We start from the raw sequence: 55,026 nt of genomic DNA, 5'->3' as shown, positions 1-55,026 counted from the left end.
GGTGAGCGAGTTCTCTCGCGCGCTCAAGCTCATGGCGAAGGAGCTCCAGGTTCCTGTCATCGCGCTCTCGCAGCTCAACCGTGGACCCGAGCAGCGCTCCGACAAGATGCCCGCGCTCTCCGACCTCCGCGAGTCGGGTTCGCTCGAGCAAGACGCCGACATGGTCGTGCTGCTGCACCGCGAGAGCGCCTACGAGAAAGAGAACCCGCGCGCGGGCGAAGCCGACCTCATCGTCGCGAAGCACCGCAACGGCCCCACGCGCACCGTCACGGTCGCGTTCCAGGGGCACTTCTCGCGCTTCACCGACATGGCGCCCGGCGGCTGATCGGATCAGAGCGCGACCTCCAGGTCGGACGGCGGATCTTCGGGGCACAGATGACCGTGTCCGTGGTCAAGGGGATCGCCGCTCCGGCATCGGCGGATTCGACGCCGGGCGAGCGCGCGTAAACTCGAGTGGCACATCCGGCCGACACACTCGAGGAGGGCCCGACCCATGAACACTCGTTCAGTCGACCGGACCGACGATCCGGCTCAGCGCGCGGCCTACTGGCCGATTCCCCTCGTCCGCGCTGTTCCCGCGGCGATCACGGCCGTCGTCATCACCTTCTCGCTCGACCACTCCGCAGAGCTCGGTCTGCTCGCCTTCGGCCTGTTCGCGGGCATCAGCGGCGCTCTCGTCGCGATCACCGCGGCCGCTCGCTTGCGAGGCACTCCCTCGCGGAGCTACCTCATCGCCCAGGGCGCCGTGAGTGTGCTCGCGGGAGTGCTCGCCTTCGTCGCACGCGAAACGAACGTCGGCGCGATCTTCGTTCTCGTCATCACGTGGGCCGTGCTCACCGGGGGCCTCGAGCTCTACAGCGGTGTGCGCGCACGCCGACGCCACGTCGCCGCGGTCGACTGGATGACCACGGGAGGTCTCACTCTCGCGTTCGGCGTCGCGTTCGCGTTCATCCCGCCCGACTTCACCCTCGCCTTCAGCGGCGAGGAGGAGGGGGTGTCGGGAGTGCTCGACGCCGCCGTCGTCGCGGTCGGCTTGCTCGGAGCCTATGCTGCGATCATTGCGGTGTACCTCGTGATCGCCGGACTCTCGGCCAAGTGGGGAACCGACACGGCGCCGGGCGCCACGAACGGCGCCGAGCAGGGCGCGAACGCTGTGAAGGGCGAAACACTGTGACCACCCCGAGCCGCCGCGAGCGCTTCCGCCCCCTCGAACTGCTCGCATTCTCCGGTGGCGCCGCCATCGTCGTGGGCCTCGTCGTGCTCATGTCGACGCGGCAGTTCGACATCACCTTCATCGGCGCCGGAATCGTCTTCATCGTGACGCTCGTGGTCATCGCGATGCTCGCCCTCGTGGCGACCCCCGACGATGCCGAACAGACCGACATCGACGGTCAGACGGCGACGAGCAAGAGCGAGAACGCCGCTCGCGACGCCGCCTCGCGCGAGCTGCCTCCCCGCGGGCCCGACGAGGGCCCGACCTTCCACTAGGCGCCCGTCGAGGCCGTCAGCGGTCGAGTCGGCTCACGAGCTGGCTCGCGAGACCCGAGTAGTCGGGCGGGGTGAGCGCGCGCAAGCGGGCTTTGGCGTCGGGGCCGATGTCGAGACCGTCGACGAACTCGACGAGCTCGGCCTGACCGACGCGTCGGCCGCGCGTGAGGTCTTTGAGAAGGGCGTAGGGGTCGGAGATCGAACTGCGACCCGCCGTGATCTCGGCGCGGATGACCGTCTGGATGGCTTCGCCGAGGATCTCCCAGTTGCCGTCGAGGTCGGCGGCGAGACGAACGCGGTTGACGTCGATCTCGCCGAGCCCGCGGCGGATGTTGTCGAGCGCGAGCACCGAGTGACCGAGCGCCACGCCGATGTTGCGTTGCGTCGTCGAGTCGGTCAGGTCGCGCTGCAGCCTGGAGGTCACGAGGCTCGCGGCGAGGGAGTCGAGAAGCGCGCTCGCGATCTCGAGATTCGCCTCGGCGTTCTCGAAACGGATCGGATTGATCTTGTGCGGCATCGTCGACGACCCGGTCGCACCCGCCTGGGGGATCTGCGTGAAGTATCCGAGAGAGATGTAGCTCCAGACATCCGTCGCGAGGTTGTGCAGAATGCGACCGGCGTGACTCACGCGCGAGTACAGCTCGGCCTGCCAGTCGTGCGACTCGATCTGCGTCGTAAGCGGGTTGAACTCGAGCCCGAGGCGCTCGACGAACGAGCGGGCGATCTCGGGCCAGTCCTCGTCGGGCGCGGCAGCGAGGTGGGCGGCGAACGTGCCCGTGGCCCCGCTGAACTTGCCCAGGTAGCTCGTGGCCTCCACCTGGGCGACCACGCGGCGAACGCGGTGCACGAAGACGGCGAACTCCTTGCCGACCGTCGTGGGGGTCGCGGGCTGACCGTGCGTGTGGGCGAGCATCGCGTCATCGCGGTGGGCGTGCGCGCGGTCGTCGAGAACGGCGACGACCGCCTCGACCGCAGGCAACCAGACATCCGTGATCGCCGAGCGGATCGTGAGGGCGTATGCGAGGTTGTTGACGTCTTCGCTCGTGCACGCGAAGTGGGTGAGTTCGGCGATCGATGAGAGCCCGAGGGCGTCGAGTCGCGCACGAACGTAGTACTCGACGGCTTTGACGTCGTGGCGCGTCGTCGCCTCGAGGGCCGCGAGCTCGTCGATGTCGGCCTGACCGAAGTCGGTCACGAGGGCGCGCAGCGACTCCTTGGCCGAGGCCTCGAGAGGCGTCGACCCGAACAGTGACCGGTCGGTGAGCTCGATGAGCCACTCGACCTCCACGAGAACGCGCGCGCGGTTGAGCGCCGCCTCGGAGAGGTGCTCCCCGATCGTCGAGACCGCGGAGCGGTAGCGTCCGTCGAGGGGGCTGATGGGCTGGTCGGGCAGAGTCATGGGGCTCCCAGTCGTATTCCCGGCTTGAGTTGCCGGAAGAGGGCGTCGCTCGCCCTCTCGATCATGTCGAGCACGGCGTCGAACATCGCCGCGTCGGAGTAGTAGGGGTCGGGCACGTCGATCTGCGCGGACTGCTCGTGATCGAAACTCAGCAGGAGGGCGACCTTGCCGCGGTCGGCGTCGCCGGGCGCCCACGCCTTGATCGTGCGCTCCTGGCTGCGGTCGAAGACGACCACGAGGTCGAGCCTGTCGAACCACGCGGGGTCGAACTGCCGCGCGCGATGGGCGGATCCGTCGTGCCCGCGGGAGGCGAGCGCATCGGCGGTGCGGTGGTCCGATCGCTCGCCGACGTGCCAGTCACCCGTGCCTGCGGATTCGACCGAGATCGCGCCCTCGTAGCCCGCCCGCTTGACGATGTCGCGGAATACGACCTCGGCCATGGGAGACCGGCAGATGTTTCCCGTGCAGACGAAGCAGATGCGGAACACCGGCGCCTCGGCGAGGGCACGGTCGAAGCTCATTGACCCATTGTGGCCCACAACGGTGCCGCCCGGCCGGTCTCCCGGGTCGGGGTCCCGCCCTCCCCCGCGCGCCGGGCGACTCTGCCTCCGCAGTCTCGTCGACCCCGCCGCGAGGCGCGCGGATGATTCGACAGTCTGGGTGCGAGCCAGAACCGAAGGGACCCCGTGATGGCTCGACCACCCCACGACGCGGAGCACCGCGTGATCGCCCCGCCCGACGTTCTCGTCGACCTCTCGTCGGCGTGGGATTCCCGTCGTGCTCGCGTCACGGGCGAACGGGCGGCGCTCGATCCGATTCTCGCCGAGCGGGCGGCGGCTCTCGCCGCCGCGAGCGCGCTCTGGAACGAACTGCGCGCCACGGTGCCGCTCACGGCCGACACCGGCTGGGCGGGGCCCGCGGAGCGGATGTTCCACACCGCCGTTCTCGAGCTCGGCGAGACCATGGCGCGAGCGTCCACGACCCTCTCGGCGGCCGCGGAGGCGACGACGCGGGGACGCGTCGCTTTGCAGAGCTATCCGTGACAGGCGGCGAGGGCGTCGGGGGCGGCGCCGACGACCGCTCGATCACCGTGAGTGGCGGGGGCGTCGTGTCCGTCGCAACCGCAGACCTCTATCGTCTCGCGCACAGCCTCGATCGTGTCGCGGCCGAGGCGGAGGCGGGCATCCGGTCTCTCGATCGCATCGAGGCGTCGGTGACGGCGACGCAACTCGAGGCGGCAGACGCGATCGGGGTGTTGGCCGGCGCCGAGAGCGGCGTGGCCGAGGGGCGGGCGATTCTCGTGACGATCGCCGCTCGCGCCGCCGCACTCGCTCGCGCCCTGCGCGCGAGCGCCGAGATCTACGGCGCGACGGATGACCTCGTCGACGGTCTCGCGCGCGGTCTCACGTCGCGAGTCGGCGCCGGCGTCGGACTCCTCGCGTCGACGGTCGGCGTGCTCCTCCTCCCGGGGGTCGTGTCGGCGCTCGCGGCCGGGGGCGGTCTCGCTGGTGCGCTCACCGCTCTCGCGCCCGAGCAGGCGCTCGCCGTCGGCGAGGCGACACGGCGCTGGGTCGGCGAGCGGAAGACGCTGCTGAGCGACCCCGCTCTCGTGACCCTCGTGAGGCACGCGGTCATGGGTGTCGACGACACCCTCCTCGGCGTGGCACGAGTGCCGGGGGTCGTCACCGAACTCCTCGGAGACGACGGACTCGGGCTCGTCGGCCTCGCGACCTCGGCGTCGCTGCTGATCGCAGCGGGTGGGGCCGTGGGTGCGCTGAGAGAAACGGAGGTGCGGGTGCGCCGGGCCCCACCGCCGGGGTCGAGCGGACCCTCGACGACGACACCGAGCAACGCGGCCCTGTCGGTGCCGCCGCCGACCTCGGTGCCGACGGGGATCGCCGACCGCGCGGCGAGGGTCCCTTCGGGTTCCGCTCAAGTGCGCATCGACCGCATCGACGAGAGCACGGGTCCCCGTTTCGAGGTGTTCGTGGCCGGCACGGTCGACCCGTCGCTCGAAGCGACCAAGGAGCCGTGGGACATGACGAGCAACGTCACGGCTATCGCCGGGGGCGATGCGGCGTCGGTGCGCGCCGTCGAGCGTGCGATGGCGCTCGCGGGAGTCGATGCGCAGACCCCCGTGGTCATGACGGGCTATTCGCAAGGGGGTCTCATCGCGGCGACCGTCGCGGCGAGCGGAGACTACGACGTGCGCGGGGTCGTGACGCTCGGGGCGCCGGCGGGCCAGGTCGCGGTTCCCGCCGAGATCCCCTGGGTCGCCCTCGAGCACACCGACGACCTCGTGCCGGCCGCCGGGGGAACGTGGGCGACGGATGACGCGGTGGTCGTGAGGCGGAGGGCCGTGGGCGAAGACGAGGAGGCGACGGCATACGCCCTACCGGCGCATCGATTCGACGAGTACGAGCGCACGGCACGGCTGACGGATGCCGCAGGCGAGTCACGCGTGGAGGCGGCGCTCGCCGCCATGAACGCGGGCCCTCCGAGCGGCGAGGCCCACCCGCCCCGCGTGACGAGCACGTGGTTCGAGGCGGAGCGGGTGCCGCGCGACGAGACACTCACGCGAGTGGGGTGAGAGTCGGGCGGTGCCGCAGACCGCGCCGGGTCAGCGGCGGTGGTCGTCCCGGCCGACGACGGGCCGCAGGATGACGCTGATGAGCCAGCTCAGGAGCGCGAGCACGAGGGCGCCGAGCACACCCCACCAGAAGCCGTCGACCTCGAGGCCGAAGCCCGTGAACGAGGTGATCCACGCGACGAGCAGCAGCAGGAGACTGTTGACGACGAGAGCGAAGAGACCGAGGGTCAGGATGTAGAGCGGAAACGCGACGATGCGGATGAGGTTGCCGAGCACTCCGTTGACGATGCCGAAGACGAGGGCGACGAGGAGGTAGGTGAGAACAGTCGCGAGGGTGTCGTCGTTCTCGTAGGGAACCACGGTGACTCCCGCGACGATGAGGGTCGTGAGCCACAGTGCCACGGCGTTGACCACGAGTCGTACGAGGAATCTCTTCATGGCCCCATGATGCCCGGCGCGCCCGCGGGTGTGCAATCGGTGTGACCCGACAGCGCAGACCCGGGGAGCGCTCGGGCCGCCCCTACACTCGTCTCGTGACTGAACCGACCGGATCGCGTGTTCGCCTCCGCCCCGACATACTCGCTCTCGCGGCCTACCGCCAGGGCAAGCCGGCGCCCGAGAGCGCGTTCAAGCTCTCGTCGAACGAGAACCCCTTCGAGCCCATCGGCGCCGTCGTCGAGGCGATCGCCGCGGCATCCGTCAACCGCTACCCCGACGGATCGGCCGCCGCCGTGCGCGCGCGCCTCGCCGAGCGACACGGGGTCGCCGCCGAGAGGGTGCACGTGGGCGCGGGCTCGGTTGCGATCCTCTCCCAGCTCATCCAGGCCGCGGCGACCGTCGGAGACGAGGTCGTGTTCGCGTGGCGATCGTTCGAGGCGTACCCCGGCCTCGTGACCGTCGCGGGCGCGACGAGCGTCACCGTTCCCCTCATCGCCGAGACGGGGGAACACGACCTCGAGGCGATGGCCGACGCGATCACCTCGGCGACGAGGCTCGTGCTCGTGTGCAGCCCCAACAACCCGACCGGCACGACCGTGACGGCGGCGGCGTTCGCGAGTTTCATGACGCGCGTTCCGAGCGACGTGCTCGTGGTGCTCGACGAGGCGTACGCCGAGTTCGTGACCGATCCCGACGCCGTATCGGGCACGCCCGACCTGCTCGACCGGCACCCGAACCTCGTCGTCTTGCGCACCTTCTCCAAGGCCTACGGGCTCGCCGGACTCCGGTTCGGCTACGCTCTCGGCCCCGAGTACGTGCTCGACGCCGCGCGCACCACCGCCGTGCCCCTCTCGGTGATCGAGGCGGCCCAGCGCGGTGCGATCGCGGCCCTCGACCACGAGGCCGAGTTGCTCGACCGTGTCGCGCGCCTCTCAGCCCTGCGGGACGAGGTGTGGCAGGCGCTCCTCGACCAGGGGTGGAGCGTTCCGAGACCCCAGGGGAACTTCGTCTGGCTCGCGACGGGCGAACACTCCGTGCGCGCTGCCGAGATCTTCCTCGAGCACGGTGTGGTCGTGCGAGCGCTCGGAGACGACGGCATCCGCGTGTCCATCGGCGAGCACGAATCCGTGGACAAACTCCTAAGGGCTGCCCGAGAGGTTGTGCGACACCTACCAATGTCGCCCGGCGCGCCCGCACTAGATTAGAACTTCGACGTCGGGCGACCGGCGTCGCGCCGTGTCGGCAGCGCCCGATGAACGAACAGGACTGCGAGGTCACCGTGGCACGATCCGCTTATGTAGCTCCCCCCGTCGAGACCGTGCGGATGCTGTCGACCGAGGGCACGATGTCGGTGACAGGTGCCTCGGAGGAGTACCTCCCCTACGTCGAGGCCCTCAGCGACGAGCAGCTGCGCCGTTTCCACCGTGACATGGTCGTCATCAGACGGTACGACGTCGAGGCGGCCAACCTGCAGCGTCAGGGCCAGCTCGCCCTGTGGGTGCCGAGCATGGGTCAGGAGGCCGCGCAAGTCGGTTCGGGCCACGCGGCGAAAGCCCAAGACCACATCTTCCCGGCGTATCGCGAGCACGCCGTCGCGATGATCCGCGGCGTCGACGTGCTCGACATCATCCGTCTTCTGCGCGGGGTGACCCACGGAGGGTGGAACCCCGCGGAGTCGGGCAACTTCCACCTCTACACGCTCGTGATCGCCTCGCAGACACTGCACGCGACCGGATACGCGATGGGGATCGGGTTCGACGGCACGACGGCGACGGGCGACCTCGACACCGACGAGGCCGTGCTGGTCTACTTCGGCGACGGGGCGATGAGCCAGGGTGACCTCAACGAGGCGCTCGTGTTCGCCGCGAGCTATCAGACGCCCCAGGTCTTCTTTCTGCAGAACAACCACTGGGCCATCTCGGTTCCGGTGAGCGTGCAGTCGCGGGTTCCGCTCGTGCAGCGTGCAGCCGGGTTCGGTGTTCCCGGGGTGCAGGTCGACGGCAACGACGTGCTCGCGAGCTACGCCGTCACCGCGGCGAGCCTCGACGACGCGCGCAGCGGCCACGGCCCGCGATTCGTCGAAGCGCTCACCTACCGCATCGGGGCGCACACCTCGTCGGACGACCCCACGAAGTACCGCGCCGACTCGGAGCTGCAGTCGTGGATCGCGCGTGACCCGATCCAGAGGTTCGAGACCTACCTGCGCTCGCGCGGCGAGGCTGACGCGTTCTTCGCCGACGTCGCGACCGAAGCCGAGGATTTCGCCGCAGACATCCGTCGTCGCACCCTCGAGCTCGAATCGCCCGCCGCCGACCTGATCTTCGACAGTGTCTACAGCGAACCGCACCCCCTCACGAGCGCGCAGAGCGACTGGCTGAGCCGCTACGAGTCGTCGTATGGAGAAGACGCATGACCGACCTCGACGCCGACGCCCCGGCAATCATCGACACCTCTACCGGCGGAGACACCTCGCCCGTCGGTGACACCGACGCGCCGCACCGCGAGGCGGCCGATCGCGAGGCGGCCGGGCTCCGCGCCGCGGCGACCCCCGACGCTCGCGCCGGTGTCGCAGCCGGAGCAGCGGATGCCTCGGCCCTCCCCGCGACCGGAACCGTGACGATGCCGCTCGCCAAAGCGCTCAATGCCGGACTCCGCGCCGCGATGGCCGCCGACGACCGCGTGCTGCTCATGGGCGAGGACATCGGTCCGCTCGGCGGGGTGTTCCGCGTGACCGAGCACCTGCAGCGCGAGTTCGGGGCGAAGCGCGTGCTCGACACCCCCCTCGCCGAGTCGGGAATCGTCGGCACCGCGATCGGGCTCGCGATGCGCGGCTACCGTCCGGTGCTCGAGATCCAGTTCGACGGCTTCATCTTCCCGGGCTTCGACCAGATCACCTCGCAGCTCGCGAAGATGACCAACAGGCACGAGGGCCAGATCCAGATGCCCGTCGTCATCCGCGTTCCCTACGGCGGACACATCGGTGCCGTCGAGCACCACCAGGAGAGCCCCGAAGCCTACTTCGCGCACACGCCCGGCCTGCGCCTCGTGAGCCCGAGCACGCCCAACGACGCCTACTGGATGATCCAGGAGGCAATCGCCTCGAACGACCCGGTCATGTTCTTCGAGCCGAAGAGCCGTTACTGGCACAAAGGTCCGGTCGACCTCGATCAGAGCGCGGTGCCGCTGCACTCCAGCCGCGTCGTGCGCACGGGAACGGATGTCACCGTCGTCGGCCACGGCGCGATGATCACCGTTCTGCTGCAGGCCGCCGAACTCGCCGCCGCCGAGGGGACGAGCATCGAGGTCGTCGACCTGCGCTCGCTCTCCCCCATCGACTACGACCCGATCGTCGAGTCGGTGCGCCGCACCGGCCGGCTCGTCGTGGCCTCCGAAGCGCCGGGGCACGTGAGCGTCTCGTCGGAGATCGCGGCGACCGTGACCGAGCGCGCCTTCTATTCGCTCGAATCCCCCGTGCTGCGGGTCACCGGATTCGACGCGCCGTTCCCCCCGGCCAAACTCGAAACGGCCTACCTGCCCGACGCCGACCGCGTTCTCGAAGCGGTCGACCGGGCCCTCGCCTACTAGGCACGAAGGACACACATGAGCACGCAAGACTTTCTCCTCCCCGATGTCGGCGAAGGCCTCACCGAAGCCGAGATCGTGTCGTGGAAGGTCGCCGCGGGCGACACCGTGACCGTCAACCAGGTGCTCGTCGAGATCGAGACCGCCAAGTCGCTCGTCGAACTGCCGTCGCCGTTCGCGGGGACCGTGACCGCGGTGCTCGTCGACGAAGGCGCGACCGTCGACGTGGGCTCCCCCATCATCACGGTCGCGAGCGGGGCGGATGCCGCAGCGACGGGTTCAGCAGACGACGCGGGTTCGGCGAGCCTGGCCCCGGTCGCCGCCGCAGCTCCGGCCGCTGACACGGGTGCAGACACCGTCGCCGACACGGCCGCGAGCATCGCGGTCGAGAACGGTTCAGCCGACGACGAGAAACCCGGCGCGGTTCTCGTCGGATACGGCATCAAGGGTGCGGTCGCGTCGCGTCGCCGCCGGCCCACCCCGGGTGGGCAGACGGCACCCGCGGCCCCGGCAGCCGCGACCGAACCTCGCCCCGCCCCGGCGGCGCCCGTGCGCCCGAGCTCGGTGCCCGCGGCATCCGCCCTCGGGATCATCGCGAAACCGCCCATCCGCAAGCTCGCGAAAGACCTCGGGGTCGATCTGCAGTCGGTGCAGGCCACGGGTCTCGTCGGCGAGATCACGCGCGACGACGTTGTGCGGGCGGCGAGCCAGGCGAGCCTGTTCCGCAACATCGAGACCCCCGAGTGGTCGCCGGAGCGCGAGGAGCGCATCCCGGTGAAGGGCGTGCGCAAGGCGATCGCGACCGCGATGGTCAAGACGGCATACAGCGCGCCGCACGTGAGCCTCTTCGTGGACGTCGACGCGACGCGCACGATGGAGTTCGTGAAGAGGCTCAAGACCTCGACCGATTTCGCCGGAGTCAAGGTCTCCCCCCTGCTCATCATGGTCAAGGCGATGATCTGGGCCGTGCGCCGCAACCCGACGGTCAACGCGCAGTGGACCGACGAGGAGATCATCGTCAAACACTTCGTCAACTTCGGCATCGCGGCGGCGACCCCGCGCGGGCTGCTCGTGCCGAACATCAAAGACGCGCAAGACCTCTCGCTGCTCGACCTCGCGAAGGCGATCGAGCAGCTCACCCTCACGGCGCGCGACGGCAAGACGACGCCGGCCGACATGGCGGGCGGCACGATCACGATCACCAACATCGGTGTGTTCGGTATGGACACGGGAACCCCGATCCTCAATTCGGGCGAGGTCGCGATCGTCGCCCTCGGCACGATCAAGCAGCGCCCGTGGGTGTACGACGGCGAGGTGCGCCCGAGGTTCGTCACGACGGTCGGGGCGAGCTTCGATCACCGCGTCGTCGACGGCGACGTGGCGAGCCGGTTCCTCGCCGACGTCGCGAGCATCATCGAGGAGCCCGCGCTCCTCCTCGAGTAGCGCGCGGCCCCGCCCCCGCGCACACCCCACCCCGAGAGAACGCAATTTCCGCGAGGGTACGCCGGATCCGGCATACCCTCGCGGAAATTGCGTTCTGTGGGCGGGGCGTGGGGTACCGTTACTGATAACGAAACTCATTTCGATCAGTTGACGTCTTAGGAAGTCCCCCATGCGCTCACGCCTTGCCACCTCGACCCTCCTTATCAGCGGAGTGTCCATCGCCGCGCTCACCCTCGCGGGATGCGCCCCCGCCGCCGACCCGTCGGGGAGTGACGATGCGCGACTGCAGATCGTGACCTCGACCGACGTGTACGGCGACATCGCCGCGGTCGTCGCGGGGGACCTCGCCGATGTCACGCCCATCATCTCGGGGGCGGCTCAAGACCCCCACAGCTACGAGGCGACCGCGAGGGACCAGCTCGCGCTGAGTCGAGCCGACGTCGTGATCGAGAACGGCGGCGGATACGACCCCTTCATCGACACGATGCTCTCGGCGTCGGGTTCCGACGATGTCGTCGTGCTCAACGCGAGCGAACTCTCCGGGCTCATCGACGGTGACGAGCATGCGGATGAGGATCACGCGGATGACGAGCATGCCGAGGACGACCATGACCACGCGGACGACGACCACGCGGACGACGACCACGGGGACGACGACCACACCGACGACGACCACGACGGCCACGCCCACATCGAGGGTTTCAACGAGCACGTCTGGTACAGCTTCGGTGCCGTCGACGAGCTCGCCCACGAGCTCGCCCACGAGCTCGGCGAGCTCGACGAGGCCAACGCCGAGACGTTCGAGTCGAACTACGACGATTTCGCTGCCGAGCTCGAGACCCTTGAGACCCGGGCCACTGACGCCCAGGCCGGTGTCGACGGCGCGGGTGCGGCGATCACCGAGCCGGTTCCCGTCTACCTCCTCGAGGCCATGGGGTTCGTGAACCGCACCCCCGACGCTTTCTCCGAGGCGATCGAGGAGGGAACGGATGTCTCCCCCGCCGTGCTCAGCGACACCCTGGGTCTGTTCGACGACGGTTCGGTCGCGATCCTCGCCTACAACGATCAGACGGCGGGGCCCGAGACCGAGCAGGTGCGCGACGCCGCTGAGGATGCCGGCGTGCCGGTCGTGTCGCTGACCGAGACCCTGCCCGACGGCGAGTCCTATCTCACCTGGATGTCGTCGAACATCGACGAGATCTCGGCGGCGATCGACTAGTCGGCGCCCGCGGGTGCCGCCGCGGGCTGGCACCGCGGGCACCACCACGTGCGTCGCTGTTCGGGGTCGCCCGCCACCTCGCCGCGCACCGAGACGGCGGTGCCGCACCGCAGGCACGGCCGGCCGGCGCGGCCGACGACCCAGTGCCGCTCGCCGCGGCGGGTGATCCCGGTCGTGGTCTGGAACATGCCCGGAACGGTCACCGAGGCGCGCAGTGCGCGCGATGCGGTGCTGACGAGCGCCGCGACGTCGATGTCGCCGACACGCCTCCACGGGTCGAGTCCGCGGAGGAAGCACACCTCGTTGACCCAGAGGTTGCCGAGCCCGGCGAGGTTGCGCTGGTCGAGGAGGGCCGCGTTGACCGAGCGGCCCGGGGCGGTCGCGATGCGACGCACCGCGTCATCCGCGTTCCAGTCGGCCCGCAGCGGGTCGGGCCCGAGGTGGCCGATGACCGTGGCTTCGTCTGCCGTGCGCACGAGGTCGACGACGGGGAGGTCGATCCCCCACGCCGTGTGGCCTTCGTTCGTCTGCATGCGCACGCGCACGTCGTGCAGCAGGCGGCGCGGAATGCGGCGCCCCGGCGCGGTGATCGTCCACGACCCCTGCATGCGCAAGTGCGTGTGCAGTGTCATCCCGCTGTCGAAGCGGGTGAGGAGGTGTTTGCCGTGGGTGTCGTGGCCGGTGATCGTCCACCCCGCAAGCGACGTGCCCGCCGCGTCGCCGGATCGGGTTTCTCCCTCGACAATGAGCCGCGCGTCGAGGGCGGGCCGCAGCCGCTCCGCGAGGCGATAGACGCTGTCTCCTTCGGGCACGACGGCAGCCTACGAGTCGCCGCTGTCAGGCAAAGCCGTCATAATGAGAATCACAATCACCATGCCTCCGCGGGCGGACCCGAGCTGCGGATGTCTGCAGTCCCATCCCGATCGGAGACCTCGAGTGACCTCGTCGCGCGACGCATCCGTTCTGAGCCTCCGCAACGCGACCCTCTCGTTCGGCGACCGGCCGCTGTGGCGCAACCTGAACCTCGAGCTCGAGCGGGGCGAGTTCCTCGCCGTGCTCGGTCCGAACGGCACGGGCAAGACGAGCCTGCTCAAGACGATTCTCGGGCAGCAGCCGCTCACGTCGGGCACCGTCGAGCTCCTCGGCCAGAAGGTGACCAGGGGCAGCCGCGACATCGGCTACATCCCGCAGCAGAAGCTGCTCGAGCATGGCACTCCTCTGCGCGCCCGCGATCTCGTCGCGTTCGGCATCGACGGCCACCGCTGGGGGCTCCCGGTGCGATCCGCGGCCGTGCGACAGCGCGTCGATGCCGTGCTCGCGTCGGTCGGGGCGAGCGACTACGCCGATTCGCCGGTCGCGACGCTGTCGGGCGGCGAGCAGCAGCGCATCCGCGTCGGCCAGGCGATCGCGGGCGACCCGCGCATCCTGCTGTGCGACGAGCCCCTGCTCTCTCTCGACCTGCACCACCAGCGTGCCGTGAGCGATCTCATCGACGAGAAGCGCCGCGAGCTCGACACCGCGGTGGTCTTCGTCACGCACGACGTGAACCCGATCCTCGGCATGGTCGACCGCGTGCTCTATCTCGCGGGCGGGCAGTTCCGCATCGGCACGCCCGACGAGGTGCTGCGCTCCGAGGTGCTCTCCTACATGTACGACACTCCCGTCGAGGTCATCCGCAGTCGGGGCCGCATCATCGTCATCGGTGCACCCGACGGCTACGGGGCCCACGACCACGACGTGCACCACGTCGAGCACCACGGTGGGGGCGGGCACTGATGACCGAGGTGTGGTCGACGCTCTTCAGCTTCGAGAATTACGGCGAGTTGCTCGTGCTTGTGCAGAACTCGCTCTACGCCGGGGCCCTGCTCGGCATCGTCGGGGGCCTCATCGGGGTTTTCGTCATGCAGCGCGACCTGCAGTTCGCGGTTCACGGCATCAGCGAGCTGTCGTTCGCCGGCGCTGCCGCGGCGCTTCTCCTCGGCGCGAACGTCGTGCTCGGGTCGACGATCGGGTCGCTCATCGCGGCACTCCTGATCGGAGCCCTCGGGGTGCGCGCGCGGGAACGCAACTCGATCGTCGCCGTGCTCATGCCTTTCGGCCTGGGCCTCGGCATCCTCTTTCTCGCGCTCTATCCGGGCCGCAGCGCCAACCAGTTCGGGTTGCTCACGGGGCAGATCGTGTCGGTCGACAACGAGCACCTCGGGTTGCTCGTGGCGCTGTCGGTCGTCGTCATCGTCGGCCTCGCGATCATGTGGCGGCCGCTGAGCTTCGCCAGTGTCGACGCGGATGTCGCGCGCGCACGTGGCCTCCCGGTCACGGCGATCTCGGTCGTGTTCATGGTCTTGCTCGGGCTCGCCGTGGCGGTGTCGATCCAGATCGTCGGGGCGCTTCTCGTGCTCGCCCTGCTCGTGACGCCCGCTGCGGCCGCGATGCGCGTGACGGCTTCACCGTTCCTCACGCCGCTCTTGAGTGTCGTGTTCGCGGTCGTCTCGATGGTCGGAGGCACGATGCTCTCGCTCGCGGGTTCCCTGCCCATCAGCCCCTTCGTCACGACGATCTCGTTCGCGATCTACGTCGTGTGCCGACTCGTCGGCCCTCGCGGCGGGCGCCGCAAGACCACCGGGGTCACAGCTCGCGCGGCATAAACTGGCGACGGAAAGGGTGAGATCGTGGTCGTGAAGAGAAACACCTGGCAGCGTGAAGCGGTGCGTGAGGCACTCGGCGGCAACGATGGTTTCGTGAGTGCGCAATCGCTCCACTCGAAGCTCCGCGACACAGGGTCGCCCATCGGGCTCGCGACCGTCTATCGCGCGCTCTCCGACCTCGCCGTCGAGGGGGAAGCAGATTCACTGCAGTCCGATCAGGGCGAGGCGCTCTACCGGGCGTGCACCCCCGGTCAGCACCACCACCACCTCATCTGCCGCAACTGCGGACTCACCGTCGAGATCGAGGCGCACGCCGTCGAAGCGTGGGCGCACGAGGTCGCGACCGAGAACGGGTTCACGCAACCGAGCCACGTGGTCGACGTCTTCGGCTTGTGTCGAGCGTGCTCGGCGGCGGCCGCGGCGTCCTGAGCCGCACAGCGGGATGAGTGCCCCGGCCTGACCCCCGGGATTGCAGGCATCCGGAGTTGTCTCCGGGGCGTCGAACCGATAGTGTTGCCGGTTGGCGAGCGGGTTCTCCGCTCTCCCTGTGTGCAGATCCCCGGATTATTCGTTTTCCCGGGTCGTGCACGCCGACAAGAAACCTTGGGTAGGCCTCGCAGATTCGTCTGCGTCCTACGGTAGAACAGGAGAAGACCATGGCAGCAACCTGCCAAGTGACCGGCGCCATTCCCGGCTTCGGACACAACATCTCGCACTCGCACCGTCGCACGAAGCGTCGCTTCGATCCGAACGTGCAGAAGAAGACCTACTACGTGCCGTCGCTTCGCCGCAACGTCACACTCACGCTGAGCGCCAAGGGCATCAAGGTCATCGACGCTCGCGGCATCGAGACCGTGGTCAAGGATCTCCTTGCCCGTGGGGAGAAGATCTAATGGCTAAGCAGCAAGACGTCCGCCCGATCATCAAGCTCCGCTCGACGGCCGGCACCGGATACACCTACGTGACGAAAAAGAACCGTCGCAACGACCCCGACCGCCTCGTGCTCAAGAAGTACGACCCCATTGTGCGCAAGCACGTCGAATTCCGCGAGGAGCGCTAAGCATGGCTAAGAAGAGCAAGATTGCCAAGAACGAGCAGCGCAAGGTCATCGTCGCGCGCTACGCCACCAAGCGTCTCGAACTCAAGAAGGCCCTCGTCGACCCGACGTCGACCGACGCGCAGCGCGAGGAGGCCCGCCTGGGTCTGCAGAAGCTCCCCCGCGACGCTTCGCCCGTGCGCGTTCGCGGCCGCGACGCCATCGACGGACGCCCCCGAGGCAACCTGCGCCAGTTCGGCATCTCACGAGTTCGTTTCCGTGACATGGCGCACCGGGGCGAATTGCCCGGAATCACGAAGTCCAGCTGGTAAATTACAGGCGGTTCTGCGGGTTTCTCGCAGGATGAACTGGAAACCAGTCACTCGACTGTTCTGACCGAGCAGACCTGTACTGCAACACAACGTCCGAGGAGGACACCTAATGGCTGACAAGTCACTGAACCGCACCGAGCTCGTCGCAGCTGTAGCCGCTGAGTCTGGCCAGAGCCAGGCCACCGTCAACGGCGTGCTCGACGCACTGTTCTCCACCCTCGCGACCTCGGTCGGCGAAGGCACCAAGGTCTCGATCCCGGGATGGCTCGCCGTCGAGCGCACGCACCGTGCCGCTCGTGCCGGCCGCAACCCCTCGACGGGTGAGGCGATCCAGATCGCTGCAGGCTACGGAGTCAAGGTCAGCGCCGGTAGCAAGCTCAAGGCTGCTGCCAAGTAATTTCGGTTACCCGCGTTTCCGACAGGGGACGGCACCCGCGAGGGAGCCGTCCCCTGTCGCGTCGATGGCGCCCTTCCCGACCGGCGCCCAGCCGCTCTCGCCTAGGCTTATCCGGTGCCGAGGTCCGTTCGAATAGCCGCCCCGGCGGCCCTTCTCGTTGTGGCCGTCGTGTGTCTTCTCGTCGCCCTCCAGGTCGGCGGCGGGGCGAGGCCCCCGCAGTTCGCCGACCCCGGCCCTGTCGTGCGCTACGGGTTGCCGATCGCCAAGATGCTCGTCAACATCGGTGCCGCAGCGACGATCGGGTCTCTCGTGCTCGCGTGCTTCGTGTTCAGCAGGCAGCGCCCCGAGTTCGACCGCGTGCTCGATTTCGCCGCCGCGGGTGCCGCGTTCTGGGCGGTCGCCTCCGCGACGACGGGGTTCTTCACCTTCCTCAATCTCTACCTCCAGCCGCTCTCGCTCGAGCCCCAGTTCGGTGAGTTGCTCGGCCAGTTCGTGACCCAGGTCGAGCTCGGGCAGTGGTGGCTCGCGACGACCCTCGTCGCGGCGACCACGACGGTGCTGTGTTTCGCGGTGCGCAACCAGACCCTCCTCCTGTTCGTCACCGCGTTCGCCGTCGTCGGCCTCATTCCGCTCGCGCTGCAGGGGCACTCGGCGGGGGCGTCCGGTCACGACGCCGCGATCTCGTCGCTCGGACTCCACCTCGTTTTCGCGTCGATCTGGCTCGGGGGGCTGCTCGCGATCATCGCGGTGCGCTCGACGCTCGACACCGAGCGCATCGGCGTCATCGTGGGGCGGTACTCGAGCTTCGCCCTCGTGAGCTTCATCGTCGTGGCGGTCTCCGGCTACGTGAACGCGGCGCTGCGCGTCGGCTCGTTCGACGGTCTCGTGCGGCCCTACGGCATCCTCGTTCTCGTCAAGGTCGTGGCCCTCATCACCCTCGGCATCTTCGGGGCAGTGCAACGCCGTTTTCTCATCGGGCGGATGCAGCGGGCCGACGGGTCGCGCACGGCGGCGTTCTCGTGGCTCATCGTGGCCGAACTCGCGTTCATGGGTGTGGCATCGGGCGTCGCCGCGGCTCTCGCGCGCACCGACCCCCTCGTTCCGCAGGTGGAGGTCACGACGACCCCGTCGTACATCCTCACGGGTGAGCCGCTGCCTCCCGAGCTCACTCTCGCACGCTACTTCACCGAGTGGCGGCTCGACGTGATCTGGGTTCTCGCGATCGGGTTCCTCGCGTTCTTCTACCTCGCAGCCGTCGTGCGTCTGCGCCGGAGGGGCGACTCCTGGCCCGTGCACCGCACCATCCTGTGGATGCTCGGGCTCACGATGCTCTTCTACGTGACCAACGGCGGGGTCAACGCCTACGAGAAGTACCTCTTCAGCGCGCACATGCTCGCACACATGATGCTCGGCATGATGATCCCGGTGCTGCTCGTGCCCGCGGCGCCGGTGACTCTCGCGCTCCGCGCCATCCGCAAGCGATCCGACGGCAGTCGGGGTCCGCGCGAGTGGCTCATGCTCGGTGTGCACTCGAAGATCGCCGGTGTGCTCGCCAACCCCATCGTCACGGCCGTGATCTTCACGGGTTCGCTGTGGGCGTTCTACTACTCTCCGGCCTTCCGCTGGGCGACCGAGGATCACATCGGACACCAGCTCATGATCGTGCACTTCCTCATCTCGGGTTACCTCTTCGTGCAGTCGATCATCGGGGTCGACCCGGTGCCGTATCGGGCCCCGTATCCGCTGCGGCTTCTCCTCCTGCTCGGAACGATGGCGTTCCACGCCTTCTTCGGGCTCTCCCTCATGCAGGGCACCGGCCTCCTGCTCGCCGACTGGTACGGCGCGATGGGGCGGGACTGGGGCCTCTCCGCTCTCGCCGACCAACAGGCGGGCGGCGGCATCGCGTGGAGCATCGGCGAGATTCCGACGATCGCTCTCGCCATCATCGTGTCGTTCATGTGGTTCCGCAGCGATACGAAGGATGCCACGAGACTCGACCGCAAGGCGGACCGCGACGGTGACGCCGACCTCACCGAATACAACGACATGCTCGCGGGGCTCGGCGAGCGTCGCTGATCGCAGGCACCGGTGCGGGGACGGCCGCACGGCCGCTCGCCCGAGGCCACGACCTCGCGGTCACTGCGGCAGGATCGAGATCTCGTTGTCGTCGGTGAACGTGATGAGGTAGCTCACGGTGAAGTCGACGGGCTCGTCGAAGCGCGACAGGGTTCCGTCGAAGAGTGACTGCACGTCGACCGCGAGGCGCGCGGTGCCCGGTGTGCGCGGAACCTGCCAGGTGCCCGCAGTCGGGCCCGGCGCGATCGATACGGCGGGGTAGGCCTCGATCGACCACTCGGGGGTGCCGTCGAGGCGATTGGCGATGGGCTGGCCGAACGGGCAACCGGTGGGTTGGAGCACCGTCTGGGTCGCGCACTCATCCAGGAGCGAGTCGAGCTCGGTCTGCAGCAGGTCGATGAAGTCGTTGTTCGCTCGCGCGGTGACCGTCGCCTCGACGACCGACGCCGGTTCGACCACGAGGATCGTCTCCGGCTCGGCCACGAGGTAGGTCGATTCGTGGCCGAGGGCGAACGACCCGGGGGTGAGCACGAGCGCAGACACCGGTTCGCCTGCGCCGCTGTCGCTGATGATGACGGTGCCGTTCGCGTCGAATCGGGCGTCGTTGCGCGGCAGGATGTCGAGCACGCTCACGGGGCTTGTCGTGAACGACCACTCGGTGAAGAGGCCGAACCTCGTGCCCTCGAAGGTGACCTCGAACACGGTGCTGCTTTCGGTGCCGTCGATCGTGTAGTCGGCGATCACGCGATGGGTGCCATCGGGCCTCACGGTGTCGGAACGGATGCGGTGGTCCCGCAATTCGCCGAGAGCCCCGGGAGCGAGGAGCGTGCGCAAGTGGTCGCCCTCGGGGAGGTCGACGCCGGGTGTTTCGAGGGCGGAGTCGACGTCGCGTCGTTCGAGCGCCGCGAGGTAGCCGCTCACGAACCCCGAGGAGCTGTAGACGGTCGAGTTGAGGGCCACGATCGTCGAGACGAAGCCGATGGCGAGCAGCACGAGGGCGACGGTCCACACGGCGAGACGATTGACCCGGAGGGGCGGACGCTCCTCCCCAGTCGCGTCGATCATGGGGCAATCCTAAGCGCCGCCGATCGCGAGGCTGTCTCCCCACATCGCCACGTCGGCCGTGCGGTGGCACGGGTCGCGGTAGATTAGTCGACGGATATCGGCGACTCGCTCGGGTCGCGTCAGCGGGGGAGGCCGGATGATCGACTCCGCGGGTTTCTCGCTCTCCGACGAGCAACAGGCGCTCTACGACGCCATCGAGACCACGCGCGAGCACATCTTCGTGACGGGGCGCGCGGGAACGGGTAAGTCCACTCTGCTCAACCACCTCTCGTGGAACACCTCGAAACAGCTCGTCATCTGCGCGCCCACCGGTGTCGCGGCGCTCAATGTCGGCGGCCAGACCATCCATTCGCTCTTCCGCTTGCCGATCGGCGTGATCGCCGACCACGAGATCGAGCAGACGGCCGACGTGCGCAAACTGCTCAACACCATCGAGACGCTCGTGATCGACGAGGTGTCCATGGTCAACGCCGACCTCCTCGATGCGATCGACCGCGCGCTGCGCCAAGCGCGCCAGCGCCCGTTCGAGGCGTTCGGGGGAGTGCAAGTGGTGCTCTTCGGTGATCCGTATCAGCTCGCCCCCGTTCCGGGCGACGCCGACGAGCGCGCCTACTTCACCGATCAGTACCGCTCGATGTGGTTCTTCGACGCCAAGGTGTGGAACGACGCCGACCTGCGCATCTACGAGCTGAGCGTCATCCACCGCCAGCACGAAGAAGAGTTCAAAGACATGCTCAACGCGGTGAGGCACGGAGTGGTGACGGCCGAGATCGCGCAGAGACTCAACGAGACGGGAGCGAGGCCGGCGCCGACGGATGGCGCGATCACCCTCGCGACGCGCAACGACACCGTCAACTCGATCAACGCGCGATCGCTCGCCGCCCTCCCCGGGCGCACGCTCACGGCGCGCGCGTCGATCACGGGCGACTTCGGCGGTCGAGCCTTCCCTGCCGATGACGCCCTCGAGCTGAAAGTCGGCGCGCGCGTGATGTTTCTGCGCAACGATGCCGACCAACGCTGGGTCAACGGTTCGGTCGGCACGGTCACGCGCATCACGTCGACGGTGTTCGTCGAGATCGACGGCACCGAACACGAGGTGCAGCCCGCGGTGTGGGAGAAGTTCAAGTACTCCTACTCGCCCGTGACGAAAGAGCTCAAGCGCGACATCGTCGCGGAGTTCCAGCAGTTTCCGCTGCGTCTCGCGTGGGCCGTGACCATCCACAAGTCGCAGGGCAAGACCTACGACCGCGCGATCGTCGACCTCGGCCAGCGGTCGTTCGCGCCGGGACAGACCTACGTCGCCCTGAGCCGCATCACCGAACTCGACGGGCTCTACCTCTCCCGCGACCTGCGGCCCTCCGACATCATCGTCGACGACGACGTGCGCAGGTTCATGGAGAAGGCGCAAGCGATTCCGGCGATCCGCGCCTGACGCGGTGCTCGCCATCGCCGGCGTTCGTCAGGTTCTGGCGCCGAGTATGCAGAACTCGTTGCCTTCCGGGTCTGCCAGCACGGTCCAGGTTTGATCCCCCTGGCCGATGTCGACCGTGCGTGCGCCGAGAGTGAGCATGCGTTCTACTTCGGCGGCCCGATCGTCCGGGCGGAAATCGAGGTGCAAGCGGTTCTTTGTCGTTTTCTGCTCTGTGACCGGCACGAAGATCAGCCCCGGGAGGGTCTCCTTCGACGGCCGGATCTCGACTTCGACGTCCGATTGGGAGATCACCTCCCACCCCAGAGCGTTCGCCCACCAGAACCCGAGCTCGCGGGGGTGTGACGAATCGACGACGACCTGTTCCCATTCGAGACTCATGCACCCACCCTAGGTAGCTCCTATCCGGCGATGGTCGAATAGGGACGGGTGCTGTCTGATCGAGTGCAGCAGAAATGGGATCGCATCATGACGGATGTGGATTGGGCTGCAGGAGCGTGGACGAACGAACCGGCGCAGGTCGACCGCGACGGCTCGGCTCTTCGGGTCACGGCGCAGGAAGGCAGCGACGCCTGGCGAACGACTTCCTACGGTTTCGTGCACGCCTCGGAGCACGCACTTCTGACAGATTTCGCTCAGGATTCGGCGATGGAGGTCACGTTCCGGCTCGATTTCACCGATCAGTTCGATCAGGCCGGGTTGTTCGTGCGGGTCGACGACGCGACGTGGACGAAAGCGGGGGTGGAGTTCAGTGACGGCGTCGAGAGCCTCGGCGCGGTCGTCACGCGGGGGATGTCGGACTGCTCGCTGTCACCCGTGCCGGAGTGGGGTGGCCGAGATGTCGTCATCCGCGGAAGTCGATCGGAAAACGCGTTGACCATCCGCGCGCGAGTCGACGACGAGGCGTGGCGACTCGTGCGAGAGGGGTGACGACGAAGGGCCAGGACGCCGCGAGATCGTATGCGCAGGGCGTTGCCGTAGCCCGTCGTGCGCGTCCGTTAAGGTCGAGAGGTGAGCGACTCCCGCGGCCGCACCGGCCTCGACCAGACTGGCCGGAACCTCGACCGAAACCCGGATGTCATCGTGCGCGACGTCGAGGTCACCTCCGACGGGTGGCACGTGCTCCGCCGCACGACGTTCGACGTGCGGGGCCGCGACGGTCAGTGGTCGACCCAGCAGCGGGAGACCTACGACCGCGGCAACGGTGCGACGATCCTGCTCTACGACGCGGCTCGCGGCACGGTGCTTCTGACCAGGCAGTTCCGATTTCCCGCGTATGTGAACGACCACCCCGACGGCATGCTCGTCGAAGCCGCTGCGGGCCTCCTCGACGAAGACGACCCGGAGACGGCGATCCGTCGGGAGGCGCGCGAAGAACTCGGTGTGGAGGTGGGCCAACTGACCCACGTCTTCGACGCCTACATGAGCCCCGGCTCGGTCACCGAGCGCATCCACTTCTACGCGGCAAGCTACACCCCCGGCGATCGGACGAGCGCGGGCGGGGGTGTCGCCGACGAGGGTGAAGACATCGAGATTCTCGAGCTTCCGTTCGACGTCGCGCTCGACATGATCGACGACGGACGCATCGCCGACGGCAAGACCATCATGCTGCTGCAGTGGGCTGCGATTCGCGGGATTCTCGCTACGCCACCTGGTTGAGCACGAAGGCCATGGTCGCGATGTTCAGCATGAAGTGGATGACGAACGCCCAGAAGAATCCTTTGGTCTCCTGGATGGATTTCGCCAGCACGAACCCGAGAAATATCGACATGAGCGCGCCGACGATGCCGTTCGGTGTGACGCCCCAGTAGTGGCTCACGCCGAACACGATCGACCCCATCGCGAGACCGTAGGCGCGAGAGCTTGTGGAGTTGGCGCCCATGGTGACGTAGGAGAGCCGGAAGATCACCTCCTCGGTGAACGCGTTCATGGCGGCGAAGGGAATGACCAGTGCGACGTACGCCCACTGGAAGGAGAACCCGGTCGGGAGGAACTGGAAGAAGCTCGTGAGCCCGATGGTCGCTGCCATCAGGAGCCCGATGATCCACGCGTCGGTCTCCCATCTGCCGCTGCTCGACCGCCCGAAGAGAGGCTTCATCGGTCCGGTTCGCTTCAGGGTGAAGTAGCTCAAACGGATCTTTCGGGCGAACACGAATGTGACGAGCAAGGCCAAGCCGGCCACAGGCAGAGCGCTGAGCTGATAGTTCAGGGTCTGGTTCACGATCGGGCTGTCGAACGGAGCCAACCGGACCATCGGGTTCGCGTACACCACAGACAGCAGTGCCCCGATGAGGATCATGAGCACCGAGAACACGGTCAGTTGCACCACTCGCACGCCTCGATCGGTTTCGCCTCGCGCTGCGCTCATGCTTACCCTCCCTTCCTCTCGGTAGTACGAGCGTACTAGAATTTGGACATGCGTACGAATAGCGCCGAAGAGGCAGTCGAGCGAGGCACGGTCGGTGGTCGTGCCCGGCGCGATCAGATCGAGCGGTCGGCCGCGGAAGTTCTTGCGGATGTCGGCTACGCCGCCGCGACGGTCGCGCGCATCGCAGAACACGCCGGGGTCAGCAAAGGCGTGATCACCTATCACTTCGCGAGCAAAGACGAGATTCTGCGGCGGGTGGCGCTCCGCCTGTTCGAGGAGTGCGAAGCGCACATCGCTGCACACACGTCTGAAGCGTCGACTCCGGCCGAGCGTCTCCGCGCCGGCATTCATGCGGAGCTCGACTTCTTCGCCGGGCGCCGTGTCGAGTTCCGCGCGATGGCGGAAGTCATGGCCAACCATCGCGATGCCGACTTCGCCCGCGCATTCGACACTGTCTCGACGGCCGAAACAGACGCCCTCACTCGACTGCTGAACGAGGGTCAGGCCGCGGGCGAGTTTCGGGCGTTCGACGCCCGCGAAGTCGCCCACCTGATCTCCGCGGCCAAGAACGGGGTGCTCGACCGGTGGGCAGAAGACGACTCCGTCGACCTGACGATCGCGTCAGCGACGATGCTCGACTTCGTCGAACGGGCTGTGTCGGCCCCGTAGCCTTCACGCCGCGTCGCCCGCCCGACCGCGTCGCAGCGATACGGAGCGACACCACCCGGAAGCGACGTCCGTCAGGCTGCCTGGAGTTTCGCTTCGGCGAGACTCGAGAGCACCGAGGTGCTCAAGCGGTAGGCGACACTCACCTCGTCGATCACCCGTTCGCGCTCGGCATCCGTCCAGTCGACGGCATCGAGTTGCTCGCGATAGGTCGACTTGAACGCCCGGGGTTCGGCGATCTGGTCGAAGAGGTAGAAACCGACACCGTTCGTGTCGAATCCGAAACGTCGCTGCAGGAGCGAGCGGATGAATCGGCCGCCCGACAGATCGCCGAGGTAGCGCGTGTAGTGGTGCGCGATGAACCCGCCCGTCCACTCGCCGGCGACGGAGCGGATGCGATCGACGTAGGCCGCGGTCGACGGGAGCGGAGCGATGCGCTCGCACCAATCGTCGCCGATGAGAAAACGCAGGTCTTCGGTGATCGCCGGGAGGCGTGTGAGGTGCGGGGTGATGAAGGGGGCCGCTTCCGGCCGCGCGGCCATCGACTCGGTGACGGCTTCGAGGGCCTCGTAGATGAAGTAGTGCTGCGCGACGAGCGCGATGTAGTCGTCGCGCGTGCCCTCGCCCGTGAGGAGCCCGGTCATGAAGGCGACGCCCGCTGAGTCGCCGCAATCGGTGCAGCGCTCGGCGAGCACACGCGACAGGGGAGTGACAGCGCGCATCCGGTCTCTCCGATCCTCGGCAGGTTAGGTGACCCTAAGTATAGGGAGCACCGGCCCGAGAACACCAGAACCCGCGTGCGATCTCTCGGACGGTTACTCGTGCGACCCGTCGTGCCCCGGCCGCACCAGGTCGTCGATCGACACGGCGTCTTCGACGTCGTTCGGGGTCACGGCCGACCCGTCGTGCGAGCCGTGCGGCTGCGCGTAGCGCCCAGCCTCTGTCGCCGCGAGAGCGGGTGTCGTGAGGGCGCCCACGACGACGGCACCCGCGGTGAGGGCGACGAGGTAGCGCACCGGGTGGGTCGTGGAGACGCTCGGAGTCGCTAGTGCGAGCGCAGGTGCCGACGGTGCCTCTCGGGTGTCGGTCGTGTGCTCGGCGACGCGCTCGGCGGGTCGGAGGGCCGAACTGAGGATGGCGACGGCAACGAGTTCGAAGAGGGTCGCGACAGCCATCGGCAGAACGGGGAGGGCGGAGGCGAGCCCCGAGACGTCGAAGATCGTGGCCGTCACGACGATGACGCTCCACCCGAGCACGGGCACGAGGGCGACGACGCGCGCGATGCGCGGCGCCACGAGATCATCACGGGCGAGCGTGACGATCGCCCACGCGAACTCGGCCGCGCCGAGGGCGCCGAGGAGGATGCCGAGGGGGAGCGGCAGCCCGACGACGAGCGCGAGGTGGATGAGCCCGGTTCCGAGCGCGGCGAATGCGAGCCACGTGCGAGTGATCTGCGACACGATCGGCTTCCCCCTCTCCACGAGCCGGTCGATCAGGCCGCGCGGGGCGACGACGCCTTGTCCGCACCGATTCCGACGGCGAGGAGCACGGCGGCACTCGCGAAGTGCAACACGTTGTCGGCCGCGTTGATGGCGAGCACGTTGGCCGCGGTGCCGATGAGGAAGAGGCCCGCGATGCCGAGGAGCAGGTAGGCCGCGCCGACGAAGATGTTGACACCCTTCGCGGCACGAACCCCGGAGACCCCGCCGATGGTGAGAGCGGCGCCGATGAGGATGTGCGCGACGTTGTGGAAGATGTTGACCTCGAAGATGCCGAGGAGGAGCCCGCCCTCGGTCGAGAAGAAACTCGGCACGTCGCCCGTCGCGGTGAAGCCGAGCAGACCGATGAGCAGGTAGACGACGCCGAAGACGGTAGCGAGGAGACGGTTAGGCGATTTGGTCATGACGGACTCCAATGACGAAGGCGAGCTGTGGACACCCATTTCACCGCGAACGCGCCCGCGTGGGCTACCCGTTGACTCAGCGAATCGTCAGTGTATGGTCACCGTCGCCGGCCGAGTGCGCCGTCAACGGTAGCGTGCCTCATCCCGTGGCGGACCGAACACGTGAAGACCCATGTCGTCGGAGAGCTTCTCGCACGCGAGCACGCCGCGAACACTGTTGCCCTCACCATCGAGTGGGGGGCTGTAGACGCCGAGCCCCAATTGCCACGGCACGGAGGCGACGAGACCTCCCGCGACACCCGACTTGGCCGGCAGTCCGACGCGGCGCATCCATCGTCCGGAGCCGTCGTACATTCCGCACGTGGCCATGATGCTCAGCACGATCGGCACGACCTCCCGCGGCACGACCTGCTCGCCCGTCACGGGGTTGCGCCCACCGAACGCGAGCGTGGCTCCCATCGTCGCGAGCACCTCGGCGGTGACGACGATCGAGCACGCTCGCGCGTAGACCGACACGGCGTCGTCGACCTCGATGTCGAGCGTTCCGCGGGAGCGCATGAGGTAGCCGAGGGCGCGATTGCGGTCACCGAGGAGCTGCTCCGAACGGCTCACGTTCTCGTCGACGGTCAGCTCGCGCCCCGCGAAGGCGCTGATGCCCGAGAGGATGCGCGCGAACCGCTCGTCGGGCGTCGACCCGTCGACGAGGTTGGCGGTGAGCAGGGCGCCCGCGTTGACCATGGGGTTCGGGGGTCGGCCCGTTTCGCTTTCGAGCACGATGGCGTCGAACGCCTCGCCCGTCGGCTCCGTGCCGACGGCGTCGAGAACCCGCTCACGGTCGTCGACGAGGGCGAGGGCGTAGACGAACGGCTTGACCGCCGACTGCACCGAGAACTCGAGGTCGGCATCGGGGGTCGTGCGCGTGTCGCCGTCGTCGTCGACGATCGCGATGCCGCAGACATCCGCGCTCGCGGCGGCGAGTTCGGGGATGCTGTCGTCGATCGTGCCGCTCGACTCCCGCAGCATCTGCTGCCGCAAGCCGTGCAGGTCGTAGCGTTCGGCGTGCTCTTCGGCTGTGGGGGTCATGGCGCCAGTCAACCATCCGGGCGGGGCACGCGACTGTGCGCCGTAGTCTCGACGGGTGGACGGCACGCGCGCGACCGAGTGGCTCGAGCGCCGGCAGCTCGTGCTCTACCTCGCGGCACTCGCCGTTGCGGTCGGTGCCGCGATCGTGGTGCCCGAGGTCGCAGTGCTCGACGCCGCGGTCGCCCCGGTTCTCGCCGTGCTCCTCTTCGTGACCTTTCTGCAGGTGCCGATCACGCGCTTCGGGGCCGCCCTGAGAGACTGGCGGATGCTCGCGGCCCTCCTCGCTCTCAACTTCGGCGCCGTGCCGTTCGTGGCGTTCGGTCTCTCCCGACTGGTCGCCGACGACCGCGCGCTCGTCTTCGGGGTGCTGCTCGTGCTGCTCGCGCCGTGCGTGGACTACGTCGTCGCCTTCACGGGCCTCGCGGGCGGGTCGGTCGATCGCCTCGTGGCCGCGACGCCGCTGCTGCTCGTGGCCCAAGTGCTCGCCGTACCGCCGCTCCTGTTCGCCTTCACGGGAACCGACATCGTGCGGAGCATCGACCCGGCCGCCGTCGCGGGGGTGCTCGTTCCGGTCTTTCTTGTGCCCCTCGCTCTCGCGTGGGGTGTGCTCGCGGCCACGAGGGCGGGCGCTGCGGTCGGTGTCGTGGCGCGCACATCCGCCCTCGCGATGGTGCCGCTCGTGGTGCTCACTCTCGTGGTCGTTGTGGCGTCGGGCGTCGCGACGATCGGTGCCGACGCGGCGATCGTCGTGCGAGCGGTGCCCGTCTTCGCGGCGTTCGCCGTCGTCATGGTCGCTGTCGGGCTCGTGTGGGGGAGGCTCGGACGCTTCGCGACCGCCGACCGTCGCACCCTCGTGATGTCGGGGGTCACGCGCAATTCGCTCGTCGTGCTGCCCGTCGCGATCGCGCTGCCCGAGGCTTTCGCTGTCGTGCCGCTCGTGATCGTGACCCAGACGCTCGTCGAGATCGTGGTGCTCGCCGTGCTCGTCGCGGTGGTGCCGAGGATCGTGCGCTGACCGAACCGGCACCACTCGCGTGAATGCGCTCAGTCGCGGCCGGGGCGCGCCGCGATGGCCGTGACGATGTCGATCACGCGCTCGTCGTCGAGGATGCGGAAGTGACCGCCGGTCTCGACGACACGGTTGTCTGCTCCCGTCAACTCGCTTCCCCGCGGGATGTGCGGGTCGAACAGTCCGAACACCGACGTGATGCGCTCGTTGACCGTGAGCTCCTTGCTCAGGGCGAGCGTCAGCGCGTTCTTCGGGGAGAACGATCGCAGGCTCGGGAGCAGCATCCACTGCGCGTAGATCGAGCCGGAGAAGGGGGTGCTGATCGCGACCATGTGCGGGATCCGCGAGTCCGGGTCGAGCTTCGCCATGACGTATTTACCGATGAGGCCACCCTTGCTGTGGGCGACGATCACGACGTCGCGCAGATTGCGCTCGGCGATGAACGCGGCCACGAGGTCGGCCGCGGCATCCACGGGTCGTCTGTTGCGGCTGAGCTCGGAGACGACGTGCACGGGGTGACCGGCGTCGTGCAACCGGTCGATCGTGGGCCTCATGAAGTACCACGACTCGTAGATGCCGGGCAGCACGATGATCGGCCGGAGCGACCCCTCGAGGTAGCTCTCCGCCGACCGTCCGAGTGCCCCTCGCACCTGCCACCAGCCGGCGTAGATGTAGTCGGCGATCCACCAGCGGAGGTCGCGCGGCAGGTTTCGCATGGCCCCACTCAGTCGTTTCATCGCTTCCATCCTCGCGCGGCTGAGGTGCTTCGTGCGCGTAGTGTCGCCGTATGCCTCTGGAGCGTAAGATCACCGCCCGACTCGGCGATCGTTACGCGACCGCGCTTCTCTCGGGCCCCGAGGTCGTCGCCGACGACTCGCCCGTCTTCGTGCTGTTGCACGGGATCGGGATGTCGCACCGCTACTTCCGTCGCCTCACCGCCCTCCTCGGCGAGTGTCACCGGGTGGTAGAGATCGACCTGCCCGGGTACGCGTTCAATCGCACGCCGCGGCGATCGCTCTCGATCCGGGATCACGCCGAGGTCGTCGCCGCGATCATCCGCCGGGCCGACCTGACGCACGTGACCGTCGTCGGACACTCGATGGGCGCCCAGTTCGCGACCGAAGCGGCGATCCTCCTGCCCAACCGTGTCGACGGCGTCGTGCTGCTCGGTCCGGTCGGCGAACCGCGCGAGCACATGCTGCGCGACCATGTCGCGATGCTCGCGGCCGACACCATCGTGGAGCACCCCGTGGCGAACGCGATCGTGTTCACCGACTACGTGCGCGCGGGGCCGATCTGGTATTCGAAGCAGTTGCGGCCGATGCTCGACTACGACTTCCTCGAGCGCATTCCCGTCGTGACGCAGCGCGTGCTCGTCGTTCGCGGGGCGCGCGACCCCATCGCGACGACCGACTGGTGCACGCGGCTCGCGCGAACCGCGCGCGAGGGCCGGTTCGTCGAGATCGACGGCAGTGCTCACGTCGTGCAGTACTCGGCGGCCGCGGCGCTCGCCGACCTCGTCGTCGACTTCGCAAGTTCGTGAATAACGATCGCCGTCATCACGATCGCATCGAGGTCGCCGCCGAGATCGAGGCGGGGGTGGAGAGGGTGTGGCTCGCGCTCACGGCGGAGCGGGGCCGGTGGTGGCCCGAACTCCGGGCCGAAGCGTCCCCCGGCGCGGCCGTGCACGAGCAGTGGACCGAGAACGGTGAGCGGATGTCGGCGACCGGCATCGTGACGCGCGTCGACGCCGGTTCGCTTCTCGAGTTCCAGTGGACCGAACCGGCGTGGAACAGTTCCCTCGTCGTGAGCTTCGCGGTGACCGGTGACGACCGCGCCGCTCGAGTCGTCGTCACCGAGAGTGGATTCGGCCGCCTCGATGACGGCGACGCTCTCCGATCGGAGCACATCGAGGGCTGGCGCTTCCACCTTCACGAACTCGCCGTGTTCGTCACCGGGTCACGCTGACCCGGGCTCAGGTCGTCGTCAGGGCGCGGTGACCTCGTCGAGCTTGCCCGTGGCGACGTCGAACACGAACCCGCGCACCGAGTCGGTGTGGGGGATGAACGGGCTCGCGGTGATGCGGCGGATCGACTGGGTAACGTCGGCGGCGGCATCCGTGAACGCCTCGGCGGCCCACGCGGGGCGGATTCCGGTCTCTTCGGCGATCGAGTTCTTGAAGCCTTCGTCGGTGAACGTCACCATTCCGCAGTCGGTGTGGTGGATGAGGATGATCTCGTTCGTGCCGAGCAGGCGCTGGCTGATCGCGAGCGACCGGATCTCGTCTTCGGTGATGACGCCACCCGCGTTGCGGATCACGTGGGCTTCTCCCTCGCCGAGCCCGAGCGCGCGGTAGACGTCGATGCGGGCATCCATGCACGCGACCACGGCGACGTGCTTCGACGGGGGGAGGGGCAGGGGGCCGGAGAAGCCGGCGGCGTAGGTCTCGTTGTTCTTCAGCAGTTCGTCGGTGACAGACACGGGGTCTCCTTCGGGTGGCGGCGTGGTGTGACTCCACGCTAAGCGTTCGGGCTGGGGGCCGCCCGCGCGTGACGACGCGTTGCGGCCGCTCGCTCGGGTGGGCATTCGTGAGAGAAGCAGAACCACGCGTCCGGTTAGGCTTCGGTCTACGCGGGTCGCACATCGGGCGACGAGGGCGAGCAAGAGGGTTGTTTCCGGCGACGTGGTGCGAGGGCGGATGACGATGGATGCGACGACGGGAAACCGTTCTCGGCCGGCGACGATCTACGACGTCGCCCGCGAGGCCGGGGTGTCGCACCAGACCGTCTCGCGACTTCTCAAGGGCCACCGCATCTCGGAGTCCTACGAGAGCCGAGTGCAGGATGCGCTCGCCAAGCTCGACTACCGCCCGAACATCGCCGCACGCAGCCTCGCGACGCGCGAGAGCAAGCGCGTCGCGGCGCTCATGTACGAGATGACGCAGCTCGGCCCGATAAAGATCCTCGAGGGTGCGAGCGCAGCCGCCCGGGAGTCCGGGTACGTGCTCGACATCGTCTCCCTCGATCCCGCCGATGATCGCTCGCTCGCGGAAGCCATCGACGTCGTCAATCAACAGGATGTCGCGGGGATCGTCGCCTTCGCGCCGAACGACAGGATGCGCGAGCGGCTCGACGCGGCGAGTTTTCGCGTGCCGCTCTATCGCGAGACCGAGGACGAAGACGAAGACCGCGCTGTTCCCGCCCACTCGAACTACAACATGCTCGGCGCGGAGCTCGCGATGCGGCACCTCCTCGACCTGGGGCACGAGCGGATAGTGCACGTGACCGGCCCGCTCGATTGGCCGGCGGCCCGCATCCGCGCGCGGACCTACGACGAACTCCTGCGGCAGGGGGGGCTGACACCGGCTCCGTGGCTCGAAGGCGACTGGTCGGCGGAGTCGGGGTATCGGCTCGCGCAGGGGCTCCTCGCCGCAGGCGAGCTGCCGACGGCGGTGTTCGCCGGAAATGACCAGATGGCGCTCGGCATTCTGCACGCGCTCGCCGAGGCCGGGGTCGCGGTTCCCGGTCGTGTGAGCGTGATCGGTATGGACGATTCCCCGGATGCGGCGTACTACTCCCCCTCGCTCACGAGCATCCCGATGTACTTCCGTGAGCAGGGGCGCTTCGCCTTCCTCGCGCTTCTCGCGCGCATGAACGGCCAACCCTCCCAATGGAAGACAGACTTCGTGAGACCGAGCCTCGTTCTGCGCGCATCGACCGCTCCGCCGCACTGATCCGCTCTTCGCGAGAAAACTTCTTGCGCATCGTCGAGCGAGGGTCTAGCGTGCCTTTTACCGGTAACTATTACCGGTAACAGTGACTCTCGACGATGAGGATTCCCGAATGGCACGTCATGACGCGACCACACACACCGCCGAGGGGATTCTCTTCGGCGCGGCCTATTACGCCGAGTACGAACCGAGCGACACGACGGACTACGACCTCGACCTCATGGTCGACGCGGGCTTCTCCGTCATCCGAGTCGGCGAGTCCGTGTGGTCGACGTGGGAGCCGCGCGACGGGGAGTTCGACACCGAGTGGCTCAGGGTCGTGCTCGACAAGGCCCACGAGCGCGGCATCAGGGTGATCCTCGGAACGCCGACATACGCGATCCCCCCGTGGCTCCAGGTGAAGCATCCCGAACTGGCGACCGAGCTGTCGACGGGCGTGCGGATGGGGTGGGGTGCTCGCCAAGAGGTGGACTACTCGTCACCAGTGTTCGCGAGGTATGCGGAGCGCGTGATCCGCGCCGTCGTGTCGACCTATTGCGATCACCCCGCGGTCATCGGCTATCAGGTCGACAACGAGCCCGGGCTCCACTTCTTCCACAACGAGGGCACGTTCGCCGGCTTCGTCGCGTGGCTCGAGGAGCGGTACGAAACGCCGGAGGCGCTCAATCGGGAGTGGAACCTGACGTACTGGTCGCACCGCATCACGTCGTTCGACCAACTGTGGCGGCCCGACAACAACTCGTTTCCGCAGTACGACCTCGCCTGGCGCGAATACCAGGCCCTCGTGACCGAGCAGTTCATCCACTGGCAAGCGGACATCGTGCGGGAGTATGCGAGCGCCGACCAGTTCGTCACGACGTGCATCGCCTACCCGCGCGCGGCGCAACACGACGCCTCGCTCGCGGCGGGACTCGACGTCACCGCGGGAAACCCCTACTACGACATGCAAGACAGCCTCGACCTCACGACGACGGTGCCCCAACTCGCGTCCTTCATCACGCGCGGAGTCGGCGGACTGTTCCGTCAGGCCGATCGACTGTGGTCGAGCAGGCAAGAGCGTTTTCTCGTCACCGAGACCAACGCGCAAGCCATCGGTGGCCCCTCGCTGAACTACCCGCCCTATCCGGGGCAGCTCAAGCAAGCGGCGTACGCCTTCATCTCGCGCGGCGCGCGGATGATCGAATACTGGCAGTGGCACACCCTCAACGAGGGCTTCGAGACCTACTGGGGCGGGGTGCTCCCGCACAGTCGCGAGCCGGGCCGGGTCTATCGCGAGATCGCCGACATCGGTCGATCCCTCGCGAGTGTCGGACCGAAGCTCGACGGCTACGAGCCCGACTCCGACATCGCCATCGTCTACTCCAACGCGAGCAAGTGGGCCTTCACCTTCTTCCCCCCGTTCACCGATGACGCGCACGACGGTGACCCGGCGTCGTACTACCGCATCTTCGACGCGTTCCACGAGGGGATCGTCGAGAGTGGCAGGCAAGCGCGCGTGCTGCACGACACCCAATTGCTCGACTACGCTCCCGCCGAGTTCGCGGAGGCCCACCCGGTGCTCGTCGCCGCGGGGCTCTACATCACGACGGATGAGCAGCTCGCGTGGCTCGACTCCTACGCGAAGGCGGGCGGCCACCTCGTGGTCGGGGTCCGCACGGCCTACGCCGACCACGAGGCGCGGGCACGACGCGAGGTCGCCCCGCCTCGACTCGCCGCGGCAGCGCAGATGCACTACGACGAGTTCTCGAACCTCGTCGCCGACGTCGCAGTGACCGGGACCTCAGGATTCCCCGTCACCGACGGTGCGCGGGCCACCGCGTGGATCGACGGGGTCATCCCCGACGGCGCCGAGGTCGTCGCGAGCTACGCGCATCGGGAACACGGTCGATTTCCCGCGATCACGACCGCGCGATACGGCGAGGGCCGCGTGACCTACGTCGGCACGGTGCCGAACCCCGAGCTCGCCGCCGACATCGCCCGCTGGCTCGTGCCCACCCCGCTCGCGGCCGACTGGACGAGCTCGCCCGAAGGGTCGATCACCGTGCAGTCCGGGGCCACCGCCCGCGGGCGGACGGTGCGCTTCATCAGCAACTGGTCGGGCGAGCCGGTGCAGGTCCGCGTGCCCGAGGCGAGCACCGACCTCGAGACCGGCGAAACGATCTCGGCGGGTGCGACGCTCGACCTCGCGCCCCGCGACATCCGGATTCTCGAAGAAGAGAACACCCGCGCGTAGCGCGGCACCAAGGAATGACGAAAGGAACACAGCGTGAACACCAGATCGAAGAAGACCATGGCCTCACTCGGCGCGAGTGTCGTGACCGTGTCGTTGCTGCTGACAGGATGCGCCTCGGGCGGGTCGGACGACGGCGGATCGGCCGAGCAGGTCTCGCAAGACGACATCGACGCCGCCATGGAGACCGAGACCACACTGAACTTCTGGACGTGGGTGCCCGACATCGAAGACGAGGTCGCGGCGTTCGAGGAGCAGTATCCGGCCATCGACGTTCAAGTGGAGAACGTCGGCCAGGGGCAAGACCACTATGTGAAGGTGCGCGCGGCCATCGCCGCCGGGCAGGGTGCACCCGACGTCATCCAGCTCGAGTACCCCTACATCCCGAGCTTCCAGCTTACCGAAGACCTCCTCGATCTCCGGCCCTACGTCGGTGACGCCCTCGACGACGCCTTCGTTCCCTGGGTGTGGAACCAGGTCACGAGCGACGAGCAGATTCTGGCGATCCCCCAGGACACCGGCCCGATGGGCAACCTCTACCGCGACGACATCCTCAGCGACGCGGGACTCGACGGTTCTTCCGAGACCTGGGATGACTTCGCGACCGCTGCGGAGACGGTGAAAGACAGCACCGACTCGTACATCACCAACCTCCCCCCGAACGACGCCGGTGTGTTCATCGGCAAGCTCTGGCAAGCCGGGGTCAAGCCGTTCCAGTACGACGGAGGTCAAGAGGTCGGAGTCGACCTCGACGGCGAGCAGGCGCAAGAGGTCGCCGCGTACTGGCAGGACCTCATCGAGAGGGACCTCGTCTCCGTCGACCCGAACTTCACCGACCAGTGGTACCAAGGGCTCTCGAACGGCAAGTACGCGGGGTGGATCACCGCCGCGTGGGGCCCGGTGTTTCTGCAGGGAACCGCGGCAGACACCGCGGGGCTCTGGCGAGCCGCGCCCCTTCCGAAGTGGGAGGAGGGCGCGTCCGTCTCGGCCAACCTCGGTGGATCGTCGAACGCTGTGCTCGCAGGATCGGAGAACCCGATCGCAGCAGCCAAGTTCGCGGAGTTCCTGAACACGGACCCCGACACGATCGCCCAGTTCAATACGCAGCAATCGCTCTACCCCGCCGCGAACGAACTGCTTTCGAGCGAGGACTTCCTGTCGGTGCAGGCGGACTTCTACGGCGGCCAAGAGGTGAATGCTCTCTTCGCCGAAGTGTCTGACACGGTCGACGCCGACTTCCAGTGGCTCCCCTTCCAGGACTACGTCGCGGCGAGCTTCAACGAGACACTCGGTTCGGCCATCGCCGACCGGGGCGACCTGTCTGCGGGCCTGACCGCGTGGGAGAACGACATCAAGCGCTACGCCGAAGACCAGGGCTTCACGGTCACCGAGTGACACCCGGGCGGAGCGGCGACTCGCCGCTCCGCCCCTCGAACCTCATGCACGACACATTGGAGTGAGTCATGACAGCGGGAACAACCGCGAAGCCGGTCACCCGGCGGCGCTCAGCAGCGACGTCGAAGCAGACGGCTGCCGCATACATCCTCATCGCACCGTTCTTCGTCGTCTTCATCGCGATGCTCGTCGTGCCTCTGCTCTACTCGGGGTATCTGAGCCTCTTCGCGAGCCGACTGCTCGGCGGCGAGGTCTTCGTGGGTCTCGAGAACTACGCCCGCGCCTTCGGCGACATCCGCTTCATCGAAGGGCTCGGTCGGATGGGGATCTTCCTCGTCGTGCAAGTGCCCATCATGATCGCCCTGTCGCTGTTCCTCGCTCTCGCGCTCGACTCGCGGCGGGTGGCTGGCGCCGGATTCGCGCGGCTCGCGATCTTCATCCCCTACGCGGTTCCCGGCGTCGTCGCGACGCTCATGTGGGGCTACCTCTACGGCAACGACTTCGGACCGATCGCGCAAGTGCTCCGCTTCCTCGGTCTCGACGCGCCCAACCTGCTCTCGCCGTCGAACGTCCTCGGCTCGATGATGAACATCGTCTCGTGGGAGTTCATCGGCTACAACATGATCATCATGTACGCCGCTCTGCGGTCGATACCGACGGAGCTCTACGAGGCCGCCGAGATCGACGGCGCGGGCCAGTGGCGCACGGCGTTCAGCATCAAGATCCCCGCCATCCGACCGGCGATCTTCCTCACCGTCATCTTCTCGATCATCGGCACCTTCCAGCTCTTCAACGAACCGAACCTCCTGTCGCGCATCGCGCCGAATGCGATCTCCGACTCGTTCACCCCCAACCTCTACGCCTACAGCCTCGCCTTCGTGAACCGTGAAGTGAACTACGCCGCCACCATCGCGTTCGTTCTCGGGATCGTCATCATGACCGTGTCGTTCATCGTGCAGGTGTCGCAGCAGAGAAGAGAGGCACGCTCATGACCGAGGCGACCATCATCGGCGCCGCCCCCACGGTGGGTGGACCCCGCGAAACAGCGCGCCGGGAGAGGAAGGAGAAGAAGGAGAAGGGCCCCCGCAAGAACGTGGTTCTCACCGTCGTGGTCTGGACGTGCGTCGCCTACTTCCTGCTCCCCCTCCTCTGGCTCGTCATCTCCTCCACCAAGGAGAACGCCGACCTCTTCACGACCTTCGGATACTGGTTCGGCCAATCGTTCGCGCTCTTCGACAACCTCGTCGACCTCGCGACGTTCGATGGCGGGGTGTTCTGGAGGTGGATGCTCAACACGATCCTCTACGCGGGCATCAGTGCCGTGGGTGCGGCGTTCTTCGCCACCGCGGCGGGATACGCGTTCGCCAAGTACCGGTTTCCGGGCTCGACGGCGCTGTTCTACGGAGTGCTCGGGGCGATCATGGTGCCGACGACGGCCCTCGCCCTCCCCACCTATCTGCTCTTCGCCAACGCGGGTATCACCGATACTCCGTGGGCGATCATTCTGCCGTCGCTCGTGAGCCCCTTCGGCGTGTTCCTCATGCGGGTGTACGCCGCAGACGCCGTCGACGCGAGCCTGCTCGAGGCTGCCCGCATCGACGGGGCGGGGGAACTCCGGATCTTCTTCACGGTCGCGCTGCGACTGCTCGGGCCGGGCATCGTCACCGTGTTGCTCTTCGCCCTCGTCGCGACGTGGAACAACTACTTCCTCCCGCTCATCATGCTCAACTCCTCGGAGCTCTACCCGCTCACGGTCGGGCTCGCGCAATGGCAGGCGGCGAGCTCCTCCGGCGGGGGCGGTTCGCAAGCGCTCTTCTCGAGCGTAATCACGGGGTCGTTCGTCTCGATCATCCCGCTCGTCATCGCGTTCCTCTACCTGCAGCGCTTCTGGCAGAGCGGACTCTCGACGGGTGGGGTGAAGGGGTAGTCGGGCCTCGGTGAGCTAGCGGGCGTCGTCGTGGAGCTCGATCGTGATCTGCTTCGCATCGAGTCTCGCGAGCGCCGTCTCGAGCACCTCGGCATCGAAGGTGCCGTCGTCGCGCGCATCGAGGAGAGCCGATCGCTGGGCGCGGATGCGAGCGAGCGCGCCCCGTCGGTCGGAACGATCGGTCGGGGCATCCGCTGTGACCGAGTCGAGGAAGTCGGCGAGACGCTGCCGTTCGACCTCGAGGGCCGCCGCATCGGGCGTCGACGGCTTGACCCAGCGGATCACCCTCGCGAGGGTTCCGCCCTGGAGCATGAGCGAGAGGGTCGCCACGAGGTAGGCGATGAGCACGAGGAGCGATCGATCGGGTGTCTCCGCCGGCAGCGTTTGAGCCGCCGCGACCGTGACGGCCCCGCGCATGCCCGCCCACACCACGATCGACCCCTCCCGCCACCCGAGGGGTGCGCCGAGGAGGTAGTCGATGTCGGCGACCGACCTGCGCAAGCGCGTCGAGAACCGGGTGAGGTCGCGCTGCGGGCCTGGCGCGCGGATGCCGCGGGGAAACCTCTCGAACACGCCGCTCGCCCGCTCGGGGTCGGCGATCGTCTCCTGCATGTCGGCGATGCGCGGTTTGAGCTGTTCGCCTCGGCGCGCCCGGAGGAACACGCCCCACAGGAGGGGTGTCACGTAGACCGCCCGCAGCACGAGGATGAGCGCGAGCGCCGCGACCGCGATTCCCAGGGCCGCGGCGAAACCCGCGTGATCGCGCTCGACGTCGGTCACGATGACCGAGACGCCGAGCCCCATCGTGAGGAAGACCGCCCCCTCGAGAACGAGCTCGACGGTGCGCCAGTTCTGAGAGTCGGAGAGCCGGTGCTGGGGCGACAGTTCGCGGGGAGCGCGTCTGCCCACCGTGATCCCCGCGACGACCGCGGCGACGAGACCGGATGCGCCGAGCAGCTCGGCCGGGATGGACGCGAGAAACGGAACGGTGAACGAGATCGCGGTGTTGATGGTCGAGTCGCTCACGCGCGAGCGGATCACGAGCGTGAGTCGACCGGCGGCGTAGCCGATGGCGCCCGCGACGAGCACGGCGAAAGCGAACTCGCCGATCGCCGACCAGAACGAGAACGCGGCCGCGACGGCGGCGATGGAGGTGCGGAGGAGCACGAGCGCCGTGGCGTCGTTGAGCAGACTCTCGCCCTCGAGAATGGCGACGACTCGCGGTGACACGGGCGAGCGTTTGACGATGCTCGTTGCGACGGCATCCGTCGGGCTCACGATCGCCCCGAGCGCGATGCCCCACGCGAGCGGGAGGCCGGGAATGACCCACGAGAAGAAGAACCCGAGCGCGATAGCGCTGCCGATGACGAGGACCACCGAGAGGCCGCTGATGCTCGTGAACTCGCGGCGGAAGTTCATCGCCGGCATCGACACCGCCGCCGAGTAGAGGAGGGGCGGGAGGATGCCGGCGAGAATCCACTCGGGCTCGATCTCGATCGCCGGAACGAAGGGCGCGAGGCTCGCGAGCACGCCGATGGTCACGAGCACGAGGGGGGAGGCGACCCCGAATCGCGGGCCGAGAAGCGACGCACCGGCGATCACGAGGAGGCCCACGACGAGCACGATCAACAGCTCCATGTGCCCACCCTGTCATTGCCGGGCCGGATGCGCGCGCCCGCGGAGGGTCAGGCCGCCGACCACCCGCCGTCGGAGGCGAGCACGACCCCGTTGATGTTGACCCCGTCGTCGCTCAGTAGGAAGGTGATGGATGCCGCGAGCGCGTCACTCTCGACGGGGTCGGGCATGACCGCCATGCCGTCGCGAACACGGTCCTCGCCGAGTCGAGACGCGAAGGTCGCCTCGATGTTGGTGATGGTCGGTCCCGGGGCCACGGCGTTGATGCGCAGGCCGCTCGGGCCGTACATGAACGCACCGCTCTTAGTGAGCCCGACGACCGCGTGCTTCGACGCGGTGTATGCCGCTCCCGCCGCCGAGCCGCGGAGCGCCGCCTCGGAGGCGACGTTGACGATCGATCCCGTCGCGCGCTCGAGCATTCCGGGGATGACGGCGCGCATGAGCTTCATCGTGCCGTCGACGTTGATCGAGAACACGCGGCGCCACACGGCGTCGGAGATCTCGCCCACGGGGGTCATGTCGTCCATGATGCCGGCGACGTTCGCGAGGGCATCGATCGGGCCTCCGGCGGCGTCGAGGATGCGGGCGATCGCGGCGTCGTCCGTGATGTCGGCGGAGACCGGCACGATGTCGGCGCCGGGGTATTCGGCGACGAACTCCTCGAGTCGCTCGGTCGAGATGTCGACGGCGACGACCCGCCCGCCTTCGCGCGCGACGCGCGACGCGGTGGCGCGGCCGATTCCGGAGCCCGCCCCGGTCACGATCACGGTCTTGCCGGTGAAGCGTCCGGTGTCGATGCGCTCGACCCACTCCGGGCGCTCGACGGTCGGAGGCGCATCGACGGCACCTGCGGCATCCGCTGCGCTGTCGGCGGCCGGGTGCTCGGGAGTGGTTCCGGTGGCGCTCTCCGGGATCTCCCCCGCGTCCACGCGGCGCACGAGGTCGTCGATCATCTCGGCGGAGAAACTGCCTTTGCTCAGTTTGATGAGGCGCTTGAGGGCCAAGCGGCTGACGGGGCGCAAGGCGTCCGGGCTCTGACCGGCGTTCGTGAGCGTGTCGCGGATGATCGGCCCTCCGACGGGGTGGGCAAGCCAGGTCGCGATCGACGAGTCGGCGCTGAGCGGGGTGTTCGACGAGGCCATGGGCGGCATCCTTTCTGCGGTGCGGAGGGTGCTCGCGGATGCGGACAACCTTGTCCGGTTTAGGCTACACCCGTGGAAACCGCCGCTCGAAAGAACCGCGGGCCGAGCGCGGGCCCCGACAACCGCCGCGCCCTCATCGTGGCCGCGCGCGAGGTGTTCTCGCTCGAGGGGTTCCATGCTCCGCTGAGCGCCATCGCGCGGCGAGCCGGGGTCGGGCAGGGCAGTCTCTACCGCCACTTTCCCGATCGATTGACGCTCATCGCGGCGATCTTCGACGAGAACATCGCGTCGCTCGAAGTGATCGTCGATCGCGAGTCGAGCACGCTCGACGACTACCTCGCCGAAATCCTCGAGCAGGCCCTCGTGTCGAGCGCGCTCATCGACCTCATGATGCTCGAGCGGTCGGACGGCCGCATCCAGCACTTGCGCACGCGCATCACCGCGACGACCGAGCGCATCGTTGCGCGGGAGCGCGCGAGCGGACGCATCCGTGCCGACGCCGCGACCGACGACGTCGTGCTCGCGATCTCGATGTTCGCCGCCCTCATCGCGCGCGTTCCCGAGGCCGAGCGTCGGCACACGGGCGATCGCGCCTGGTCTCTCTTCCACGCCGCCTTCGCGCCCTGACGCCGAGGGCGTAGTTGCACCATTGCTCGCAAAGTGCAAACATGCATCTTATGGACGCGAGTGCAACATCGAACCGGCGCGAGGAGCGGATGCGGCAGACCGCCGCCGCGCTCACGAGCGCGTGCCGACGACTCACGGCCGATCGCGGCCTCGCCGGCTTCACGATCGACGAAGTGTGCGCCGAAGTCGACATCTCCCGCCGCACCTTCTTCAACTACTTCCCGTCGAAAGACGACGCCGTGCTCGGGGTCGACAGCGACGAGGAGTTCGAGGCGCTCACGCGAGCGTTCCTCGAGAAGGGCGCATCGGGCTGGGGCGGCGTCGTCGACGACCTCGTCGACCTCGTCGTCGCGCACTTCGAGAACGCGACGATCGACCTCGCGACCCACCTCGAGTTCATGAGCGCGCTCGAGCGTGAACCCCGCCTGCTCGCCCGCTTCATGGGCATCACCCGCGAGCGCGATCGTCAGGTCGCGGCCTTCGTCGCGCAGCGCGAGGGGGTCGAGCCCACAGACGCGCGCGCGCTCGCCGCCGTCGCGCTGCTGTCGACACTGCTGCGCCAGGCATCCGAGCACCTCTTCGACCCTGCCGACTCCCGCGAGTTCGCCGACATCATCACCGACCTCCTGGCCGCGTTCCGCGCCGTCACCCCGAACACCGCTCCCCGAAAGGCAGCCTCGTGAGTTCCGCGACACGCACCACCACCCCCGCGACCGAAGGGCCGCTCCTCCTCACCCAGCGCCGCATCTGGATCATCTTCGGCGCGCTCATCGCGGGCATGCTGCTCTCGAGCCTCGACCAGACCATCGTGTCGACCGCGATGCCGACGATCGTCGGCCAGCTCGGGGGTGTCGAGCACCAGGTCTGGCTCACAACGGCATACCTCCTCGCGACGACGATCGTCATGCCCGTCTACGGCAAGCTCGGCGACGTGCTCGGCCGGCGCACGCTCTTTCTCGTCGCGATCGCGCTGTTCACCGTCGCCTCGGTCGGGTGCGCTTTCGCGGGCGACTTCTTCACCCTCGTGACGTTCCGCGCGATGCAGGGACTCGGCGGCGGCGGGCTCATCATCCTGTCGCAGGCGATCATCGCCGACATCGTTCCCGCCTCGGAGCGCGGCAAATACCTCGGACCACTCGGCGCCGTGTTCGGTCTCTCCGCGGTCGGCGGTCCGCTACTCGGCGGGTTCTTCGTCGACCACCTCACCTGGCAGTGGGCGTTCTACATCAACATCCCGATCGGCATCGCGGCGTTCGCGGTCGCATGGTTCACGCTCAAGCTGCCCAAGAAGCGCGCGACCCATCCCATCGACATCCTCGGCATCGCGCTGCTGTCGGTCGCGACGACGTGCCTCATCTTCTTCACCGACTTCGGAGGCAACCAGTCGCACGGCTGGGACGCGATCGAGACCTGGCTCTTCGGAGCCGGACTCGTCGTCGCGGTCGCTCTGTTCATCGTCGTCGAGACGAAGGCGAAAGATCCGATCATCCCGCTCTCGCTGTTCCGCAACCCGATCTTCGTGAACGCGACCGCCATCGGCCTCACCCTCGGACTCGGAATGTTCTCGGCCATCGCGTTCGTGCCCACGTTCCTGCAGATGTCGTCGGGCACGTCGGCCGCGGCATCCGGACTCCTCATGCTCCCGATGATGGCCGGACTCATCGGCACATCGATCGCGTCGGGAATCCTCATCACCCGCACGGGCAAGTACAAGATCTACCCCATCGTCGGCACACTGCTCACGGCGGCGGCGATGGTCGCCATGACGACCCTCACGGCCGAGACGCCGATCTGGCTCATCTGCGTGTTCCTGTTCTTCTTCGGCGCCGGACTCGGGCTCATCATGCAAGTCGTCGTGCTCGTCGTGCAGAACTCGGTCGACGCCTCGCAGCTCGGCACCGCGACGAGCACGAACAACTACTTCCGCGAGGTGGGTGCGGCACTCGGTGTCGCGGTGTTCGGCACGATCTTCACGAACAGGCTCACCTCGAACCTCACGGGGGTCTTCACCGAGGCGGGGGCGAGCTCGGCCGACGCGGCCGCCGCGACATCCACCCTCGATCCCGCCGTGTTGAACGCCCTGCCCGACGCCATTCGCGAGGGAGTGGTCGCGGCCTACGCGGATGCCCTCGCCCCGGTGTTCTGGTACCTGCTGCCGTTCATCGCCATCTCGTTCGTTCTCGCGCTCTTCCTCAAGCAGATCCCGCTGTCGGATGTCGCGGGGCTCGTCGCGCGCGGCGAAGCCGTCGGCGGCGCCGAGGCGGAGGCCCTCGAGTCGGCCCAGCGCGCACCCGCCCCCTCCTCTGTACGCAATTTCCGCGAGGGTACGCCGGATCCGGCGCACCCTCGCGGAAACGAGGGTGACTCGGCGCGGGGCTGAGGCCGGCGAGGCGCTAGTTCGCGGGCCCGGGCCCAGGCCCGGCGCGGGCAAGTCGGGCTAGGAGACGGCGGTCGGTTAGTTAGGATCCGTCGCGGATGTCGGTGAGGGTCGTCGAGGCGAACGAGACGTCGCTGAACGTCACGACGCATCCCTCGCCGACGGGCGACTGTGCTTCGAATCCGAGCCGCACGGTTGCGCTCGGCTCGGGTGCGTCGAGCGCGAAGGCCCGCACGAGTCGCCAGCGCTCGCCGTCGAGCGACGCGTGGTAGCTGAACACGGTGCCGACGCGGGAGACGCGCAACCAGACGAAGTCGGGGCCGGCGGCGTGCTCGGTCGCAGTTTCGCTCGCGGGCGTGCTCACGGTGTCGGCGCGGTCGACGACGAACGCGTTCGCATCGTCGGCGACCCCGCGGGCGACGACGGAGACGACCATCGGTTCGCGGTCGGGGGAGAACTCGAAGCACAGCTTGCCCCAGTGGTGTTCGTCGAACCACAGCAGCAGCACGCCGGCGTCGAAGGTGTCGACGAAGCCGACACTCACGCGAGCGCTGAACTGGAAATCGCCGGCGGCTGGGTCGCCGAGGAGGGTCGCGGCGTTGAGCTGGGTTTCGGCGTTCGCCTGGGTGCCGCCGCCGGGGTCGACGAAGATGTCGCTGTGCGCGATCGCGTGCACCGTCACGGTGCGGTCGTCGACGGTCCACGGGGTGTCGTCGGAGGGCGCGAGGTCGAACGGGATGCCGGGAACGGTCACTGTGTCGCTCATCGTGTCCTTTGCGCTCGAGGGGCGGGAGCGGTCATCCGCAGTCCCGCCCTCCCGAATGTACGCAATTTCCGCGAGGGTCGGTGGGATCCGACGTTCGCTCGCGGAAACTGCGTACTTTGGGGGGCGGGGAGTGGGCGGCGGAGGCTAGCGAGACGCGAGGGGGTAGCCGAGGGCCGTCGCGACCTCGCGGTTGTAGAGCCCGCCCTCGTGGGTGCTGAGCCCGGCGGCGAGGGCGGGGTCGGCGTCGACGGCGTCGAGCCAACCGGCATCCGCGATGCGCACCACGTAGGGCAGGGTCGCGTTGGTGAGCGCGTGAGTGGATGTCTGCGCCACGGCGCCGGGCATGTTGGCGACGCAGTAGAAGATCGTGTCGTGCACGCGGAACGTCGGGTCGTCGTGCGTCGTCGGCCGGCTGCCCTCGAAGCATCCGCCCTGATCGATCGCGATGTCGACGAGCACGCTCCCGGGCCTCATCGCGGCGATCATCTCGTCGGTCACGAGCTTGGGGGCGGCTGCGCCGGGAATGAGCACCGACCCGATCACGAGGTCGGCGTCGCGCACGAGCTCGGTGATCGCGTAGCGCGTCGAGACCGCCGTGCCGAGCCCGGGGTAGAGGCTCGCGAGCTGGCGGAGTCGGGGGATCGAGAGGTCGACGACCGTGACGTCGGCCCCCATTCCGCGGGCGTTCGCGGCCGCGTGTTCCCCCGCGACACCGCCCCCGATCACGACGACCTTCGCTCTCGCGGTGCCCGGCACCCCGCCCATGAGTTTGCCGCCCCCGCCGTGCGGGCTCATGAGGTGGTACGCGCCGACCTGCGCCGCGAGTCGGCCGGCGACCTCGCTCATGGGGGAGAGCAGCGGGAGGCTGCGGTCGGGCAGTTGCACGGTTTCATAGGCGATGGATGTCGTGCCCGAGGCGAGCAGGGCATCGGTGCACGCGCGCGAGGCGGCGAGGTGCAGGTAGGTGAAGAGCACTTGGCCCGACCGCAGGAGGGGGTATTCGGAGGCGATCGGCTCCTTCACTTTGAGCAGGAGGTCGGCGCTCGCCCACACCTCCTCGGCGGTCTCGACGATCGTCGCGCCCTCGTCGCGGTAGTCGAGATCGGTCACGCCAGCGCCGAGGCCTGCGCCGCTCTGGATGCTGACACTGTGCCCTCGACGCACCAGCTCGTGCACTCCGGCGGGGGTGAGTGCCACGCGGCGCTCGTTGTTCTTGACCTCGGTGGGGACGCCGATGAGCATTGCCGTTCCGTTCTCGCGGGGACTGCGGGGAGATATCTGGGTCAAGCATCCGAGATATTCGTTTCGCCGGGGTTTCTTTGATTGAAAATTCTGCTCACGGCCTCGATATCATCGGATTCGATGACGAACCATCCTTCCGTGGGCGGCCAAGCGAACATTGTTCGCCCCCTCGACGAGATCGACCTCGTGCTCGTGTCTGCCCTGCAGGCCGACGCGCGCACCTCGAACGCGCGTCTCGCCGAACTCGCGGGCATCGCGCCGAGCACGTGCCTCACGCGCGTGCGGTCGCTCGTCGATCGCGGCGTCGTGCGCGGTTTCCACGCCGACGTCGACCCGGGGGCGCTCGGCCTCACGCTCGAGGCGCTCATCAGCGTCGGCATCCGCTCGGGGGCCCGCAAAGCCATCGCGTCGTTCTCCGACGAGATGCGGGCGCTGCCGGAGGTCGTGCAGGTGTTCTTCCTCGGCGGTTCGGAGGATTTCATCGTGCACGTCGCGACCCGCGACAGCGACCACATCCGTCAGTTCGTCGTCGATCACCTGTCTGCCCACCCTTCGGTGTCGTTCACGCGCACGAGCCTCGTGTTCGAGCACCACGTGCCGCGGCGGATGTGACGTCGGCGGGCCGGGTGCGGATGTGACGTCGGCACTCGCGGGCGGCGACTACCCGGCCGCGACCGCGATCTCGACGGGTGCGCCGTCGAGCTCACCCGTCGAGGTGATCTCGCCCGTCTCGAGGTCGACAGCGTGCACCGAGTCGGTGGCCGGCTCGGTCACGTAGGCGACCGATCCGTTGACCGTGAGCGCGGGGTGCGCGTCTTGCCACTCGACGGGTCCCTCCCACGCCTCGACGACGGGGAACTCGTCGGTGATCTCGCCGGTCTCGACGTCCATGACGTAGAGCGAGCCGTCGGCCGAGAGGATGAGCGCGTCGTCGTCCGGGGTGCGACCCAGGTCGCGGAAGGTGTACTCCACACCCTCGGGCAGGTCGACGACCTGGAGGGTCATCGCCTCGGTGTCGATGAGCGCGACCGCAGACAGCAGGTAGCCCTCGAGGTCGGGGTCGCTCTTGTAGTCGCCGAGCACGATGGGGCTCGTGTCGGTCACGAAGGCGTTGCCCATGCGTCCGTAGCTGTCGGGTGCGGTGAGCTTGGTGATCTCGCCGTCGCTGTAGACGAGCGCGCCGTCTTCGCACCCGAACACGACGGCCTCGTTCATCGCGGTTCCTTCACCGTGAACACCCGGGCACTCCTCGTTCGAGGCGATCTCCTCGCGGTCGGCGTCGAGAACGCGCACGCCGCTGCGACCCTCGGAGTCACCGATCGTGGTGAGCAACGTGCCGTCGTCGAGAACGATCGAGACGCCGTGGTGGGCGTCCGGGGCCTCGACGACCTCCGTCTCGGGCAGGTCGCCGTCGAGGGTCAGCAGGTCGGCGGTCTCGATGATGGTCGTGTCGCTCGTGCCGTCGGCGTAGAGCACGGTCTTGCCGCCGTGACGCACGACGTGGCCCGCGGTGTCGGCCTCGAAGATGAGGTCGGTGAGCTCGGGGTCGGCGGTTTGCGCCGCGCCCGACTCATCGGTCCACGTGCCGGTGTCGAGCAGCTGGAAGCCCTCCGACATGGTCACGAAGACGTGGCGTCCGTCGCCCGCGGGGTTCACGCGGGTGAACTCCTCGGTCGAGAACTCGTCGACGACCTCGAGGGTCGTGCCGTCGAGCACGGCGACACCGCCCTCGTAGGTCACGGCGACGCGGGGCTGCGCGTTCGCCGCCGGGGCGCTCGCCGCGTCGTCGCTCGACGAGGAGCTCGAGGTCGAGCATCCGCCGAGCAGAAGAGCGGATGCCGCGAAGACGGCGACGGGAATCGCGGCCTTCGACATGGTGCGTTTTCTCATGGGTTCTGTTTCTTCTATTTTCTGGGGACGCTCAGAGCGAGAGTCCGGTGGCGATGCGCTCGGTATTGATGCGCATCATGGAGAGGTAGCTGTCTGCTCCCTCGTCGGGGGTCGTGAGCGATTCGGTCACGAGTTCGGTGACGGCGACGTCGCGATCGGCTTCGCTCGCGAGCACTTGCACGAGACGATCCGGCTGCGACGATTCGGCGAAGATCGTCGGCACACCCGCCTCGTCGATCGCGGCGACGAGGTCGCGCAGGTCGGAGGCACTCGGTGCGGCGAGAGTCGTGCCGCCCGGGACCACCGCCCCGACGATCCGGAAGTCGAATCGCTCGGCGAGGTAGCCGAAGACGTGATGGTTGGTCACGAGGGCTCGGCGGTCGTCGGGGATGCTCGCGAACGCCTCGGTCATCTCGGCGTCGAGTTCGGCGATCTCGGCGAGGTAGTTCTCCGACGACTCTGCGAGGGTTGCGGCATCCGCTCCCTCGATGTCGGCGAGCACGGGTGTGAGGGCATCGACGATGTCGACGACGCGCTCGGGGTCGGTCCAGACGTGCGGGTCGAGTGCGCCGTTCGCCGACTCGTCGGAGTAGGCGATCGCCTCGAGGTTGTCGCCCGCGACGAAGAGTTCGACACCCTCGGATGCCGCGGTGTCGAGGTGCTGCGCGAGGCCCTCTTCGAGCCCCAAGCCGTTCGACACGAGGAGGTCGGCGGCGCGCATCCGCGCGGCCTCTTGCGCGCTGATCTCGAAGGAGTGCGGGTCGGCGCCGGGCGGCATGAGGGTCACGACCTCGAACTCGTCTGCCGCGACCTCCTGCACGATGTCGCCGAGGATGTTGGTCGTGACGACGATGAGCGGCCGGTCGTCGGACTCGGTCGAGCACCCCGTCATGCCCGCAGTGAGAGCGAGGGTGACGGATGCTGCGGCGAACCGTGCGGCCCTCATCGCCCGGTCTCCGCGAGGAAGAGCGGTGCCCGGTCAGTCTCGAAGGTGCGCGAGACGCGGGCGTCGTCGGCGAAGTCGATCTCGTAGATCAGGTTCTCGGCGGGGCCGTTGAGGTAGGCGCGTTGCTGGTCGGCGACGAGCGTCGCTCCGGCGAGGAGGCTCGGGTCGGCGGTCGTCTCGTCGAGCAGCGGCGCGGTCTCCGAGAGGATCTCGCCGCGCTCGCCGCTCAGCACGAGCACTCGTCCGTCGTCGGTGAGTGCGAGCACGTGGCCGTCGGCATCGTCGACCGCGGTCACCTGCTGCAGGGGAGTCTCGGCGTCGATGAGTTTCCACGACTGCTCCCGTGTGTCGAGCATCCAGAACGAGGTCGGCCCGGCGAGTCCCGCGACGGAGGGGCGGCCCTCGCGATTGGCGAAGGAGGTCGCGGCGGGTGCCGTCGTGCCGTCGGGGTGGTCGATGCGGGTCAGGTCGGCGACGCCGTCGTCGGTGGGGAGGGCGAGCACCGCGCCGTCGGCGCATCCGACCACCGTGCCGACGACGGTCTCGATGGATCCGCTCGCGGCGGTGCAGTCGATCGACTCGATCGTCTCGCCGTCGGCGTCGAGAAGATCGACGTGGTTCGCGCTCTCGCCTTCGGCGTCGGCCCGGGTGACGAGGGAGCCCGTGCCGACGCCCGCGATGAGACCGGTGTGGGGCGTCGTCTCGACGCGGAGGCGCTCGGTCATGTCGCCGTCGGCGAGGCCGGCGGTCTCGAGGAGCACGGCCTCACCCGACCCGGTGAAGAACACGCCCGTCGTCGCCGTTCCCGGCGAGAAGGTCGCCTCGCCCCCGCCGTCGCTCTCGAGGGTGCCGACCTCCCGCGGGGTGCCGCGGTAGTAGTGGAAGTGGTCGATGTGGCTCCGCGTCCAGTAGCCGCTGTCGACGACATCCACGGTTCCCGCGCTCGACGAGGCGGCGAAGAGGAAGCGGCCGTCGGTCGCCGTGCTCGTGACGCCGTCGAGGGAGCCGAGCTCGTCGACCGACTCGTCGAGCAGATCGAGCTGCTGCACGGTGCCGTCGTCGCCGACGGTCAGCAGGTGGAGCGGCGGTTCGGCGACCTCCTGGGCGCCCGCGATCGCACCGTGACCGTCGCCGGTCACCCCATCGGATGCTGTCGGGGCGGGGGATCCCGACGGGTCGGCGTCGGCGCAGCCCGCGAGTGCGGTCGCGGTCAGCAGGGTGAGGGCGATCGCGGCGGGAGCGAATGCCGCGCGATGCGGGGAGCGGTGAGGGGGACGGGACATCAGGAGGTGCTTTCTGGGGATAGAGCGCGGGAACGGAGATCGGGGGAGGGCATGCTCAGTCGCGCCGAGCGGCGGGTGTCGGAGACGGCGCGCACGAGAGCCGAGAGCGCGGCGGCGGCGATCGCGGTCGCCGCGATCGACGCGCCGGCGGCTGTTCCGACATGCCAGGAGACGGTGAGGCCGATGACGACGCAGGCCACCCCGATGAGCGCGGCGATCGCCATGGTCGAGTGGATGCGCCGCGTCCAGCGGCCCGCCGCGACGACCGGGCCGAGGAGCATGCCGACCACGAGCAGCGAGCCGACCGACTGGTAGGCGGCGACGACCGCGAGGGTGACGAGACCGACGAGCACGACCTGAGCGGCCCGCGGGTGCATGCCGAGCACCCGCGCCTGACGCGGGTCGAGGGTGAGCGCGACGAACGCGCGGTGGAACACGACGATGGCGACGAGCGCGACGCCGAGCGCGAGGGTGAGCGCGACGAGGTCGGCGGGCGTGATGGCGAGCACGTCGCCGAAGAGGATCGCCGTGGCATCCGTCGCGAAGCTGCGCGAGGCCGAGATGATGATGACACCGGCCGCGAGGCTCGCGACGAAGAGTAGACCGATGCTCGTGTCGGCGGAGAGGCGCCCGCGACGCTGCACCGCGCCGATTCCGATCGCCATCGCGGTCGCGCTCACGGCGGCGCCGAGCAGAACGGGCAGGCCGAGGAGGGTCGCGAGCGCGACCCCGGGGAGCATCCCGTGCGCCATGGCCTCACCGAGGAACGCCATGCCCCGCACGACGACCCACGTGCCGACGAGCGCGCACAGCACGGCGGCGAGCGCTCCGCCGAGGAGCGCTCGCAGCATGAAGTCCGTCTGAAACGGCTCGATGATCCACAGCACGTCGGACACCGTACACGATGTTGAGAATCGTTATCAGTAGGTACGATGCCGTCATGCAGTCCGCAGAATCACCACCCGTCGATCGAACCGTCGACCCCGCGAGCGGCGGTGGGGCGCTCGGTGATCGCGACGCTTTCCATGGGCTTCGTGCGCCCTGTGCCCCCAGCGATCGCGCCACTGCCCTCGTTCATGCGACCGGGCTGACCTTCGATTACGGGGGCGTCGGCGTGCTGCACGGTGTCGACCTCACGGTGCTCCCCGGGGAGATCGTGGCGCTCACGGGGGCGAACGGATCGGGCAAATCGACGCTCCTGTCACTCATCGCGGGCCTCGAGCAGCCTCGCTCGGGAACCCTCGTCCGACCTGCCGGATCGCGCGTCGCCGTCGTGTTCCAAGCCACCCCCGTTCCCGAGACGCTGCCGCTCACGGTCGAGGAGGTCGTCGCGATGGGGCGGTGGCCGTCGGCGGGCCTCTGGCGACCGCTCGGCAGGCGCGATCGCGCCATCGTCGACGAGAGCATCCGCGACCTCGGGCTCGCAGGCATCCGCTCCCGGTCGATGATCGAGGTCTCGGGCGGGCAGCGGCAGCGGGCGTTCGTGGCGCAGGGCCTCGCGCGCCGCGCCGACCTCCTGCTTCTCGACGAACCGATGACCGCCCTCGATGCCGAGACACGCGCCGCCGTCGGGAGCGCCGTGCGCGCGGCAGCGGGGAGGGGAGCCGGAGTGTGCCTCGTGACCCACGATGCGGATGCTGCGGCACTCGCGCATCGCGTCGTGCGGCTCGAGGGGGGCCGGGTCGCGGATGTCGCGGCGGCGGGCCGCGAGTAGGAGCCGGCGTTCGACGCGCCGCGCGAGCATCCGCGTTCCCGGCGTGTCTGCTGCCGGCTCCTACTTCGCGCTCCGAAACCCGCGCGGGGACGTGCGCGTGATGCGTCCCCGGATAGGCGCCGGTCTACCGCACCGTCACGCGCAGGGGAGCGCTCGCCGTGCTTCCCGCCGCGTTCTCGAACTCGACGACGTACTCGTGGGTGCCCCGCGGGCGATCGGTGAGCGGCACGCGCACGATCTGCGCTCCGGGGGTCGCGGCCGCGAGGTCGCCCTCGTCGACGACGACACCGTTCTCGAGCACGCGATACGAGCTGGCGTTCGTGCCCCACCACATCGACGCGGTCACGGTGTAGTCGCCGTCGCGGTCGTTGTTGTCGTGCGAGAGTCTGGGCGTCCCGGGGTTCGAATCCGTGACTCGCACCGTGAGCGGGGCGAGCTCGGTGACCCCCTTCGAGTTTTCGAGCTCCGCGGTGTAGGTGTAGGAGCCGTTCGGCTTGCCGGTCACGTCGATCGCCGCGCGCTGCGCGCGGACCCCGTCGTAGTCGAGAGCGACCGTGTCGATCAGGTCGCCGTTCTCGAACACGCGCAGCACCGAGGCGTTCTCGCCCCACCACATGTTCATGCTCACGGTGAACGACCCGTCGTGGAGCCCGGTGTCCCAGCCGTTGTTGTGTGTCAGCGTTCCGCGGGCGGGAGCGGCGACAGCATCATCGACGATCGGCTCAGGCTCAGGCTCAGGCTCAGGCTCAGGCTCAGGCTCAGGCTCAGGCTCCGGCTCGACATCCGGAGCAGGGAGGCTCACGAGGGAGAGATCGTCGATCGATCCCCAGGCGGCAGCGGGAAGGGATCCGCTCACCGTCACGGTGACCGTCTCGCCTTCCGCAACCGTCACGGCGCCGGTGGTCGGGGTCGACCAGTTGCGCCAGCCGTTGAGCTCGAAGGCCGCGCTCTCGCTCGCACCGCCACTCGTCGACACGCTGATGTCGACCCGGCCGGTGTCGCCTTCGCCGTCACCCTGCACGGCTCCGCTCGCCTCGTAGCGACCGGCGGGCAGATTGGAGACGGTCTGACTGAGGGTGAACTCGTAGGCGTCGGCCGAGTAGAAGTGGGCAGACCGCGACCCGGTGCGCGGGTCGTCGGTCGCGCGGACACGCAGTGCCGGCCCCGTTGCAAGCCACATGCTCGCGTCGGCGTCTTCGAACGACGGGTTGAGTAGGCGGTTGATCGCGCTGACGACGACGTCGGCGCGGGTGTCGAGCCCCGCCGACGTCACCCCCGCGATGCGGTACTCGCCGCGACCGTCGATGACCGAGGTGTCGCCCCAGGTCACGGTCTGCTCCTCGGTCGACCCGTCGTTGTAGGTCACCGTGACGGTCTCGGGCAGCGCCACCGTCGTGCCCTCGTCGACCGAGATCGACACGGTCTCGACCGATTCCACCGCGCGCGGGGCCACGGCGCCCGTGCGGGCGTAGGAGAACACGTTGAGGCTCTCGAGAGCGGTGCCGTCGTGGGCGAAGAGCGCCTGGTTGTCCCACGCCGACCCGCCGAACCACTCGCCTGCGTCGTCGGGGTCGTACTCTCCCGCGAAACTCGACGCCCAGCCCGAGCCGTCGCGCTCCCACAGAACACGGTTCTGCTCGACCTGCTCGGGGGGACCGACGGGCAGCCAGGCCGGCTCCCAGTAGTAGACGCCTATCCCCGCGTCGCCGACATCCGTGACCGCTTGCATGACGTCGCGAACGGCTGTGGCCTGCCCCTGCACGCTCACGGGATACTGCGTCGCCTCCGACGGGAGGTCGACGACGTTGCCGTGACCGTCCCCGTCGTCGAGCGTGTAGGCCCACGAGGTCTCGGCGACCATAACCTGTTTGTCGTAGGTCTCGGCGACATCGGTCAGCACGCTCGTGAGGTTGTCGAGGGTGCCGTGCCAGAACGGGTAGTACGACGACGCGAAGACGTCGTAGTCGACGTCGCGCGAGTCGAGATTCGCGGCGTAACCGGCGTAGCGGCCGGATATCTCGGGGTTGGTGAAGTGCACGGCCACGAGTGCTTCGGGGTAGACCTCCCGCACCGCGGCCGAGCCCGCCGAAAAGATCCCCGCCATGGCGTCCCAGTTCGTCTCGCCCGCGACCGCCCCGTTGGTCTCGTTACCCACTTGCACCATGCGCACATCTACGCCCGCGGCATCCATGCGCTCGAGGGCGTCGGTGGTGAAGTCGCCGGTCGCGTCCGCTTTCTCTGCGGCGGTCAAACCCTCCCACGCTTTCGGGGCCTGCTGTTTGGCGGGGTCGGCCCAGAAGTCGGAGTAGTGGAAGTCGACGAGCACGCGCAAGCCGGCCGCGGTCGCGCGCTCGCCGATCTCGATCGCGGTGTCGACGTCGTTGTCGCCGCCACCGTAGCCGTTGCCCTCGCTGTCGTACGGGTCGTTCCACACCCTCACGCGCACGTCGGTCACGTCGGAGTCGGCGAGCAACTCGAAGAGGTCGGTCGGGTCGCCGCTCGCGTCGCGGAAGACGACACCCGAGCGTTCTAGGGCGACGACCGAAGAGACATCCACGCCGTTGATGAAGTCGTCGGCGAGGCCGTCGACGGCGTCGACGACGATGCCCGCCTCCACGGGGCCGTCAGCGGAAGCGCCGCCGTCAGCCCCACCGCCGTCGCCGTTCTTCGGGGCGGCGACACTGGCGGCGGGAACCGCGAGTGCTCCGAGCACGAGAGCCGCAGCGGCGAGGGTCGCGCCGGCTCTGACACTGGCACCCCCCGACACTCGGCGAGACCACACTGTCTGCATTGTTCGTCCTGTTCGTCGGCGCGACGCGTGCCGCGCACGTCTCCCGCACCGGTCGGCGCGGGAGGGGTGTCACACGGTGTTCTCCGCTGATGGTGAGGCCGGAGGCATCCGTTATCCCTTGACCGAGCCGGCGGTGAGCCCGCCGACGATGTAGCGCTGCAGCGCGAGGAACAGCGCGAGCACGGGGATCGCGGCGATCACGGTTCCCGCGGCGAAGAGCCCCCATCGCGACGTGAGCTGGTTCGACACCCACTGGTACATCCCGACCGCGAGGGTCCAGTTGTCTTCGGAGACGAGGATGATGCGGGCGAGGATGTAGTCGCCGAACGCGGCCACGAACGCGAGGAGTGCCACCACGGCGAGGATCGGCGTGACGAGCGGCATGATGAGCCGCCAGAAGATCTGCGCGTGGGTCGCGCCGTCGATGCGTGCCGACTCGTCGATCTCGATCGGGATCGTGTTGAAGAAGCCGTACATGAGGAACGTGTTGGTGCCGAGGGCGCCGCCGAGATACACGCAGATGAGGGCGAGCTTCGAGTTGATGCCGAGGGAGGGCACGGTCTCGCCGATCGCGAGGAGCATGAGGAAGATCGCGACGAACGCGAGCGCCTGGGGGAACATCTGGATGATGAGAAGGCCCGTGAGGCTCGCGCGTCGCCCCGAGAAACGGAACCGCGAGAACGCGTAGGCGGCCGCAGCCCCCATGATCACGGCACCGATCGACGAGATGCCGCCGATGAGCAGGGTGTTGCTCGCCCACGTCCAGTAGGTCGTGTCGCCGAGTGCTGCGAAGTTGGTGAAGTCGATCGCGCTGAACAGTGACGAGCTGCCCGCGAGACTGCCGCGCGGGTTGAGCGAGGCCGACACGACGTAGAGCAGCGGGAACGTCGCGTAGACGATCACGAGGATCGCGACGGGATACTTCCACCCGACGTCGAGGAGGTAGCGACGCCGGCGGGCGGCTGCGCGGTCCGGTCTGGCGACTGTGGTGCTCACTGGAACTCCTCGAGCTTGTGGGTCTGGCGGAAGGCGATCGCGGAGATGATGCCGATCACGACGAAGACGACGATCGAGAGCGCGCTCGCGAGGCCGTAGTCGGCGGCACCGCCCGAGACTCCCGAGATGTCGTAGATGGCCGAGATGAGGATGTCGGTCGACCCGAG

Annotated in this window: 59 protein-coding genes (2 of these 59 only partly in view); 35 read left to right on the top strand and 24 right to left on the bottom strand. The window is 68.4% G+C overall.

Annotated elements, in window-relative coordinates; all coding sequences use genetic code 11:
• The 3 genes from dnaB to ACLHG5_RS11025 form a co-directional block, all read left to right on the top strand.
• Positions 1–325, top strand: partial view of a replicative DNA helicase gene (gene dnaB / locus ACLHG5_RS11035; protein WP_411316659.1) — the 3' portion only. The gene continues 1,067 nt to the left of window position 1, outside the view; only the last 325 of its 1,392 coding nucleotides appear in the window; its start codon lies off the left edge, out of view; it ends in the stop codon at positions 323–325.
• A gap of 168 nt (positions 326–493) precedes the next feature.
• On the top strand, positions 494–1,174 hold the full coding sequence (locus ACLHG5_RS11030; protein WP_411318850.1) for a hypothetical protein: 681 nt from the start codon (positions 494–496) through the stop codon (positions 1,172–1,174).
• Positions 1,171–1,488 (top strand): hypothetical protein, encoded by a 318-nt coding sequence (locus tag ACLHG5_RS11025; RefSeq protein ID WP_411318849.1) that lies wholly within the window; start codon positions 1,171–1,173, stop codon positions 1,486–1,488. Before ACLHG5_RS11030 ends, ACLHG5_RS11025 begins: the two co-directional genes overlap by 4 nt.
• Positions 1,489–1,504: 16 nt before the next feature.
• Here the strand turns inward: ACLHG5_RS11025 and purB are convergent, their stop codons facing one another.
• Both purB and ACLHG5_RS11015 read right to left on the bottom strand, forming a co-directional pair.
• A complete protein-coding gene (purB, locus tag ACLHG5_RS11020) occupies positions 1,505–2,887 on the bottom strand; it encodes an adenylosuccinate lyase (RefSeq protein WP_411318848.1) in 1,383 nt (460 codons plus the stop codon).
• On the bottom strand, positions 2,884–3,408 hold the full coding sequence (locus ACLHG5_RS11015) for a low molecular weight protein-tyrosine-phosphatase (protein ID WP_411318846.1): 525 nt from the start codon (positions 3,406–3,408) through the stop codon (positions 2,884–2,886). Before ACLHG5_RS11015 ends, purB begins: the two co-directional genes overlap by 4 nt.
• Before the next feature lie 168 nt (positions 3,409–3,576).
• On the opposite strand from ACLHG5_RS11015, the gene ACLHG5_RS11010 reads away from it, so the two are divergent.
• On the top strand, positions 3,577–3,930 hold the full coding sequence (locus ACLHG5_RS11010) for a hypothetical protein (RefSeq protein ID WP_411318845.1): 354 nt from the start codon (positions 3,577–3,579) through the stop codon (positions 3,928–3,930).
• Positions 3,927–5,477, top strand: coding sequence for a hypothetical protein (locus tag ACLHG5_RS11005; protein WP_411318844.1), 1,551 nt, complete (start codon positions 3,927–3,929; stop codon positions 5,475–5,477). The genes ACLHG5_RS11010 and ACLHG5_RS11005 overlap by 4 nt, the downstream gene beginning before the upstream one ends.
• 30 nt (positions 5,478–5,507) lie before the next feature.
• Here ACLHG5_RS11005 and ACLHG5_RS11000 read toward each other — a convergent pair whose 3' ends face one another.
• Entirely contained in the window at positions 5,508–5,915 is a 408-nt protein-coding gene (locus ACLHG5_RS11000) for a phage holin family protein (RefSeq protein WP_411316666.1), read from the bottom strand.
• A 95-nt stretch (positions 5,916–6,010) separates the two neighbouring features.
• Here ACLHG5_RS11000 and ACLHG5_RS10995 point away from each other — a divergent pair, with 95 nt between their 5' ends.
• The 5 genes from ACLHG5_RS10995 to ACLHG5_RS10975 all read left to right on the top strand — a co-directional run bounded on the left by ACLHG5_RS10995 (position 6,011) and on the right by ACLHG5_RS10975 (position 12,159).
• Positions 6,011–7,120, top strand: coding sequence for a histidinol-phosphate transaminase (locus tag ACLHG5_RS10995; protein ID WP_411318843.1), 1,110 nt, complete (start codon positions 6,011–6,013; stop codon positions 7,118–7,120).
• 119 nt (positions 7,121–7,239) lie between these two features.
• Positions 7,240–8,328: a thiamine pyrophosphate-dependent dehydrogenase E1 component subunit alpha gene (locus ACLHG5_RS10990; RefSeq protein WP_411318998.1), complete on the top strand. Its 1,089-nt coding sequence runs from the start codon at positions 7,240–7,242 to the stop codon at positions 8,326–8,328.
• Positions 8,329–8,534: 206 nt separating this feature from the next.
• Complete coding sequence (locus ACLHG5_RS10985; protein WP_411317281.1) at positions 8,535–9,500, top strand: alpha-ketoacid dehydrogenase subunit beta; 966 nt, start codon at positions 8,535–8,537, stop codon at positions 9,498–9,500.
• Between the two features lie 15 nt (positions 9,501–9,515).
• Positions 9,516–10,940, top strand: a complete 1,425-nt coding sequence (locus tag ACLHG5_RS10980) for a dihydrolipoamide acetyltransferase family protein (RefSeq protein WP_411318842.1) — start codon at positions 9,516–9,518, stop codon at positions 10,938–10,940.
• 169 nt (positions 10,941–11,109) lie between these two features.
• Complete coding sequence (locus ACLHG5_RS10975; RefSeq protein ID WP_411318841.1) at positions 11,110–12,159, top strand: metal ABC transporter solute-binding protein, Zn/Mn family; 1,050 nt, start codon at positions 11,110–11,112, stop codon at positions 12,157–12,159.
• Here the strand turns inward: ACLHG5_RS10975 and ACLHG5_RS10970 are convergent.
• On the bottom strand, positions 12,156–12,971 hold the full coding sequence (locus ACLHG5_RS10970; protein WP_411318839.1) for a DNA-formamidopyrimidine glycosylase family protein: 816 nt from the start codon (positions 12,969–12,971) through the stop codon (positions 12,156–12,158). The genes ACLHG5_RS10975 and ACLHG5_RS10970 overlap by 4 nt on opposite strands.
• A 151-nt stretch (positions 12,972–13,122) precedes the next feature.
• Between ACLHG5_RS10970 and ACLHG5_RS10965 the strand changes: the two genes are divergently transcribed.
• The 8 genes from ACLHG5_RS10965 to ACLHG5_RS10930 all read left to right on the top strand — a co-directional run bounded on the left by ACLHG5_RS10965 (position 13,123) and on the right by ACLHG5_RS10930 (position 18,645).
• Positions 13,123–13,935 carry a metal ABC transporter ATP-binding protein gene (locus tag ACLHG5_RS10965; RefSeq protein WP_411318997.1) on the top strand — a complete coding sequence of 271 codons (813 nt, stop codon included), beginning with the start codon at positions 13,123–13,125 and terminating at the stop codon, positions 13,933–13,935.
• The gene (locus tag ACLHG5_RS10960; RefSeq protein WP_411318837.1) at positions 13,935–14,804 is read left to right on the top strand and encodes a metal ABC transporter permease; all 870 of its coding nucleotides are present in this window, start codon (positions 13,935–13,937) and stop codon (positions 14,802–14,804) included. Before ACLHG5_RS10965 ends, ACLHG5_RS10960 begins: the two co-directional genes overlap by 1 nt.
• Positions 14,805–14,834: 30 nt before the next feature.
• Positions 14,835–15,233, top strand: coding sequence for a Fur family transcriptional regulator (locus ACLHG5_RS10955; RefSeq protein WP_411318996.1), 399 nt, complete (start codon positions 14,835–14,837; stop codon positions 15,231–15,233).
• A gap of 227 nt (positions 15,234–15,460) precedes the next feature.
• Positions 15,461–15,697 (top strand): 50S ribosomal protein L28, encoded by a 237-nt coding sequence (rpmB, locus tag ACLHG5_RS10950; protein ID WP_411316672.1) that lies wholly within the window; start codon positions 15,461–15,463, stop codon positions 15,695–15,697.
• A complete protein-coding gene (gene rpmG / locus ACLHG5_RS10945; protein WP_022901381.1) occupies positions 15,697–15,864 on the top strand; it encodes a 50S ribosomal protein L33 in 168 nt (55 codons plus the stop codon). Before rpmB ends, rpmG begins: the two co-directional genes overlap by 1 nt.
• 2 nt (positions 15,865–15,866) lie before the next feature.
• Positions 15,867–16,172 carry a 30S ribosomal protein S14 gene (gene rpsN / locus ACLHG5_RS10940; protein ID WP_411316673.1) on the top strand — a complete coding sequence of 102 codons (306 nt, stop codon included), beginning with the start codon at positions 15,867–15,869 and terminating at the stop codon, positions 16,170–16,172.
• Between the two features lie 109 nt (positions 16,173–16,281).
• Entirely contained in the window at positions 16,282–16,569 is a 288-nt protein-coding gene (locus ACLHG5_RS10935) for an HU family DNA-binding protein (protein WP_411316674.1), read from the top strand.
• Between the two features lie 114 nt (positions 16,570–16,683).
• Entirely contained in the window at positions 16,684–18,645 is a 1,962-nt protein-coding gene (locus tag ACLHG5_RS10930; protein ID WP_411316675.1) for a cytochrome c oxidase assembly protein, read from the top strand.
• A gap of 60 nt (positions 18,646–18,705) precedes the next feature.
• Here ACLHG5_RS10930 and ACLHG5_RS10925 read toward each other — a convergent pair whose 3' ends face one another.
• On the bottom strand, positions 18,706–19,710 hold the full coding sequence (locus tag ACLHG5_RS10925) for a hypothetical protein (protein ID WP_411316676.1): 1,005 nt from the start codon (positions 19,708–19,710) through the stop codon (positions 18,706–18,708).
• A gap of 136 nt (positions 19,711–19,846) precedes the next feature.
• On the opposite strand from ACLHG5_RS10925, the gene ACLHG5_RS10920 reads away from it, so the two are divergent.
• On the top strand, positions 19,847–21,142 hold the full coding sequence (locus tag ACLHG5_RS10920) for an ATP-dependent RecD-like DNA helicase (protein ID WP_411318835.1): 1,296 nt from the start codon (positions 19,847–19,849) through the stop codon (positions 21,140–21,142).
• 27 nt (positions 21,143–21,169) lie between these two features.
• Here ACLHG5_RS10920 and ACLHG5_RS10915 read toward each other — a convergent pair whose 3' ends face one another.
• The gene (locus tag ACLHG5_RS10915; RefSeq protein ID WP_411318834.1) at positions 21,170–21,520 is read right to left on the bottom strand and encodes a VOC family protein; all 351 of its coding nucleotides are present in this window, start codon (positions 21,518–21,520) and stop codon (positions 21,170–21,172) included.
• 87 nt (positions 21,521–21,607) lie between these two features.
• Between ACLHG5_RS10915 and ACLHG5_RS10910 the strand changes: the two genes are divergently transcribed.
• Both ACLHG5_RS10910 and ACLHG5_RS10905 read left to right on the top strand, forming a co-directional pair.
• Positions 21,608–22,069: a DUF1349 domain-containing protein gene (locus tag ACLHG5_RS10910; protein WP_411318832.1), complete on the top strand. Its 462-nt coding sequence runs from the start codon at positions 21,608–21,610 to the stop codon at positions 22,067–22,069.
• 81 nt (positions 22,070–22,150) lie between these two features.
• Positions 22,151–22,798 carry an NUDIX domain-containing protein gene (locus ACLHG5_RS10905; protein WP_411318831.1) on the top strand — a complete coding sequence of 216 codons (648 nt, stop codon included), beginning with the start codon at positions 22,151–22,153 and terminating at the stop codon, positions 22,796–22,798.
• Here ACLHG5_RS10905 and ACLHG5_RS10900 read toward each other — a convergent pair.
• Positions 22,782–23,507, bottom strand: coding sequence for a CPBP family intramembrane glutamic endopeptidase (locus ACLHG5_RS10900; RefSeq protein WP_411318830.1), 726 nt, complete (start codon positions 23,505–23,507; stop codon positions 22,782–22,784). The two genes, ACLHG5_RS10905 and ACLHG5_RS10900, sit on opposite strands and share 17 nt — an antisense overlap.
• 48 nt (positions 23,508–23,555) lie before the next feature.
• On the opposite strand from ACLHG5_RS10900, the gene ACLHG5_RS10895 reads away from it, so the two are divergent.
• Positions 23,556–24,176, top strand: coding sequence for a TetR/AcrR family transcriptional regulator (locus tag ACLHG5_RS10895; protein WP_411318828.1), 621 nt, complete (start codon positions 23,556–23,558; stop codon positions 24,174–24,176).
• A 71-nt stretch (positions 24,177–24,247) separates the two neighbouring features.
• Here the strand turns inward: ACLHG5_RS10895 and ACLHG5_RS10890 are convergent, their stop codons facing one another.
• The 4 genes from ACLHG5_RS10890 to glsA all read right to left on the bottom strand — a co-directional run bounded on the left by ACLHG5_RS10890 (position 24,248) and on the right by glsA (position 27,159).
• Positions 24,248–24,895 carry a heme oxygenase (biliverdin-producing) gene (locus ACLHG5_RS10890; protein ID WP_411318826.1) on the bottom strand — a complete coding sequence of 216 codons (648 nt, stop codon included), beginning with the start codon at positions 24,893–24,895 and terminating at the stop codon, positions 24,248–24,250.
• Between the two features lie 93 nt (positions 24,896–24,988).
• On the bottom strand, positions 24,989–25,633 hold the full coding sequence (locus ACLHG5_RS10885) for a hypothetical protein (RefSeq protein ID WP_411318825.1): 645 nt from the start codon (positions 25,631–25,633) through the stop codon (positions 24,989–24,991).
• Positions 25,634–25,665: 32 nt separating this feature from the next.
• Positions 25,666–26,076, bottom strand: a complete 411-nt coding sequence (locus ACLHG5_RS10880; protein ID WP_411316685.1) for a DUF4383 domain-containing protein — start codon at positions 26,074–26,076, stop codon at positions 25,666–25,668.
• Between the two features lie 123 nt (positions 26,077–26,199).
• A complete protein-coding gene (gene glsA / locus ACLHG5_RS10875; protein WP_411318824.1) occupies positions 26,200–27,159 on the bottom strand; it encodes a glutaminase A in 960 nt (319 codons plus the stop codon).
• Positions 27,160–27,214: 55 nt separating this feature from the next.
• Here glsA and ACLHG5_RS10870 point away from each other — a divergent pair, with 55 nt between their 5' ends.
• On the top strand, positions 27,215–28,174 hold the full coding sequence (locus ACLHG5_RS10870) for an arsenic resistance protein (RefSeq protein WP_411318823.1): 960 nt from the start codon (positions 27,215–27,217) through the stop codon (positions 28,172–28,174).
• A gap of 29 nt (positions 28,175–28,203) precedes the next feature.
• On the opposite strand, the gene ACLHG5_RS10865 is transcribed toward ACLHG5_RS10870, so the two are convergent.
• Entirely contained in the window at positions 28,204–28,905 is a 702-nt protein-coding gene (locus ACLHG5_RS10865) for an esterase/lipase family protein (RefSeq protein ID WP_411318822.1), read from the bottom strand.
• 50 nt (positions 28,906–28,955) lie between these two features.
• Here ACLHG5_RS10865 and ACLHG5_RS10860 point away from each other — a divergent pair, with 50 nt between their 5' ends.
• Positions 28,956–29,711 carry an alpha/beta fold hydrolase gene (locus ACLHG5_RS10860; protein WP_411318821.1) on the top strand — a complete coding sequence of 252 codons (756 nt, stop codon included), beginning with the start codon at positions 28,956–28,958 and terminating at the stop codon, positions 29,709–29,711.
• Positions 29,708–30,136 (top strand): SRPBCC domain-containing protein, encoded by a 429-nt coding sequence (locus ACLHG5_RS10855; RefSeq protein WP_411316691.1) that lies wholly within the window; start codon positions 29,708–29,710, stop codon positions 30,134–30,136. Before ACLHG5_RS10860 ends, ACLHG5_RS10855 begins: the two co-directional genes overlap by 4 nt.
• An 18-nt stretch (positions 30,137–30,154) precedes the next feature.
• Here ACLHG5_RS10855 and ACLHG5_RS10850 read toward each other — a convergent pair whose 3' ends face one another.
• Entirely contained in the window at positions 30,155–30,649 is a 495-nt protein-coding gene (locus ACLHG5_RS10850; protein WP_411318820.1) for a beta-class carbonic anhydrase, read from the bottom strand.
• Between the two features lie 223 nt (positions 30,650–30,872).
• Between ACLHG5_RS10850 and ACLHG5_RS10845 the strand changes: the two genes are divergently transcribed.
• From ACLHG5_RS10845 to ACLHG5_RS10825, 5 genes are all read left to right on the top strand, one after another.
• Positions 30,873–31,901 carry a substrate-binding domain-containing protein gene (locus ACLHG5_RS10845; RefSeq protein ID WP_411318819.1) on the top strand — a complete coding sequence of 343 codons (1,029 nt, stop codon included), beginning with the start codon at positions 30,873–30,875 and terminating at the stop codon, positions 31,899–31,901.
• A gap of 109 nt (positions 31,902–32,010) precedes the next feature.
• Complete coding sequence (locus ACLHG5_RS10840) at positions 32,011–34,131, top strand: beta-galactosidase (RefSeq protein WP_411318818.1); 2,121 nt, start codon at positions 32,011–32,013, stop codon at positions 34,129–34,131.
• A 33-nt stretch (positions 34,132–34,164) separates the two neighbouring features.
• Entirely contained in the window at positions 34,165–35,523 is a 1,359-nt protein-coding gene (locus tag ACLHG5_RS10835) for an ABC transporter substrate-binding protein (RefSeq protein ID WP_411318817.1), read from the top strand.
• A 68-nt stretch (positions 35,524–35,591) separates the two neighbouring features.
• The gene (locus ACLHG5_RS10830) at positions 35,592–36,515 is read left to right on the top strand and encodes a carbohydrate ABC transporter permease (protein ID WP_411316697.1); all 924 of its coding nucleotides are present in this window, start codon (positions 35,592–35,594) and stop codon (positions 36,513–36,515) included.
• On the top strand, positions 36,512–37,450 hold the full coding sequence (locus ACLHG5_RS10825; RefSeq protein ID WP_411316698.1) for a carbohydrate ABC transporter permease: 939 nt from the start codon (positions 36,512–36,514) through the stop codon (positions 37,448–37,450). Before ACLHG5_RS10830 ends, ACLHG5_RS10825 begins: the two co-directional genes overlap by 4 nt.
• A gap of 15 nt (positions 37,451–37,465) precedes the next feature.
• Here ACLHG5_RS10825 and ACLHG5_RS10820 read toward each other — a convergent pair whose 3' ends face one another.
• A complete protein-coding gene (locus ACLHG5_RS10820) occupies positions 37,466–39,088 on the bottom strand; it encodes a cation:proton antiporter (RefSeq protein ID WP_411316699.1) in 1,623 nt (540 codons plus the stop codon).
• 47 nt (positions 39,089–39,135) lie between these two features.
• A complete protein-coding gene (locus ACLHG5_RS10815; protein ID WP_411318816.1) occupies positions 39,136–40,227 on the bottom strand; it encodes an SDR family NAD(P)-dependent oxidoreductase in 1,092 nt (363 codons plus the stop codon).
• Positions 40,228–40,299: 72 nt separating this feature from the next.
• Between ACLHG5_RS10815 and ACLHG5_RS10810 the strand changes: the two genes are divergently transcribed.
• The 3 genes from ACLHG5_RS10810 to ACLHG5_RS10800 are packed head-to-tail and all read left to right on the top strand — an operon-like array spanning position 40,300 to position 43,234.
• Complete coding sequence (locus ACLHG5_RS10810) at positions 40,300–40,854, top strand: TetR/AcrR family transcriptional regulator (RefSeq protein ID WP_411318815.1); 555 nt, start codon at positions 40,300–40,302, stop codon at positions 40,852–40,854.
• A gap of 50 nt (positions 40,855–40,904) precedes the next feature.
• Positions 40,905–41,537, top strand: a complete 633-nt coding sequence (locus tag ACLHG5_RS10805; protein ID WP_411318814.1) for a TetR family transcriptional regulator — start codon at positions 40,905–40,907, stop codon at positions 41,535–41,537.
• Positions 41,534–43,234, top strand: coding sequence for a DHA2 family efflux MFS transporter permease subunit (locus tag ACLHG5_RS10800; RefSeq protein ID WP_411318813.1), 1,701 nt, complete (start codon positions 41,534–41,536; stop codon positions 43,232–43,234). Before ACLHG5_RS10805 ends, ACLHG5_RS10800 begins: the two co-directional genes overlap by 4 nt.
• A gap of 79 nt (positions 43,235–43,313) precedes the next feature.
• Here the strand turns inward: ACLHG5_RS10800 and ACLHG5_RS10795 are convergent, their stop codons facing one another.
• The gene (locus tag ACLHG5_RS10795) at positions 43,314–43,997 is read right to left on the bottom strand and encodes a DUF1349 domain-containing protein (protein WP_411318811.1); all 684 of its coding nucleotides are present in this window, start codon (positions 43,995–43,997) and stop codon (positions 43,314–43,316) included.
• A gap of 144 nt (positions 43,998–44,141) precedes the next feature.
• Entirely contained in the window at positions 44,142–45,239 is a 1,098-nt protein-coding gene (gene ald / locus ACLHG5_RS10790) for an alanine dehydrogenase (protein WP_411318810.1), read from the bottom strand.
• A gap of 120 nt (positions 45,240–45,359) precedes the next feature.
• Between ald and ACLHG5_RS10785 the strand changes: the two genes are divergently transcribed.
• Positions 45,360–45,851, top strand: a complete 492-nt coding sequence (locus tag ACLHG5_RS10785) for an Lrp/AsnC family transcriptional regulator (protein ID WP_411316706.1) — start codon at positions 45,360–45,362, stop codon at positions 45,849–45,851.
• A gap of 48 nt (positions 45,852–45,899) precedes the next feature.
• Here ACLHG5_RS10785 and aztD read toward each other — a convergent pair whose 3' ends face one another.
• Genes aztD through aztB form a run of 4 tightly spaced genes read right to left on the bottom strand, consistent with a single transcriptional unit; the run spans position 45,900 to position 50,245 of the window.
• Entirely contained in the window at positions 45,900–47,129 is a 1,230-nt protein-coding gene (gene aztD / locus ACLHG5_RS10780) for a zinc metallochaperone AztD (protein WP_411318808.1), read from the bottom strand.
• 31 nt (positions 47,130–47,160) lie between these two features.
• A complete protein-coding gene (gene aztC, locus ACLHG5_RS10775) occupies positions 47,161–48,075 on the bottom strand; it encodes a zinc ABC transporter substrate-binding protein AztC (protein ID WP_411318804.1) in 915 nt (304 codons plus the stop codon).
• Positions 48,072–49,358, bottom strand: coding sequence for an ABC transporter (locus ACLHG5_RS10770; protein WP_411318801.1), 1,287 nt, complete (start codon positions 49,356–49,358; stop codon positions 48,072–48,074). Before ACLHG5_RS10770 ends, aztC begins: the two co-directional genes overlap by 4 nt.
• A complete protein-coding gene (gene aztB, locus ACLHG5_RS10765; RefSeq protein ID WP_411318798.1) occupies positions 49,358–50,245 on the bottom strand; it encodes a zinc ABC transporter permease AztB in 888 nt (295 codons plus the stop codon). Before aztB ends, ACLHG5_RS10770 begins: the two co-directional genes overlap by 1 nt.
• Positions 50,246–50,298: 53 nt before the next feature.
• On the opposite strand from aztB, the gene aztA reads away from it, so the two are divergent.
• Positions 50,299–51,072 (top strand): zinc ABC transporter ATP-binding protein AztA, encoded by a 774-nt coding sequence (gene aztA, locus ACLHG5_RS10760; RefSeq protein WP_411318796.1) that lies wholly within the window; start codon positions 50,299–50,301, stop codon positions 51,070–51,072.
• A 124-nt stretch (positions 51,073–51,196) separates the two neighbouring features.
• On the opposite strand, the gene ACLHG5_RS10755 is transcribed toward aztA, so the two are convergent.
• From ACLHG5_RS10755 to ACLHG5_RS10745, 3 genes are all read right to left on the bottom strand, one after another.
• Positions 51,197–53,854 (bottom strand): glycosyl hydrolase 53 family protein, encoded by a 2,658-nt coding sequence (locus ACLHG5_RS10755; RefSeq protein WP_411318794.1) that lies wholly within the window; start codon positions 53,852–53,854, stop codon positions 51,197–51,199.
• A 120-nt stretch (positions 53,855–53,974) separates the two neighbouring features.
• The gene (locus tag ACLHG5_RS10750) at positions 53,975–54,859 is read right to left on the bottom strand and encodes a sugar ABC transporter permease (protein WP_411318793.1); all 885 of its coding nucleotides are present in this window, start codon (positions 54,857–54,859) and stop codon (positions 53,975–53,977) included.
• Positions 54,856–55,026 carry the end of an ABC transporter permease subunit gene (locus ACLHG5_RS10745; protein WP_411318792.1) on the bottom strand. 1,476 nt of this gene lie beyond the right edge of the window, so only the last 171 of its 1,647 coding nucleotides appear in the window; its start codon lies beyond the right edge, outside the window — the gene reads right to left on this strand; the stop codon is at positions 54,856–54,858. The genes ACLHG5_RS10750 and ACLHG5_RS10745 overlap by 4 nt, the downstream gene beginning before the upstream one ends.

This window comes from Marisediminicola sp. LYQ85 (assembly GCF_046600695.1).
In the GTDB taxonomy this organism is placed as follows: Bacteria; Actinomycetota; Actinomycetes; order Actinomycetales; family Microbacteriaceae; genus Marisediminicola.
Note: the sequence above shows the minus strand (reverse complement) of the source record. Positions and strands in the feature narration are given on the sequence as shown.

Bases quoted from the DNA above. Each gene is read 5' to 3' on its own strand.
- rpsN (WP_411316673.1), top strand. From the start codon at position 15,867: ATGGCTAAGAAGAGCAAGATTGCCAAGAACGAGCAGCGCAAGGTCATC.
- ACLHG5_RS10900 (WP_411318830.1), bottom strand. From the start codon at position 23,507: ATGAGCGCAGCGCGAGGCGAAACCGATCGAGGCGTGCGAGTGGTGCAA.
- ACLHG5_RS10990 (WP_411318998.1), top strand. From the start codon at position 7,240: ATGCTGTCGACCGAGGGCACGATGTCGGTGACAGGTGCCTCGGAGGAG.
- aztA (WP_411318796.1), top strand. From the start codon at position 50,299: ATGCAGTCCGCAGAATCACCACCCGTCGATCGAACCGTCGACCCCGCG.
- ACLHG5_RS10980 (WP_411318842.1), top strand. From the start codon at position 9,516: ATGAGCACGCAAGACTTTCTCCTCCCCGATGTCGGCGAAGGCCTCACC.
- ald (WP_411318810.1), bottom strand. From the start codon at position 45,239: ATGCTCATCGGCGTCCCCACCGAGGTCAAGAACAACGAGCGCCGCGTG.
- purB (WP_411318848.1), bottom strand. From the start codon at position 2,887: ATGACTCTGCCCGACCAGCCCATCAGCCCCCTCGACGGACGCTACCGC.
- ACLHG5_RS10820 (WP_411316699.1), bottom strand. From the start codon at position 39,088: ATGGAGCTGTTGATCGTGCTCGTCGTGGGCCTCCTCGTGATCGCCGGT.
- aztC (WP_411318804.1), bottom strand. From the start codon at position 48,075: ATGAGGGCCGCACGGTTCGCCGCAGCATCCGTCACCCTCGCTCTCACT.
- ACLHG5_RS10915 (WP_411318834.1), bottom strand. From the start codon at position 21,520: ATGAGTCTCGAATGGGAACAGGTCGTCGTCGATTCGTCACACCCCCGC.
- ACLHG5_RS10795 (WP_411318811.1), bottom strand. From the start codon at position 43,997: ATGAGCGACACAGTGACCGTTCCCGGCATCCCGTTCGACCTCGCGCCC.
- ACLHG5_RS10860 (WP_411318821.1), top strand. From the start codon at position 28,956: ATGCCTCTGGAGCGTAAGATCACCGCCCGACTCGGCGATCGTTACGCG.
- rpmB (WP_411316672.1), top strand. From the start codon at position 15,461: ATGGCAGCAACCTGCCAAGTGACCGGCGCCATTCCCGGCTTCGGACAC.
- ACLHG5_RS10975 (WP_411318841.1), top strand. From the start codon at position 11,110: ATGCGCTCACGCCTTGCCACCTCGACCCTCCTTATCAGCGGAGTGTCC.
- ACLHG5_RS10920 (WP_411318835.1), top strand. From the start codon at position 19,847: ATGATCGACTCCGCGGGTTTCTCGCTCTCCGACGAGCAACAGGCGCTC.
- ACLHG5_RS10865 (WP_411318822.1), bottom strand. From the start codon at position 28,905: ATGAAACGACTGAGTGGGGCCATGCGAAACCTGCCGCGCGACCTCCGC.
- ACLHG5_RS10880 (WP_411316685.1), bottom strand. From the start codon at position 26,076: ATGACCAAATCGCCTAACCGTCTCCTCGCTACCGTCTTCGGCGTCGTC.
- ACLHG5_RS11010 (WP_411318845.1), top strand. From the start codon at position 3,577: ATGGCTCGACCACCCCACGACGCGGAGCACCGCGTGATCGCCCCGCCC.
- ACLHG5_RS10910 (WP_411318832.1), top strand. From the start codon at position 21,608: ATGACGGATGTGGATTGGGCTGCAGGAGCGTGGACGAACGAACCGGCG.
- ACLHG5_RS10890 (WP_411318826.1), bottom strand. From the start codon at position 24,895: ATGCGCGCTGTCACTCCCCTGTCGCGTGTGCTCGCCGAGCGCTGCACC.
- ACLHG5_RS10960 (WP_411318837.1), top strand. From the start codon at position 13,935: ATGACCGAGGTGTGGTCGACGCTCTTCAGCTTCGAGAATTACGGCGAG.
- ACLHG5_RS10840 (WP_411318818.1), top strand. From the start codon at position 32,011: ATGGCACGTCATGACGCGACCACACACACCGCCGAGGGGATTCTCTTC.
- ACLHG5_RS10845 (WP_411318819.1), top strand. From the start codon at position 30,873: ATGGATGCGACGACGGGAAACCGTTCTCGGCCGGCGACGATCTACGAC.
- ACLHG5_RS11000 (WP_411316666.1), bottom strand. From the start codon at position 5,915: ATGAAGAGATTCCTCGTACGACTCGTGGTCAACGCCGTGGCACTGTGG.
- ACLHG5_RS10935 (WP_411316674.1), top strand. From the start codon at position 16,282: ATGGCTGACAAGTCACTGAACCGCACCGAGCTCGTCGCAGCTGTAGCC.
- ACLHG5_RS10895 (WP_411318828.1), top strand. From the start codon at position 23,556: ATGCGTACGAATAGCGCCGAAGAGGCAGTCGAGCGAGGCACGGTCGGT.
- ACLHG5_RS10985 (WP_411317281.1), top strand. From the start codon at position 8,535: ATGCCGCTCGCCAAAGCGCTCAATGCCGGACTCCGCGCCGCGATGGCC.
- ACLHG5_RS10805 (WP_411318814.1), top strand. From the start codon at position 40,905: ATGGACGCGAGTGCAACATCGAACCGGCGCGAGGAGCGGATGCGGCAG.
- glsA (WP_411318824.1), bottom strand. From the start codon at position 27,159: ATGACCCCCACAGCCGAAGAGCACGCCGAACGCTACGACCTGCACGGC.
- ACLHG5_RS10785 (WP_411316706.1), top strand. From the start codon at position 45,360: ATGACGAACCATCCTTCCGTGGGCGGCCAAGCGAACATTGTTCGCCCC.
- ACLHG5_RS10825 (WP_411316698.1), top strand. From the start codon at position 36,512: ATGACCGAGGCGACCATCATCGGCGCCGCCCCCACGGTGGGTGGACCC.
- ACLHG5_RS10830 (WP_411316697.1), top strand. From the start codon at position 35,592: ATGACAGCGGGAACAACCGCGAAGCCGGTCACCCGGCGGCGCTCAGCA.
- aztD (WP_411318808.1), bottom strand. From the start codon at position 47,129: ATGAGAAAACGCACCATGTCGAAGGCCGCGATTCCCGTCGCCGTCTTC.
- ACLHG5_RS10925 (WP_411316676.1), bottom strand. From the start codon at position 19,710: ATGATCGACGCGACTGGGGAGGAGCGTCCGCCCCTCCGGGTCAATCGT.
- ACLHG5_RS11030 (WP_411318850.1), top strand. From the start codon at position 494: ATGAACACTCGTTCAGTCGACCGGACCGACGATCCGGCTCAGCGCGCG.
- ACLHG5_RS11015 (WP_411318846.1), bottom strand. From the start codon at position 3,408: ATGAGCTTCGACCGTGCCCTCGCCGAGGCGCCGGTGTTCCGCATCTGC.
- rpmG (WP_022901381.1), top strand. From the start codon at position 15,697: ATGGCTAAGCAGCAAGACGTCCGCCCGATCATCAAGCTCCGCTCGACG.
- ACLHG5_RS10770 (WP_411318801.1), bottom strand. From the start codon at position 49,358: ATGTCCCGTCCCCCTCACCGCTCCCCGCATCGCGCGGCATTCGCTCCC.
- ACLHG5_RS10815 (WP_411318816.1), bottom strand. From the start codon at position 40,227: ATGGCCTCGTCGAACACCCCGCTCAGCGCCGACTCGTCGATCGCGACC.